Source organism: Oceaniradius stylonematis (genome assembly GCF_965223445.1).
Lineage (GTDB): Bacteria > Pseudomonadota > Alphaproteobacteria > Rhizobiales > Rhizobiaceae > Roseitalea > Roseitalea stylonematis.
In genome coordinates this window covers 1,901,448-1,955,974 of the sequence record NZ_OZ244994.1, presented here as the reverse complement: position 1 = coordinate 1,955,974, position 54,527 = coordinate 1,901,448, and the positions used below count along the sequence as shown (strand labels likewise).

Annotated in this window: 59 protein-coding genes and 1 tRNA gene (2 of these 60 cut by a window edge); 28 read left to right on the top strand and 32 right to left on the bottom strand. The window is 64.4% G+C overall.

Annotation, left to right across the window (positions count from 1 at the left end; all coding sequences use genetic code 11):
* The 4 genes from ACOQOU_RS09625 to rimM form a co-directional block, all read right to left on the bottom strand.
* Positions 1–410, bottom strand: partial view of a transporter substrate-binding domain-containing protein gene (locus tag ACOQOU_RS09625; RefSeq protein ID WP_306026044.1) — the 5' portion only. It extends 397 nt beyond the left edge of the window; 410 of the gene's 807 nt are visible here — the first part of the coding sequence; the start codon lies at positions 408–410; its stop codon lies off the left edge, out of view.
* A gap of 186 nt (positions 411–596) precedes the next feature.
* Complete coding sequence (gene rplS / locus ACOQOU_RS09620; protein ID WP_109768942.1) at positions 597–1,142, bottom strand: 50S ribosomal protein L19; 546 nt, start codon at positions 1,140–1,142, stop codon at positions 597–599.
* 193 nt (positions 1,143–1,335) lie between these two features.
* A complete protein-coding gene (gene trmD, locus ACOQOU_RS09615) occupies positions 1,336–2,049 on the bottom strand; it encodes a tRNA (guanosine(37)-N1)-methyltransferase TrmD (RefSeq protein WP_306026045.1) in 714 nt (237 codons plus the stop codon).
* Entirely contained in the window at positions 2,046–2,591 is a 546-nt protein-coding gene (gene rimM / locus ACOQOU_RS09610; protein WP_306026046.1) for a ribosome maturation factor RimM, read from the bottom strand. Before rimM ends, trmD begins: the two co-directional genes overlap by 4 nt.
* Positions 2,592–2,686: 95 nt before the next feature.
* Here rimM and ACOQOU_RS09605 point away from each other — a divergent pair, with 95 nt between their 5' ends.
* Together ACOQOU_RS09605 and ACOQOU_RS09600 are read left to right on the top strand one after the other, a co-directional pair.
* Positions 2,687–3,625 carry a tyrosine recombinase XerC gene (locus tag ACOQOU_RS09605; RefSeq protein WP_306026047.1) on the top strand — a complete coding sequence of 313 codons (939 nt, stop codon included), beginning with the start codon at positions 2,687–2,689 and terminating at the stop codon, positions 3,623–3,625.
* 72 nt (positions 3,626–3,697) lie between these two features.
* A complete protein-coding gene (locus ACOQOU_RS09600) occupies positions 3,698–4,783 on the top strand; it encodes a TraB/GumN family protein (protein WP_306026048.1) in 1,086 nt (361 codons plus the stop codon).
* Positions 4,784–4,790: 7 nt separating this feature from the next.
* Here the strand turns inward: ACOQOU_RS09600 and rlmN are convergent, their stop codons facing one another.
* Together rlmN and ACOQOU_RS09590 are read right to left on the bottom strand one after the other, a co-directional pair.
* Complete coding sequence (gene rlmN, locus ACOQOU_RS09595; protein WP_306026049.1) at positions 4,791–6,026, bottom strand: 23S rRNA (adenine(2503)-C(2))-methyltransferase RlmN; 1,236 nt, start codon at positions 6,024–6,026, stop codon at positions 4,791–4,793.
* A 117-nt stretch (positions 6,027–6,143) separates the two neighbouring features.
* The gene (locus ACOQOU_RS09590) at positions 6,144–6,659 is read right to left on the bottom strand and encodes an invasion associated locus B family protein (protein WP_196780279.1); all 516 of its coding nucleotides are present in this window, start codon (positions 6,657–6,659) and stop codon (positions 6,144–6,146) included.
* Between the two features lie 341 nt (positions 6,660–7,000).
* On the opposite strand from ACOQOU_RS09590, the gene ACOQOU_RS09585 reads away from it, so the two are divergent.
* The 7 genes from ACOQOU_RS09585 (at position 7,001) to ACOQOU_RS09555 (ending at position 13,522) form a co-directional block, all read left to right on the top strand.
* Entirely contained in the window at positions 7,001–7,573 is a 573-nt protein-coding gene (locus ACOQOU_RS09585; RefSeq protein WP_375566368.1) for a sigma-70 family RNA polymerase sigma factor, read from the top strand.
* Between the two features lie 48 nt (positions 7,574–7,621).
* The gene (locus ACOQOU_RS09580) at positions 7,622–7,951 is read left to right on the top strand and encodes a hypothetical protein (protein ID WP_109768938.1); all 330 of its coding nucleotides are present in this window, start codon (positions 7,622–7,624) and stop codon (positions 7,949–7,951) included.
* Positions 7,952–8,178: 227 nt separating this feature from the next.
* On the top strand, positions 8,179–8,598 hold the full coding sequence (gene sdhC / locus ACOQOU_RS09575; RefSeq protein ID WP_109768937.1) for a succinate dehydrogenase, cytochrome b556 subunit: 420 nt from the start codon (positions 8,179–8,181) through the stop codon (positions 8,596–8,598).
* A 10-nt stretch (positions 8,599–8,608) separates the two neighbouring features.
* Positions 8,609–8,989: a succinate dehydrogenase, hydrophobic membrane anchor protein gene (sdhD, locus tag ACOQOU_RS09570; RefSeq protein ID WP_109768936.1), complete on the top strand. Its 381-nt coding sequence runs from the start codon at positions 8,609–8,611 to the stop codon at positions 8,987–8,989.
* 1 nt (position 8,990) lies between these two features.
* Positions 8,991–10,841 (top strand): succinate dehydrogenase flavoprotein subunit, encoded by a 1,851-nt coding sequence (gene sdhA, locus ACOQOU_RS09565; protein ID WP_306026050.1) that lies wholly within the window; start codon positions 8,991–8,993, stop codon positions 10,839–10,841.
* A gap of 115 nt (positions 10,842–10,956) precedes the next feature.
* Complete coding sequence (locus ACOQOU_RS09560; RefSeq protein ID WP_306026051.1) at positions 10,957–12,564, top strand: sulfatase-like hydrolase/transferase; 1,608 nt, start codon at positions 10,957–10,959, stop codon at positions 12,562–12,564.
* A gap of 178 nt (positions 12,565–12,742) precedes the next feature.
* Entirely contained in the window at positions 12,743–13,522 is a 780-nt protein-coding gene (locus ACOQOU_RS09555) for a succinate dehydrogenase iron-sulfur subunit (protein ID WP_109768933.1), read from the top strand.
* Positions 13,523–13,538: 16 nt separating this feature from the next.
* On the opposite strand, the gene ACOQOU_RS09550 is transcribed toward ACOQOU_RS09555, so the two are convergent.
* On the bottom strand, positions 13,539–14,108 hold the full coding sequence (locus ACOQOU_RS09550; RefSeq protein ID WP_109768932.1) for a winged helix-turn-helix transcriptional regulator: 570 nt from the start codon (positions 14,106–14,108) through the stop codon (positions 13,539–13,541).
* Between the two features lie 40 nt (positions 14,109–14,148).
* Here ACOQOU_RS09550 and ACOQOU_RS09545 point away from each other — a divergent pair, with 40 nt between their 5' ends.
* A complete protein-coding gene (locus tag ACOQOU_RS09545) occupies positions 14,149–14,526 on the top strand; it encodes a VOC family protein (RefSeq protein ID WP_306026052.1) in 378 nt (125 codons plus the stop codon).
* A gap of 22 nt (positions 14,527–14,548) precedes the next feature.
* Here the strand turns inward: ACOQOU_RS09545 and ACOQOU_RS09540 are convergent, their stop codons facing one another.
* Together ACOQOU_RS09540 and ACOQOU_RS09535 are read right to left on the bottom strand one after the other, a co-directional pair.
* Positions 14,549–15,526 (bottom strand): alpha/beta fold hydrolase, encoded by a 978-nt coding sequence (locus tag ACOQOU_RS09540; protein WP_306026053.1) that lies wholly within the window; start codon positions 15,524–15,526, stop codon positions 14,549–14,551.
* Between the two features lie 87 nt (positions 15,527–15,613).
* A complete protein-coding gene (locus tag ACOQOU_RS09535) occupies positions 15,614–16,315 on the bottom strand; it encodes a fused DSP-PTPase phosphatase/NAD kinase-like protein (RefSeq protein WP_158585179.1) in 702 nt (233 codons plus the stop codon).
* A gap of 177 nt (positions 16,316–16,492) precedes the next feature.
* On the opposite strand from ACOQOU_RS09535, the gene msrA reads away from it, so the two are divergent.
* Together msrA and ACOQOU_RS09525 are read left to right on the top strand one after the other, a co-directional pair.
* A complete protein-coding gene (msrA, locus tag ACOQOU_RS09530) occupies positions 16,493–17,143 on the top strand; it encodes a peptide-methionine (S)-S-oxide reductase MsrA (RefSeq protein ID WP_306026054.1) in 651 nt (216 codons plus the stop codon).
* 156 nt (positions 17,144–17,299) lie between these two features.
* A complete protein-coding gene (locus ACOQOU_RS09525; RefSeq protein WP_109768967.1) occupies positions 17,300–18,202 on the top strand; it encodes a 1-acyl-sn-glycerol-3-phosphate acyltransferase in 903 nt (300 codons plus the stop codon).
* 69 nt (positions 18,203–18,271) lie between these two features.
* Here the strand turns inward: ACOQOU_RS09525 and fsa are convergent, their stop codons facing one another.
* A complete protein-coding gene (fsa, locus tag ACOQOU_RS09520) occupies positions 18,272–18,925 on the bottom strand; it encodes a fructose-6-phosphate aldolase (RefSeq protein WP_109768927.1) in 654 nt (217 codons plus the stop codon).
* Positions 18,926–19,010: 85 nt separating this feature from the next.
* On the opposite strand from fsa, the gene ACOQOU_RS09515 reads away from it, so the two are divergent.
* Entirely contained in the window at positions 19,011–21,209 is a 2,199-nt protein-coding gene (locus ACOQOU_RS09515) for a primosomal protein N' (RefSeq protein ID WP_306026055.1), read from the top strand.
* Positions 21,210–21,233: 24 nt separating this feature from the next.
* Here ACOQOU_RS09515 and ACOQOU_RS09510 read toward each other — a convergent pair whose 3' ends face one another.
* On the bottom strand, positions 21,234–21,653 hold the full coding sequence (locus ACOQOU_RS09510; protein ID WP_306026056.1) for a hypothetical protein: 420 nt from the start codon (positions 21,651–21,653) through the stop codon (positions 21,234–21,236).
* Between the two features lie 329 nt (positions 21,654–21,982).
* Here ACOQOU_RS09510 and ACOQOU_RS09505 point away from each other — a divergent pair, with 329 nt between their 5' ends.
* From ACOQOU_RS09505 to ACOQOU_RS09475, 7 genes are all read left to right on the top strand, one after another.
* Positions 21,983–22,375 (top strand): DUF4345 family protein, encoded by a 393-nt coding sequence (locus ACOQOU_RS09505; protein WP_306026057.1) that lies wholly within the window; start codon positions 21,983–21,985, stop codon positions 22,373–22,375.
* Between the two features lie 208 nt (positions 22,376–22,583).
* On the top strand, positions 22,584–23,141 hold the full coding sequence (locus ACOQOU_RS09500) for a F0F1 ATP synthase subunit delta (protein ID WP_109768924.1): 558 nt from the start codon (positions 22,584–22,586) through the stop codon (positions 23,139–23,141).
* Positions 23,141–24,670, top strand: a complete 1,530-nt coding sequence (gene atpA, locus ACOQOU_RS09495; protein ID WP_109768923.1) for a F0F1 ATP synthase subunit alpha — start codon at positions 23,141–23,143, stop codon at positions 24,668–24,670. Before ACOQOU_RS09500 ends, atpA begins: the two co-directional genes overlap by 1 nt.
* A 38-nt stretch (positions 24,671–24,708) precedes the next feature.
* Positions 24,709–25,584 carry a F0F1 ATP synthase subunit gamma gene (locus tag ACOQOU_RS09490; protein WP_109768922.1) on the top strand — a complete coding sequence of 292 codons (876 nt, stop codon included), beginning with the start codon at positions 24,709–24,711 and terminating at the stop codon, positions 25,582–25,584.
* Positions 25,585–25,601: 17 nt separating this feature from the next.
* Positions 25,602–27,050, top strand: a complete 1,449-nt coding sequence (atpD, locus tag ACOQOU_RS09485; protein ID WP_306026058.1) for a F0F1 ATP synthase subunit beta — start codon at positions 25,602–25,604, stop codon at positions 27,048–27,050.
* A gap of 56 nt (positions 27,051–27,106) precedes the next feature.
* Positions 27,107–27,295 carry a hypothetical protein gene (locus tag ACOQOU_RS09480; RefSeq protein ID WP_306026059.1) on the top strand — a complete coding sequence of 63 codons (189 nt, stop codon included), beginning with the start codon at positions 27,107–27,109 and terminating at the stop codon, positions 27,293–27,295.
* Positions 27,296–27,298: 3 nt separating this feature from the next.
* On the top strand, positions 27,299–27,706 hold the full coding sequence (locus ACOQOU_RS09475; RefSeq protein ID WP_109768919.1) for a F0F1 ATP synthase subunit epsilon: 408 nt from the start codon (positions 27,299–27,301) through the stop codon (positions 27,704–27,706).
* A gap of 57 nt (positions 27,707–27,763) precedes the next feature.
* Here the strand turns inward: ACOQOU_RS09475 and ACOQOU_RS09470 are convergent, their stop codons facing one another.
* The 12 genes from ACOQOU_RS09470 to obgE form a co-directional block, all read right to left on the bottom strand.
* Positions 27,764–28,267 (bottom strand): GNAT family N-acetyltransferase, encoded by a 504-nt coding sequence (locus ACOQOU_RS09470; RefSeq protein WP_306026060.1) that lies wholly within the window; start codon positions 28,265–28,267, stop codon positions 27,764–27,766.
* Positions 28,268–28,340: 73 nt separating this feature from the next.
* Positions 28,341–28,874 carry an RNA pyrophosphohydrolase gene (locus tag ACOQOU_RS09465; protein ID WP_109768965.1) on the bottom strand — a complete coding sequence of 178 codons (534 nt, stop codon included), beginning with the start codon at positions 28,872–28,874 and terminating at the stop codon, positions 28,341–28,343.
* A gap of 3 nt (positions 28,875–28,877) precedes the next feature.
* Complete coding sequence (locus tag ACOQOU_RS09460; protein WP_306026061.1) at positions 28,878–30,110, bottom strand: divergent polysaccharide deacetylase family protein; 1,233 nt, start codon at positions 30,108–30,110, stop codon at positions 28,878–28,880.
* A 115-nt stretch (positions 30,111–30,225) separates the two neighbouring features.
* Positions 30,226–31,554: a S41 family peptidase gene (locus ACOQOU_RS09455; protein WP_120222687.1), complete on the bottom strand. Its 1,329-nt coding sequence runs from the start codon at positions 31,552–31,554 to the stop codon at positions 30,226–30,228.
* A gap of 5 nt (positions 31,555–31,559) precedes the next feature.
* Entirely contained in the window at positions 31,560–33,053 is a 1,494-nt protein-coding gene (locus ACOQOU_RS09450) for a murein hydrolase activator EnvC family protein (RefSeq protein WP_306026062.1), read from the bottom strand.
* Entirely contained in the window at positions 33,050–33,463 is a 414-nt protein-coding gene (locus ACOQOU_RS09445; RefSeq protein ID WP_306026063.1) for a VOC family protein, read from the bottom strand. The genes ACOQOU_RS09450 and ACOQOU_RS09445 overlap by 4 nt, the downstream gene beginning before the upstream one ends.
* 90 nt (positions 33,464–33,553) lie before the next feature.
* On the bottom strand, positions 33,554–34,039 hold the full coding sequence (rlmH, locus tag ACOQOU_RS09440) for a 23S rRNA (pseudouridine(1915)-N(3))-methyltransferase RlmH (RefSeq protein WP_306026064.1): 486 nt from the start codon (positions 34,037–34,039) through the stop codon (positions 33,554–33,556).
* Positions 34,040–34,077: 38 nt separating this feature from the next.
* Positions 34,078–34,491 carry a ribosome silencing factor gene (gene rsfS / locus ACOQOU_RS09435; protein ID WP_109768907.1) on the bottom strand — a complete coding sequence of 138 codons (414 nt, stop codon included), beginning with the start codon at positions 34,489–34,491 and terminating at the stop codon, positions 34,078–34,080.
* A 105-nt stretch (positions 34,492–34,596) separates the two neighbouring features.
* Positions 34,597–35,229, bottom strand: coding sequence for a nicotinate-nucleotide adenylyltransferase (locus ACOQOU_RS09430; RefSeq protein WP_375566348.1), 633 nt, complete (start codon positions 35,227–35,229; stop codon positions 34,597–34,599).
* A 47-nt stretch (positions 35,230–35,276) separates the two neighbouring features.
* Positions 35,277–36,563, bottom strand: coding sequence for a glutamate-5-semialdehyde dehydrogenase (locus ACOQOU_RS09425; RefSeq protein WP_109768898.1), 1,287 nt, complete (start codon positions 36,561–36,563; stop codon positions 35,277–35,279).
* A 62-nt stretch (positions 36,564–36,625) separates the two neighbouring features.
* The gene (gene proB, locus ACOQOU_RS09420) at positions 36,626–37,747 is read right to left on the bottom strand and encodes a glutamate 5-kinase (protein ID WP_306026065.1); all 1,122 of its coding nucleotides are present in this window, start codon (positions 37,745–37,747) and stop codon (positions 36,626–36,628) included.
* A gap of 3 nt (positions 37,748–37,750) precedes the next feature.
* Positions 37,751–38,806 carry a GTPase ObgE gene (obgE, locus tag ACOQOU_RS09415; protein ID WP_306026066.1) on the bottom strand — a complete coding sequence of 352 codons (1,056 nt, stop codon included), beginning with the start codon at positions 38,804–38,806 and terminating at the stop codon, positions 37,751–37,753.
* A 127-nt stretch (positions 38,807–38,933) separates the two neighbouring features.
* On the opposite strand from obgE, the gene ACOQOU_RS09410 reads away from it, so the two are divergent.
* Positions 38,934–39,761: an endonuclease/exonuclease/phosphatase family protein gene (locus tag ACOQOU_RS09410; protein WP_306026067.1), complete on the top strand. Its 828-nt coding sequence runs from the start codon at positions 38,934–38,936 to the stop codon at positions 39,759–39,761.
* Here the strand turns inward: ACOQOU_RS09410 and ACOQOU_RS09405 are convergent.
* The 4 genes from ACOQOU_RS09405 to ACOQOU_RS09390 all read right to left on the bottom strand — a co-directional run bounded on the left by ACOQOU_RS09405 (position 39,751) and on the right by ACOQOU_RS09390 (position 42,105).
* The gene (locus ACOQOU_RS09405) at positions 39,751–40,251 is read right to left on the bottom strand and encodes a DUF3833 family protein (RefSeq protein WP_196780281.1); all 501 of its coding nucleotides are present in this window, start codon (positions 40,249–40,251) and stop codon (positions 39,751–39,753) included. The genes ACOQOU_RS09410 and ACOQOU_RS09405 overlap by 11 nt on opposite strands.
* Positions 40,252–40,328: 77 nt before the next feature.
* Positions 40,329–40,940 carry a GNAT family N-acetyltransferase gene (locus ACOQOU_RS09400; RefSeq protein ID WP_109768894.1) on the bottom strand — a complete coding sequence of 204 codons (612 nt, stop codon included), beginning with the start codon at positions 40,938–40,940 and terminating at the stop codon, positions 40,329–40,331.
* Positions 40,941–41,041: 101 nt separating this feature from the next.
* Positions 41,042–41,302: a 50S ribosomal protein L27 gene (gene rpmA, locus ACOQOU_RS09395; protein WP_109768893.1), complete on the bottom strand. Its 261-nt coding sequence runs from the start codon at positions 41,300–41,302 to the stop codon at positions 41,042–41,044.
* 125 nt (positions 41,303–41,427) lie between these two features.
* Entirely contained in the window at positions 41,428–42,105 is a 678-nt protein-coding gene (locus ACOQOU_RS09390) for a 50S ribosomal protein L21 (protein WP_306026068.1), read from the bottom strand.
* A gap of 299 nt (positions 42,106–42,404) precedes the next feature.
* Between ACOQOU_RS09390 and ACOQOU_RS09385 the strand changes: the two genes are divergently transcribed.
* Positions 42,405–42,494, top strand: a tRNA-Ser gene (locus ACOQOU_RS09385).
* Positions 42,495–42,503: 9 nt separating this feature from the next.
* On the opposite strand, the gene ACOQOU_RS09380 is transcribed toward ACOQOU_RS09385, so the two are convergent.
* From ACOQOU_RS09380 to ACOQOU_RS09360, 5 genes are all read right to left on the bottom strand, one after another.
* A complete protein-coding gene (locus tag ACOQOU_RS09380) occupies positions 42,504–43,907 on the bottom strand; it encodes a hypothetical protein (RefSeq protein WP_306026069.1) in 1,404 nt (467 codons plus the stop codon).
* Between the two features lie 123 nt (positions 43,908–44,030).
* Positions 44,031–45,122: a TRAP transporter substrate-binding protein DctP gene (dctP, locus tag ACOQOU_RS09375; protein ID WP_109768890.1), complete on the bottom strand. Its 1,092-nt coding sequence runs from the start codon at positions 45,120–45,122 to the stop codon at positions 44,031–44,033.
* A gap of 44 nt (positions 45,123–45,166) precedes the next feature.
* Complete coding sequence (locus ACOQOU_RS09370) at positions 45,167–46,486, bottom strand: TRAP transporter large permease (RefSeq protein WP_109768889.1); 1,320 nt, start codon at positions 46,484–46,486, stop codon at positions 45,167–45,169.
* The gene (locus ACOQOU_RS09365) at positions 46,483–46,995 is read right to left on the bottom strand and encodes a TRAP transporter small permease subunit (RefSeq protein WP_109768888.1); all 513 of its coding nucleotides are present in this window, start codon (positions 46,993–46,995) and stop codon (positions 46,483–46,485) included. Before ACOQOU_RS09365 ends, ACOQOU_RS09370 begins: the two co-directional genes overlap by 4 nt.
* Positions 46,996–47,059: 64 nt before the next feature.
* On the bottom strand, positions 47,060–47,815 hold the full coding sequence (locus ACOQOU_RS09360) for a DeoR/GlpR family DNA-binding transcription regulator (protein ID WP_306026070.1): 756 nt from the start codon (positions 47,813–47,815) through the stop codon (positions 47,060–47,062).
* A 169-nt stretch (positions 47,816–47,984) separates the two neighbouring features.
* On the opposite strand from ACOQOU_RS09360, the gene ACOQOU_RS09355 reads away from it, so the two are divergent.
* The 6 genes in view from ACOQOU_RS09355 to ACOQOU_RS09330 are tightly spaced (at most 60 nt apart) and all read left to right on the top strand, a layout consistent with a single transcriptional unit that may run on beyond the window.
* The gene (locus ACOQOU_RS09355) at positions 47,985–49,442 is read left to right on the top strand and encodes an NAD(P)/FAD-dependent oxidoreductase (protein ID WP_306026071.1); all 1,458 of its coding nucleotides are present in this window, start codon (positions 47,985–47,987) and stop codon (positions 49,440–49,442) included.
* Positions 49,432–50,679, top strand: a complete 1,248-nt coding sequence (locus tag ACOQOU_RS09350; protein WP_306026072.1) for an NAD(P)/FAD-dependent oxidoreductase — start codon at positions 49,432–49,434, stop codon at positions 50,677–50,679. The genes ACOQOU_RS09355 and ACOQOU_RS09350 overlap by 11 nt, the downstream gene beginning before the upstream one ends.
* On the top strand, positions 50,679–52,133 hold the full coding sequence (locus tag ACOQOU_RS09345) for an FGGY family carbohydrate kinase (RefSeq protein WP_109768884.1): 1,455 nt from the start codon (positions 50,679–50,681) through the stop codon (positions 52,131–52,133). Before ACOQOU_RS09350 ends, ACOQOU_RS09345 begins: the two co-directional genes overlap by 1 nt.
* A 60-nt stretch (positions 52,134–52,193) precedes the next feature.
* Complete coding sequence (locus ACOQOU_RS09340) at positions 52,194–53,000, top strand: N-formylglutamate amidohydrolase (RefSeq protein WP_109768883.1); 807 nt, start codon at positions 52,194–52,196, stop codon at positions 52,998–53,000.
* Complete coding sequence (locus tag ACOQOU_RS09335; protein WP_420578711.1) at positions 52,997–54,373, top strand: glutamine synthetase family protein; 1,377 nt, start codon at positions 52,997–52,999, stop codon at positions 54,371–54,373. The genes ACOQOU_RS09340 and ACOQOU_RS09335 overlap by 4 nt, the downstream gene beginning before the upstream one ends.
* Before the next feature lie 2 nt (positions 54,374–54,375).
* On the top strand, positions 54,376–54,527 hold the 5' portion of the coding sequence (locus ACOQOU_RS09330; protein WP_306026073.1) for an aldehyde dehydrogenase family protein. 1,225 nt of this gene lie beyond the right edge of the window; 152 of the gene's 1,377 nt are visible here — the first part of the coding sequence; it begins with the start codon at positions 54,376–54,378; its stop codon lies beyond the right edge, outside the window.

The following is a 54,527-nucleotide window of genomic DNA, read 5'->3' as shown; positions in this document are numbered from 1 at the left end:
TCGGCAAAACGCTCCTCGTCGCCGCGCACCAGCATGAACATCTGGCTGGTCATGTATTTGTCGGAGAAGTCGACCTTCTCCATCCGGTCCTCGCGAATGGTGATGCCTGTCATGCCGACATCATACTGGCCGTCGGACACCGCCTGGATCATCGCGTCCCAGGAGATATTCTGATATTCGATCGTCGCGTTCAGCCGCTTGCCGATCTCTTCCATCGCGTCATATTCCCAGCCGATCTGCTCGCCGGTCGACGGATCGAGAAACTGCAGCGGCGGATAGGCATTCTCGGTCACCACCGTGATCGTGCGGCCTTCCAGATCGGGCAGATCCATGGCCATCGCACCGCTTGCCGCGCCGGCCGCCATAACCGATGCGGCCGCTGCCGTGATTACCCATCGCCGTGTGAACATCGCACTTACTCCCTGTCGCATTGTGAGGTGCCCCGTCCCCGGAGGCGGACGAGCAAAGGCCGACAGTGGCCCGGAAACGGATGGCAGGCAAGGGCGTCTTGTGCGGTGCCGCAAACGAAAAGGCGGACCTTCCGGCCCGCCTTCGCGTCGTCCCCCGCTTGCGCGGTTATGCCGTCGGCTGCCGCCTTATTCTTTGGTTTCCGCCTCAGCGGCTGCCGCTGCTTCCGCCTCGGCCGCCTTTGCGGCTTCGGCTGCTTCCTCTGCGGCCTTTTCGGCGGCGAGGGCCTGGGCGGCGGCAACCTTTTCAGCCTCGATGCGGGCGCGTTCTTCGGCCAGCGCCTGACGCTCGGCCTCGTTCAGCTTGCGGGCGCGGGCGCCGGTGTTCTCGGCGATGCGGGCCTTTTTGCCGCGCAGGCCGCGCATGTAATAGAGCTTGGCGCGGCGGACCTTGCCGCGGCGGACGACCTCAACGGCCTCGACCAGCGGCGAGAACAGCGGGAAGACACGCTCGACGCCTTCGCCATAGGAAATCTTGCGGACGGTGAAGTTCTCGTTGAGGCCCGAACCGGCGCGCGCGATGCACACGCCCTCATAGGCCTGAAGACGCGTGCGCTTGCCTTCGGTCACGCGGACCTGAACGCGCACGGTGTCGCCGGGCGAGAAATCGGGAAAGGTGCGCTTTTCGCTGATTTTGGCGGCCTGCTCGGCCTCGAGCTGACGGATGATGTCCATCTCGACTGTCCTTCTTGTTCTTTTGAACCGCCAGAGCGCTCGCTGGGGTGCACAATCGCCGTCGATGCGGTCTCATCGTGCAGCCTGGCCCGGATTTGGTCCCGGACCGGAGCGGTGGTCATGCCCGTAGTTGCTGTAAAGACTTCGGTTTGTCCGAAATTCCGCGCGCTCATACAGGAAGCCAGCGGTTTTGTCACCTGTCCGCCGTCGGTTTTTTGCGCGCCTGCGCTTGCCAGAGGTCGGGGCGGCGCGCCTTGGTCAGCGCTTCGGCTCGTTCGCGCCGCCATGCATCAATTCTGGCATGGTTGCCCGATGTCAGCACATCGGGAATCGTCCGGCCTTCCCACTCGGTCGGTCTGGTGTAGTGCGGATGTTCGAGCAGCGCGGCTTCGAAGCTCTCCGTCTCACCGGACGCGGCATTGCCCATCACGCCGGGCAGCAGTCGAACAACCGCGTCGAGCAGCACCTGCGCCGCGATTTCGCCGCCCGAGAGCACATAGTCCCCGATTGACACCTCGGTAAGTTGCCGCGCCTCGATCACCCGCTCGTCGACGCCCTCGAACCGACCGCAGACGATGACGGCGCCGGGCCCGGTGGCGAGATCGCGCACCATGGCCTGGGTCAGCGGCGTGCCGCGCGGGCTCATCAGGAGGCGCGGGCGTCTGTCTTCTGTCGACGACACGTGATCGATGGCCTTGGCGAGAATGTCGGGCCGCAGGACCATGCCGGCGCCGCCGCCCGCGGGCGTGTCGTCGACGCTGCGGTGTCTGTCGGTGGCGAACTGGCGGATCTGCGTGACGTCGAGCGACCAGGCCCCCGACGCGAGCGCCTTGCCGGCCAGCGCCTGGCCCAGCGTGCCGGGAAACATGTCCGGATAGAGCGTCAGGACTGATGCCTTGAAACTCATGACGCTTCGTCCTCTTCGGGCCGGGCAATGATTTCGCCCGGCGGGACCAGCGTCAGGCGCCCGGCGCCCATGTCGATCTCCGGCACGATGGCTCGCGTGAACGGATAGAGTTCGGTGCGGCCGCCGTCCGCCGGGCGCACCTCGATCATGTCGTCGGCGCCGAAATTGTGGACCGCGACGACCGAGCCCAGGCGGGCGCCGTCCGCGCCGATCGCCTCCAGCCCGACCAGATCGTCGATGAAGAACTCGTCGTCTTCCAGTTCGCCATCGGGCAGCTGCGACCGGTCGACAAATAGCTCGGTTCCATTGAGCGCCTCGGCCGCCTCGCGGCCATCGACCTGCCTGAAGCGGACGACGACCACCGTCTTGGCCGGCCGGATGTCGGCCACGGTGAACATGGCGCCATCCTTGCTGAACAGCGGGCCATAGTCGCCGAGCGCCAGGGGATCACCGGTATGGGATTTGACGCGCACCTCGCCGCGCACCCCATGGGGCGCGCCGATCACGCCCATCAGGACGGGGTTGGCCGGTTTCGTGCTCATGGGTTTGCGATAGTCGCTTTTGTGCTGCGCGCCAAGCGCCCGGCCGGCTGCATGCCGTCAAGCAAGCGGTAACCGGGCCGGCCTAGACTGTGTCTATGAACCAAGCGCTTCTGCCTGCACGACCGGACCTGATCGCCGCGCGCAAGGCATGGTTGGACAAGCTTGCAGGCGAACGGCGGCTGGCGGCCAACACGGTCGAGGCCTATGAACGCGACACGCGGCAGTTCCTGCATTTTCTGGCCGATCATCAGGGCGGCGCACCTGGCCTCAAACAGGTGGCGGACCTCAAGCCGATGGATCTGCGCGCATTCCTGACCCGTCGGCGGGCGCAGGGCGTGGGCACGCGGTCGCTGGGCCGGAACCTGGCGGCGGTGCGCTCTTTCCTTCGGCATCTCGAAAAAGAGGGTCTGGCGAACGCGGCGGCGGCCACCGCGATGCGCGCGCCACGGCAGCCCAAGTCGCTCCCCAAGCCGCTGACGGCGGGCGATGCGGTGCGCACTGTCGACGCAGACGAACAGCTCAATGACCAGCCATGGATTCGCGCCCGGAACGCGGCCGTGCTGACACTGCTTTATGGCTGCGGGCTGCGGATCGGCGAGGCACTGGCGCTCGATGGCGGCGATCTGCGCGATCCTTCGGCCCGCTCGATCGCGGTAACCGGCAAGGGCGGCAAGACGCGCATGGTTCCGCTGCTGCCCGTCGTCTTCGAGGCGGTCGATGCGTACCGCGACCTCTGCCCCTACGATCTTTCGGCCGGCACGCCCCTGTTCCGGGGTGCACGCGGCGGTGCGCTGCAACCTGCCGTCCTGCAACGGGACATGCGACGCCTTCGCGGGGCGCTCGGCCTGCCCGACACGGCGACGCCGCACGCGCTGCGCCACTCCTTTGCAACCCACCTTCTGGGGTCTGGGGGCGATCTGCGCACCATTCAGGAGTTGCTGGGCCATGCCAGCCTGTCGACCACGCAAGTTTACACGGGCGTCGACGCTGAGCGCCTGCTCGAAGCGTGGCGGGCGGCCCATCCCCGCGCCTGATGGCCAGTGTTCGCCAGCCGTTAACAATGGCGTTTAACCGAAACGTCGTCACTGCCGGCTAGTCTGGCGGTCATGGAAAACCTTGCTCCCCATGCCGCAACGCTCGCCGACAGGCTGAGCGGTCCCGCGCTGAAACTGATCGCTGCGATCAACATCGCGTTCGCTGCTCTCCTGCTGTTGACGATCATGTCGGTCGGCGCGCGCGCTCAGGAAGGCGACTTGGCCGCCTGCACGGGTGTCAATCTGCTTGACCAGATGGCCGAGACCAACCCTGACGCGTATCGCGCGGTTCTGGCGGAGGGCGCCGAGACACTCAATGGCGATGCGATCCTGTTCCGGATCGAAAAGGACGGTGTCGCGCCGTCCCACCTGTTCGGCACGATGCACATGACCGATCCGCGCGTCACCGAACTGCCGGCCTTTGCGCAGGACGCTTTCGAGGCATCAGACATCGTCGTCATCGAAACGACCGAGATTCTCGATCCGGCCAAGTCGCAGATGGCGCTGCTGGCACGGCCGGAACTGACCATGTTCACCACCGATGAGCGGATCAGCGACTTTCTCGATGCCGGCGACGAAGCCGTGCTGCGCGAAGGCCTGGCAAGCCGCGGGCTGCAACTGGCGCTGGTCGACCGGATGAAACCCTGGCTGGTTGCTGCCATGGTGGCGCTGCCCGAATGCGAAATGGCGCGCAAGCAGGCCGGCCAGCCGATCCTCGACATCGCTCTGGCCAAACGCGCCAAAGCGGCCGGCAAGGATTTGGTCGGGCTCGAAACCATCGTTGAACAGCTCGAAGCGATGGCCTCGCTGCCGATGGCCTTTCATGTGCGCGGCCTGGTCGAAACGATCGCGCTCGGCGACCGCATCGACGATGTGATCGAGACGATGATCGCGCTTTATGACGACGGGAAAACAGGGCTGGTCTGGCCCGTTTTGCGGGTCTTCACGCCCGAGGCGGTCAGCGACGATGGCGGCTATGCCGCGTTCGAGCAGACCATGGTGACGGCACGCAACCGCACCATGGCCGAACGCTCGCTTCCCATTTTGGAAGCGGGCGGAGCCTTCATCGCGGTCGGTGCCTTGCACCTTCCGGGCGAAGAGGGTCTGGCCAAGCTTTATGAGGACGCGGGCTTCACGGTGACGCCGGTTTACCGGTGAAGCAAAGTCATTCGCCGTGACCGGCGATCATCATCGCTTCATAGGCCAGGCGCTCGGTCTTCTTCATCCGTTCGGACTCCGATTTGAGCTGCCCGCAAGCGGCGAGAATGTCCTGCCCGCGCGGCGTGCGGATCGGTGAGGCGTAGCCGTTGGCGTTGATGAAGTCGGCGAACTTCTCGATCTGCTCCCAGTCCGAACATTCATGGTCCGAGCCGGGCCATTTGTTGAACGGAATCAGATTGATCTTGGCTGGAATGCCCTTGAGCAGCCGCACCAGTTCCTTGGCGTCGGCGAGAGAATCGTTGACGCCCTTGAGCATGACATATTCGAACGTGATGCGGCGCGCGTTCGACAGGCCCGGATAGGCGCGGCAGGCAGCCAATAGGTCGGCGATCGGGTACTTCTTGTTGATCGGCACCAGCACGTCGCGCAACTCGTCGGTGACCGCATGCAGCGAGATGGCCAGCATGGCGCCGGTTTCCTCGCCGATCGGCCCGATCTTCGGCACGACGCCCGAGGTCGACAGCGTCACGCGGCGCTTGGACAGCGACAGCCCGTCGCCGTCGGTGAAGACCTGCATCGCATCGCGCACATGCTCGTAATTGTAGAGCGGCTCGCCCATGCCCATCATGACGATGTTGGAGACCTTGCGGCCTTCGGACGGCACGATCGCGCCGGCCGGCGTGCCGGCGTCGGGGAAGTCGCCAAGGCGCTGGCGGGCGAGCATGACCTGCGCGACGATCTCGCCGGCGGTCAGGTTGCGGACAAGCGTCTGCGTTCCGGTGTGGCAGAATGTGCATGTCAGCGTACAGCCGACCTGGCTGGAGACGCACAGCGTGCCGCGCCCTTCCTCGGGGATATAGACAGTCTCGATCTCGACCGGTTTGCCGGCTCCACGCGGCGGAAACCGCAGCAGCCATTTTCGCGTGCCGTCGGCTGAAATCTGCTCTTCGACGATCTCGGGACCGGCGATGGTGAAGCGCTCCGCGAGCGTCGCCTTGAGGTCCTTGGAGACATTGCTCATGGTGGCGAAATCGTCGACGCCGCGCACATAAAGCCAGTGCCAGAGCTGCTGCACGCGCATCCTGATCTGCCGGTCGGGCACGCCCGCGTCCCGCAATGCGTCACCAAGCTTTGCCCGCGTCAGCCCGATTAGCGACGGTCGGTCATCAATGCGGCTCGCCTGCGCGGCGGAAAGCTGCGCGCGCGTCGCATTGTCGCGTATGTCCAGTGTGACGGCCATGGCTTCGGACCGGATTGCGTCAGTGAAGCCCGCATATGTGCCATAGGGGGGCAAAGCGCAAGAAAAAGCCGGACCCGAAGGCCCGGCCATTGCGGAACGGGACGGTGCAGAGCGGCGCTACTGGCAGTTCTGGATCGCGTTCAACGCCGCGGTCACGCCCGACAGCGAATACTCGTAGGTGGTGTTTGTGCCGCGTCTCGAGGTGGCCTGAACCACCATGCGCGAGCCGGCCCGCATGGCGGCAACCAGCGCGGGATCCTGTGCTGCGTTCTCGGTCCAGGCGGTGTTGTCCTTGGAGAAGAAGGAGAAGGGCGCGCCGTCCACGGTCACCGTGACTTTCGAGTTTTCCTGGAGCGTGTACCCGGCGATGAACTGCGGCTCGAATGTCACGTTCTGGCCGCCCCGCTGGGTGACGACGAAGAAATTATCCCCGTGATTGACGTTCGAGGGCTGCTTGGTCAGCGGTACCGAAACCACATAGCAGACCTTGGCGCCGCCGGACTGATAGCTGATGGCACCCCAGTCGTTGAACTGTCCGATGCGCTGCGGCGTCTGCGCCTGCGCGGCAACGCTGCCGGTCATCAGCGCGCCCACCGCAACCGCTGCCGCCAAAACTCGTTTTCCGTGAAGCATTGTTCCTACCAAGTTCAAAAGGGGCCGCATAAGCGTGTCAGCGCCCGGATTTGTGCCGTTCGCCCATGGCTTCCACCTTGGAAAAAGATGGTTACCAAACCATGAACGGGACCGGCTTTCGACCTTCGTGCCGACCATGTCACGGCATCGCTTCGAAGCGCCATCCGGACGTCTTGGTGCCCGCCTATCGGCCTTGACGAATGCCTGTCGCCGAGGAAAACGGCAACAGTTTGACTTTGTTCGGCAAATTGGGCGAATGTCGCCCGATCGGCGCAAATGGTCGGGCTGACGGGCCCTTCACAGCGCGCATGGCGCCCTTGTCCGGAACCAGAGACTGTTTGATGAGCGAACAGCACAAACACTTCGCTGCGCTGGCCGCGCGCGTGGCCAGCGACCGCGACAAGACCGCCTTCGCCGAACTGTTCGATTTCTTCGCGCCGCGCATCAAGGCCTATCTGCGCCGTCTGGGCCTCGAGGACAGCGCCGCCGAGGACATCGCCCAGGAAGTGATGATCGTGCTGTGGCACAAGGCCAACCTGTTCGATCCGACCAAATCGTCGCTGTCGACCTGGCTCTTCCGCGTTGCCCGCAACCGGCGCATCGACGCGTTGCGGCGGGACAAGTCCGGGCTTCTCGATCCGGACGAACCGATGCTGCGGCCGGCCGAATCACCGCTTCCCGATGCTATGATGGATGGCGAACAGCGCGATGCGCGCGTGCGCGATGCACTGGCGGGCCTGCCGGAGGAGCAGGTGGGGCTGATCCGCATGGCATTCTTTCTGGGCTATTCGCACAGCCGGATCGCCGACGAGACCGGACTGCCCCTCGGCACCGTCAAGTCTCGCATCCGACTCGCCTTCGGACGGCTGCGGCGGGCGCTGGAAAAGGACGAACAGGTCGACACCGATTTCTGAGCGCTCCTCTTGCTTGCCCCTCCCAAATCTCTGGCGTAAGCATCGGCGATGGTTTCGATTCGCGTTTGCCTTGCCGTTTCCGTCGCCTGTTCCTCGGCGCTTCTCGCCGCATGCTCGACCGGCGGCGATGTCGGCTTGAGCCAAAGCGCCCAACCCCGTCTCGCCAGCTGGAGCTGCACCGGCGGTGTGCGGCTGACGATTGCGCGCACCGGCTCCGGGCTCGATATCACGGACAGCCGCGGCGTCACCGTCAGCCTGCCGCCCGATCCGCCCGGACAGCGCGAACGCTATGCCAAGACGGGCTATGCGCTGGTGTTCGCCGGCCGGACGGCAAGCTGGTTCGCCAGCGGCCAGGCGCCAACGGATTGCCGTCGCTGAGCGACGTTTGCGCGCATAAGGAGGCCCGCCTTTCCCGTTCGCCGGTCAACATCGGATCGAGGACACGCCGGTTCTGCGGCCTGGTCTCCGCGTCCGACCAATTGACGATGGCACGATGCCGCATGACCTTTGACGCAGTGCGAAACGCGCTCTAGAACATTTCCAATCGCGACGCTGCGCGAGCCGTTTGGCAGCGCGCACCAATCAGAACGATCAAGGGGAAAGCGGTGTCTTCAACCAGCTCGTCGGCCACCAGCGGCCAGGCCAGGAAGGAACGGCCGCTTTCGCCGCATCTGTCCATCTACAAGCTGATCCCCAACATGATCGCCTCGATCATGCATCGCATCACGGGGGTCGCGCTCTACTTCGGCACCGTGCTGGTGGCCTGGTGGCTGATCGCGGCGGCGGCGGGTCCGGCCTATTTCGACTACGTCAACGGCTTCTTCGGCTCGCTCTTCGGCATGCTGATCCTTCTGGGATACACGTGGGCCCTGATGCATCACCTTCTGGGCGGCCTGCGGCATTTTGCCTGGGACGCGAGCAAGCTGATCAGCAAGCAAATGTCGACCAAGCTCGCCTATGCGACGTTCATCGGGTCGGGCGCGTTGACGCTTCTGGTCTGGCTGATCGCCATGCTGGTGCGCTGAGGAGATCGCCATGTCCATCAAGACACCGTTCAAGCGCGTCGAAGGCCTGGGATCGGCCAAGGACGGCACCGAGCATTTCTGGCGGCAGCGCCTGACCGCGCTGGCCAATGTGCCGCTGATCATCGCCTTTGTCTGGATCGTCGTTTCGCTCAACGGCGAGGACCACGCCACCGTCGCCGCGACCTTCGCCAACCCGTTCGTTGCGGTGGTCATGCTGCTGGTGATCGTGTCGGCGCTTTATCACGCCAAGCTCGGCATGCAGGTGGTCATCGAGGATTACATCCATGGCGAGCTGGCGAAGTATGCGCTGCTCGTCGCCAACATCTTCTTCACCTTCGGGATCGCGGTTCTCGCGGTCTTCGCCATACTGAAAATGGGTTTCGGAAGCTGACATGAGCACCAACGGCAATGCAGCGGCACCGGGCGTCAACGGCCGGGCCTACACCTACGAGGACCACAAGTTCGATGTGGTGGTCGTCGGCGCCGGCGGCGCGGGCCTGCGCGCGACACTGGGCATGGCCGAGCAGGGCCTGAGAACCGCCTGCATCACCAAGGTGTTTCCGACCCGGTCGCACACGGTCGCCGCCCAGGGCGGCATCGCTGCGAGCCTGCAGAACATGACGCCCGACAGCTGGCAGTGGCACATGTACGACACCGTCAAGGGTTCGGACTGGCTCGGCGATGTCGATGCCATGCAGTATCTCGCCATGGAAGCGCCCAAGGCAGTCTATGAGCTCGAGCATTACGGCGTGCCGTTCTCGCGCACCGAGGACGGCCGCATCTATCAGCGCCCGTTTGGCGGGCACATGCAGAATTATGGCGAAGGGCCGCCGGTGCAGCGCACCTGTGCGGCTGCCGACCGCACGGGCCATGCCATCCTGCACACGCTTTATGGCCAGTCGCTGCGCAACAATGCGCAGTTCTATATCGAGTATTTCGCCATCGACCTGATCATGGACGAGGACGGCACCTGCACCGGTGTCGTTGCCTGGAACCTCGATGACGGCACCATCCACCGCTTTTCGGCCAAGATGGTCGTGCTGGCCACGGGCGGTTATGGCCGGGCCTATTTCTCGGCCACATCCGCGCATACCTGCACGGGCGACGGCAACGGCATGATCGCGCGCGCCGGCCTGCCGCTTCAGGACATGGAATTCGTGCAGTTCCACCCGACCGGCATTTACGGCGCGGGCTGCCTGATCACGGAAGGCGCGCGCGGCGAAGGCGGCTATCTGGTCAATTCCGAAGGCGAGCGCTTCATGGAGCGCTATGCGCCGTCAGCCAAGGATCTTGCCTCACGCGATGTCGTCTCGCGTTGCATGACCATGGAAATCCGCGAGGGGCGCGGCGTCGGCAAGAGCGCCGACCATATCCACCTTCATCTCGATCACCTCGACCCGGCGGTTCTGGCCGAGCGCCTGCCTGGCATCTCCGAAAGCGCCAAGATCTTCGCCGGCGTCGATGTCACGAAAGAACCGATCCCGGTGCTGCCGACCGTGCATTACAATATGGGCGGCATTCCCACCAATTATTGGGGCGAGGTGCTGAACCCGACCGATGGCGATCCCGATGCGATCGCACCCGGCCTGATGGCCGTCGGCGAAGCGGGCTGCGCGTCCGTGCATGGTGCGAACCGTCTGGGTTCGAATTCGCTGATCGATCTGGTCGTGTTCGGCCGTGCTGCCGCGATCCGCGCCGGCGAAGTGGTCGATCGCGAAGCATCCGTTCCCGATATCAATCGCGCATCCTGCGACAAGATCATGGAGCGGTTCGACCGGTTGCGGCATGCCAACGGCGGTACGCCCACAGCCGATCTGCGCCTGAAGATGCAGACGATCATGCAGGAGGACGCCGCGGTCTTCCGCACGCAGGAGACGCTCGAACAGGGTTGCCGCCGCATGGACGCAGCTCATCAGGAACTGGCCGACATCAACGTCACCGACCGGTCGATGATCTGGAACTCGGACCTTGTCGAGACGCTGGAACTGGAAAACCTGATGGCCTGCGCGATCACCACGGTCTATGGCGCCGAGGCGCGCAAGGAAAGCCGCGGCGCCCATGCGCGCGAGGATTTCAAGGACGGCCCGATGGCGGGCCGCGACGACGAGAACTGGCGCAAGCACACGCTGGCATGGATGAGCGAGACCGGCGCGGTGACGCTCGACTATCGGCCCGTGCACACCGATCTTCTGGCCGAGGGCATCGAACTGGCCAAGATCGCGCCGAAAGCGCGGGTGTACTGACGCCTTCTGGTTCGGGTGCCGTTTGAGCAGCCGCCGCGGCGTGTCCGGCCCGGTAAACCCGATGGCAATGTCTTGGACATAAGGTATTCCGGTACGAGCCGGGAGCCAATTGTCGATGACGCCTCAGACCACGCCTACACCACAAGCCGAGCCCAAGGCCGAAGCTGGCGGATGGGTGTTCGGCGTGACGCTGACGCTGCTCGGATTTGGCTTCATGCTGCAAAGCCTGTTCGACACCGACATTGTCGTATCGGGCCTCGTTGTTCTGGTGGTCGTTGTGCTGGTCAGCCTTGCCGGGCCCCGCCGAGGGCATAGCGGTCGCGCGCGCTTTCTGCCGCCGCTGGTCCTGTTTCCGACGCTCCTTTTTGCGTTCTGGTACTTCATTACCATCAAGTTCGGCCAGTTCGGGCTTGGCCCGATCCTGTTTCATGCCAATCATGGCGTCGAAGCGAATGGGGTCGTCAGCGAGTTCCTTCGTACCTCGCGCATGCCGCTGGCCTATATCGTCGCGCTTGTCGTCGGGCTCTGGCTGCTGTCGGCGACCGACCACCGGTTTCGCCGGATCGACCGGCTGGCCGTTCTGCCGCTGCTGGTCTTCAACCCGTTCACCTGGTCGGTGGCAGAATATGTCGGCGATGCCGAAGCCGCCTCGCACAAGGTGGTCTATAGCGGCTATGCCGAGATTGGCGATCTGCGAAAGGCTGGAACCAACAGGCCAAACCTTTTGATCCTCTACCTTGAAAGCAGCGAGCGGACGCTGATGGATGAAGGCGCGTTCGGCGACGTGATGGCGCCGCTTGCGCCGTTTGCCGCACGCGGGATCGAGCTGACCAATCTGCACGAGGCGGCGCTGACGAACTGGACGTTGGCCGGTCAGGTGGCCTCCCAGTGCGGCGTCCCGCTGATGCCGCTGGGTCTTGTGACACACAACAGCTTTCATTTCATCGATGATGCGTTCATGCCGGGCGCCACCTGCCTTGCCGACCTGTTGACGCGCGACGGTTACCAGACGACGGTGATGCAGACCGCGCCGCTGCGGTTTGCAGGCGCGGACAAGTTCGCCGCCAGCCACGGGTGGCAAAAGCCATTGGCGTTCAGCCAATTGCGCGCCGACTATCCCGATGGCGGCAATGAATGGGGGCTCGATGACGAGGACATTTTCGACGCGGCGTTCCACGAGATCGAGCGCATCGTCGAAACCGGGTCGCCCTTTGCGCTGTCGGTGACCAATATTGGCGGCCACACGCCCAACGGCTTTGTGTCGCGCAGCTGTCACGGTCGCCCGACGGTCGACCGCTTCGACGATCCGACGCTCAAGGCTTTCCGTTGCTCGCACGAACTGGCCGCCGAACTGCTTGATCGGCTCGAAGTGTCCGGCCATCTCGACAACACCGTTGTCGTGATCCAGAGCGACCATCTGGCGATGCGCAACTCGGTCTACCGGCAACTCAAGCAGCGTGAACGGCGCAATTTCTTTGTCGCCTTCGGCCCCGGCATTGAACCGCAGGCGATCGACCGCGACGCGACCATGATGGACATCTATCCGACCATCCTCGAGCTGCTCGGCTATGCTCCACCCGATGGCCGGGCCGGGATCGGTGTCTCGCTTCTTTCGCAGAACCATACGCTGATTGAAACGCACGGATTGCCTGCGCTGGACAAGGCGATCTACGGCGATACGGCACTGCGCAACCGGCTCTGGGGCGTCGAGGCGGGCAGTTGAAGCGCGTCGATTTGGCCAAGGCACCGGACCATTTGCGCAGTTGCAACATTGCAGCGCAACATCGATAACATGCGCACTTTGGTCCAACTTGATCGGGCCGTGCCGCTTCACTATCACCTCCGGTGAGCGGCCCACGCGATACGTGGTCAGCGCCGGTTGCAGAAAAGAGACAAGGCAGATGGTCGAACTCGCCCTACCCAAGAACTCCCAGATTGAACCCGGCCGGTCCTGGGCCCGCCCGGAAGGGGCCAACAATCTCAAAGAGTTCCGCATCTATCGCTGGAGCCCGGACGACGACCAGAACCCGCGGCTCGACACCTATTACGTGGATCTCGACGATTGCGGGCCGATGGTGCTCGACGGCCTTTTGTGGATCAAGAACAGTGTCGACCCCACACTGACGCTGCGCCGGTCGTGCCGCGAGGGGATTTGCGGCTCCTGCGCGATGAACATTGACGGCACGAACACGCTGGCCTGCACCAAGGGCATGGACGAGGTGGAAGGGCCGGTGAAGGTCTATCCGCTGCCGCATTTGCCGGTGGTCAAGGATCTGGTGCCGGACCTGACCAATTTCTACGCCCAGCACCGGTCGATCGAGCCCTGGCTGAAGACGACGACGCCGGCGCCCGAAAAGGAATGGAAGCAGAGCCATGAGGACCGCGCCAGGCTGGACGGGCTCTACGAGTGCATCCTGTGCGCCTGCTGCTCGACCTCCTGCCCGTCCTATTGGTGGAACGGCGACCGCTATCTGGGGCCGGCCGTTTTGCTGCAGGCCTATCGCTGGCTGATCGACAGCCGCGACGAAGCCACCGGCGAACGGCTCGATCATCTCGAAGACCCGTTCCGGCTTTATCGGTGCCACACCATCATGAACTGCACCCAGGCCTGCCCGAAGGGGCTCAACCCGGCCAAGGCGATCGCCGAGATCAAGCAGATGATGGTCGAGCGGCGCGTCTAGCTGTCGAGGCTCCTCATCAAGCCGTTTCGTCGGCCAGGGCAGGCTCTTCTCGACGACCTAAACCGGCCGCACGGGCGATGGCAGCGCCGGTTGCCGTGGCGCGGTAGAACGCGCGGGGCGGCCGGGCATCCTCGTCCACGGTTCGGGTGACCCAGCCGCACGCTTCCAGTGACTTCAGCGCCTGCGACAGGGCCCTATTGGTGATAGAACCCAACGATCGGCCGATCTCATTGAACGTCCGCGGCGCCTGAAGGAGCGCCAGGACAGGAACGGTCCAGGCCCGGCGCAAAAGGTCCCGGTGCTGTGATGCCGCTGCGGCCTCGGTGAGCGCATGGGCTATGGCGGCAATATCCTGACCAGCCCCGGTCAGGCGGAACTCGGGTCGGAGCGGATGGCCGTGCCCGGGATTGCGCTCGACAAGGCCGAGATCAACCAGGTGCGTCACGCTCTGCGCAAAGGCTGTGCGGCCGGCGCCGGTCGCCGTCAGAAGTTGTGCCTGGCGGCCCGGAACACCCTCGTGCAGGGCGGCAAGGATGGCGAGGGACCAAGCCTTGCAGGTGATGTTGACAAGCGTCTCGATGTCCATAAAATATACTTAGCATAATTTTAAAACAAAGGAAGACGCCATGCCGGTCGTGACGCTGGACGAAACAATCACCATCGCGATCTCCGTGCGCGACCGACATGCCAGCGCCAAATGGTATGGCGAGATGCTGGGGTTCGAGCCGCTCTACCATGCCGACGATGTGGGCTGGAGCGAGCTGACGACGTTCTCGAAGGGTGTCACGCTCGGCCTAGGTGAGCAGGCCGAACCGGCGCCGGGCAATTCGGTCCCGGTGTTCGGCGTCCCCGACATCCAAACCGCACGCCGGAACCTTGAAGCGGCCGGCGTGGCCTTTGACGGTGAGACGATCGAGATTGAAGGGATGGTTCGTACCGCAACTTTTTATGACCCGGACGGCAACGCGCTGATGCTGGCCGAGGATCTGACAAAGGCAGCCTGACCGTTTCGATCCCGCCCTCCGCCTATTGGCCGTTTGTCGGGTTGCCGGCGATGCGGTCAATGAAGGCGGCGATCGTATCGAACATCTCCTTGCCGCGGCCGATCCAGATGTGTCCGCCATCGGGATAGACGATCAGTTCGGCGCCGTCGACCATCGCTGCGATGTGCCGCGCGCTCGTGGCGGTGTCGAAGAAATCATCCTCCGCCGAGATCGCCAGCGTCGGAACGGCAATGCGGCGGACGTCGAGATCGCCATAGCCGCCGACCGTGTCCGCCCACAGCCCTTCGGCGCGTGCGCTCACAGGCAGGATGCTGCGCCTTATGCGCGCCACGCGGGCCTGCTCGGCAGGCCCGGCGGCCGCAACCAGCGCCGGGTCGGTCGCCAGGACCAGGCGGGTCATCCGGTCCGGCATGAATTCGATCGCCAGCCAGAACAGAAAGTCGGAACGGAGCGCCGCCTTGACGAGGCGCTCCTGCAATGGCGACCAAGGTTCGACCGGCGGCAAACCGGGAACGTCGAGGGCGGGTACGATCAGGATGAGTGCGGCGCAGCGCTCGGGATGGCGGATCGCGAAGGCCAGTGCGGAGCGCGCGCCAGCCGATCCGCCAATGACGGCGACCTGGTCGAGACCCAGCGCATCGAGAAGATCGACGAAAACGTCGGCCTGCGCATTGGCGGACCGGTCCTCCGGCGCGGGCGACCCGGGATAGCCGAAGCGCGACGGCGATATGATCTTGTAACCGCGCTCGGCGAGCGGCCCGGCCATGGACAATCCCTGATCGTAGCCGCCGCCCGAACCATGGATCATCAGGACGGGCGGACCGTCGCCGGCCTCCGCATAGGCGAGTGGTCCGCTGCGCGTTTGGACCTGCTCGACGGCAAAGGCGGCGAGCCGCTGCTGCGCCTCGACCAGGGCGGCCTGATATCGGGCATACAATGTGCCGGCGCCGATCACGGCAACGGCAAGCAGAGCCGCAAAAACCCAACGGGTGATCTTCATGGGCGCCCGCCTCCGTCCGTTCGCATCTCGCGCCTAGCACAGCGGGCACAATCGAGCGTTGACCGGCGTCAAGGCGGTCGGACGCCGCTATTCCCGACGCAGGATCCGGTCGACCAGGAAGTTCCCCGCCCGGCTGGCCTGATAGGCGTCCATCATCGCCTGCTTGTCATAGTCTGTATGCAGCCAGTCGCGAAAGGCGATGCCGCGTTCGCGATGGGCGTCCCTGTAGGCTTCGATGAACGCGTCGAGCATGCCGGTCTTGGCGTGCTTGAGATGCAGGTAGCGGAACGACAATTGGGCCAAAGCGTCCTCAGGCGGGCGGCCGGACCAGAGCATGTAGAGCGCAGCCCCGAGCCCGGCGCGGTCGGCCCCGGACTTGCAATGCATCAGAAGCGGTTTTTCGGCGCGCTCGAAGATCGCAAAAAGCGCTTCGACCTCTTCGATCGTCGGCGGCATGCGCGAATAGAGCCGTGTGTCGATCATCTCGATGCCGGCGCGGGCGCATTCTTCCCGTTCGAGAAAGTAGGACCCCCACCGCGACGGACCGCGCAGATTGATGATCGTCCGGATGCCGCGGCGTTCGAGATCGGCGATCTGGGCCGGCGATGGCTGGTTCGAGCGCCAGACGCCCGGAGCGATTTCGTGCAGATTACGCCACCAAAGCCGCAGGAAGCCGTGATCGAACACCATCATGTCCAGATGGGCCCAGCGCCGGTTGGCGGGCTTCGACAGATCGGCGGTCCAGCCGTCACGCCAGATCGAGTGTCGTTCGCGAAAGGCGGATTTCAATCGGGCTATCAAGACAGTCGTGCCGCCGGTGGTTGGACCGCGCGGCCTGCTTAGGCACGAGGGCGCCATTTGGCAAGCGGCGGGCGGTTGCCGCAACTCACACAGAAGTGTTCCGGCTTGAATTGCCTTGGCCGTGGGAGGGCGTATGTCGAGGGCAGAGATCGCAGGAGCCCGGACATGCCGAAAAAAGTCATCCACGCCACCTTCCTTGCCGCCGCCTTGGCCATCGGCGCCATGACGGGCGCGGCCCAGGCCGAAACCCGGTCGCTGATCGTCGCCGGCGGGTGCTTCTGGTGTGTCGAGAGCGATTTCGATCACGTGGCCGGTGTCGTCGGCACCACATCGGGCTATGCGGGCGGCGAGATGCAGAACCCGACATACCGGAACCACGGCCGGCACCGCGAGGTTGTCAAGATCGACTATGATTCGTCGGTGACCGACTACAAGACGCTGATCGAGATTTTCCTGCGCACCGTCGATCCGCTGGATGCGGGCGGTCAGTTCTGCGATCGCGGACGCTCTTACGAAACGGCGATCCACGCGGCCACTGATGCCGAAAAAGTGGTGGCGCTCGAGGCGGTCAATGCAGCCTCGCAGGCTCTTGGACAAGAGGTGGTCATCCCCGTCGAGGGGCCGGTGACATTCTGGCGGGCCGAGGACTATCACCAGGATTATTATCTGAGCCAGGAACGCCAGTTGACGCGGTTCGGCTATGTCACCCGTGCCGAGGCTTACAAGGGCTATCGAAAGGGCTGCGGCCGCGACGCGCGCGTCAGGCAAATCTGGGGCGCCGAGGCCTATCGGGGCGTCGACAAGCCCGCGACCTGACTCGCGCGAACGCCGCCAAATCTTTGCCACGGCGGCATTTTTTGACGTTCACGCGCCAAATGTGCCGGTCGGCATTTTCCAGCCATTGCCTCCTGTGTCATAATAACGATACAGAAATCGGCAAGGGACGGTGAACTGCGACCGGACATCATGGCCATGGAAATCCAGAGCGCGACTTCAACCTTTGCGGGCGTGATCAACGGCCGCAGGGCCGGCACTGCCGCCGATGCAGACCCGCATATCGTCGACCAGCTCATCGCCGAACGCGGACAGACGCTGGTCAAGAGTCCCCTGTGGCCGGTGCTTCGCCCGGCGCTCTACAAGGTTCTGCACTACGACGAAGCCGTGCGCATGGCCGATGCCGTGGCTTCGATGAGCGGGCTGGATTGCTTCGGCCATATCAGCGATCTTCTGAAGCTCGATGTGCGCGTTCAGGGCAGCGGTCATCTGCCGTCGGAAGGCGCGTTCATTCTGGTTTCGAACCACCCGACGGGCATCGCCGATGGCGTGGCCGTCTACGACATGCTCAAGAACATTCGTCCCGACTTCATGTTCTTTGCCAACCGCGACGCGATCCGCGTCAACCAGCGGCTGGCCGAGATCATCATTCCGGTCGAATGGCGCGCCGACCAGAAGTCGCACGCCAAGAGCCGCGAAACGTTGGTGCAGACCAATGGCGCCTTCAAGGATGGCCGGGCCATCGTCCTGTTCCCGTCCGGGCGCATCGCCTACTGGTCGCACGGCGCGCTGCGGGAGCGGCCATGGATGGCCACCGGGATCCAGATGGCCAAACGCTATCACGTGCCGATCGTGCCGATGCACATGGAAGCGCGCAATTCGTGGCTGTTCTACCTTTTGGCGCACCGCAACCCGGAATTGCGCGACATGACGGTCTTTCATGAGCTGCTCAACAAGACCGGCAAGACCTTCTCGATGACGCTCGGCGCGCCGATTCAGCCGGAGACGCTCAACGGCGACGTACAGGACCTGACGGTCCAGCTGCAGGATCATTGCGAGCACACGCTCAAAGACGATCCCGGTGCCGTTTTCTCAGCCTGAACGCGTCGCTTTCGCGGGTCGCGTTGGCCGGCAGGCCGCGTTGAAAAACGGCGCCGGCCTGTCCGCAGGTCAGGCGATCTTCTGTCCGGTCTTGGCCCAGTCGGCGAGAAATGCGTCGAGCCCCTTGTCGGTCAGCGGATGCTTGACGAGCGCCTTGAGTGTCGCCGGCGGGACCGTCGCCACATCGGCGCCGAGCAAGGCCGCTTCCTTGACGTGATTGACCGTGCGGATCGAGGCGGCAAGGATTTCGGTGTCGAATTCGTAATTATCGTAGATGGTGCGGATTTCCTCGATCAGCTCCATGCCGTCGATGGCCATGTCGTCCAGGCGGCCGATGAAGGGCGAGATGAACGTCGCGCCCGCCTTGGCGGCCAGAAGCGCCTGATTGGCAGAAAAGCACAGCGTGACATTGACCTGCTGGCCGCCCTGCGTGATCGCCCGGCAGGCTTTCAGCCCGTCCATGGTCAGCGGCAGCTTGATGCACACATTGTCGGCGATCTTGCCGAGAATGTCGGCCTCTTTCATCATGCCGTCGAAATCGGTCGCGGCGACTTCGGCCGACACCGGGCCGTCGACGATGTCGCAGATTTCCTTGGTGACCTCGGCGATGTCGCGCCCCGATTTCAGGATCAGCGAGGGGTTGGTTGTCACCCCGTCCAGCAGTCCGATATCGTTAAGCTCCCGGATTTCGCCAACGTCCGCCGTATCGACAAAGAACTTCATGATTCCTCTTCCCGCGTTCGTGTTATGCGGCCGCGCCGCCCTTTCGGGTTTCGTTTAGAACAATCCGGCGTCAAGGTCACGGGTGATGTCCGACGATTCGAAAAATGTGCCGCGGACCGTGTCGGTTCTGGTGCCGACGCCGTCGCCGGTGCCTTACACATATGCGCTGCCGGACGGCGTTTCGGCGGACCCGGGCGCGATCGTCCAGGTGCCGCTCGGACCGCGCCAGGTGGCCGGAATCGTCTGGGAGGCCGGGGATAACGGCAACGACATCGATCCCGCCAAGCTGCGCCCGGTCACGACGGTTTTCGATTGTCCGCCGCTGACGCCGGACATGCGCCGTTTCATTGCGTGGGTGTCGCGCTACACGCTTTCGGCGCCGGGCATGGTGGCGCGCATGGTGCTGCGCGCCCCTGCGGCGTTCGAGCCGGAAGCGCCGGTCGCGGGCCTCGCGCTGACCGATGAACGCCCGCAGCGGATGACATCGGCGCGTGAGCGCGTGGTGGCGCTGGCTGCCGAAAGCAGCCCCATGGCGTGGACCCGTTCGGGCCTTGCCCATGCGGCCGGTGTCTCGCTTTCGGTGGTGGACGGGCTGGCTGCGGCCGGCACGTTCGAGGCCGTGACCCTGCCGCCCACAGCGATCGTGGCACCGCCCGATCCAAATCATGGCCCGCCGGACCTTCATGACAGTCAGGCGCGCGCGGCCGAGGCGTTGACGGGCGACATTCAGGCGGACCGGTTCGCCGCAACGCTGCTGGAAGGGGTGACGGGCGCGGGCAAGACCGAGGTCTATTTCGAGGCGATTGCGGCGGCCGTCAGCGCAGGCCGGCAGGTTCTGGTGATGCTGCCGGAGATCGCGCTGACGCAGGCCTTCATCGATCGGTTCGAAGCCCGTTTCGGCGCGCCGCCGGCGCCGTGGCATTCCGACCTGCCGCCGAAAACCCGCGAGAAGGTCTGGCGGCAGGTTGCCGAAGGATCGGTCGAGGTTGTCGCCGGCGCGCGTTCGGCGCTGTTTCTGCCGTTTGCCGATCTCGGGCTCGTCATCGTCGACGAAGAGCATGATGCCGCCTATAAGCAGGAGGATCGCGTCTATTACAATGCGCGCGACATGGCTGTCGTACGCGCCAAACTGGCCGATTGTCCGGTGGTGCTGGTCTCGGCCACACCATCGGTCGAAACGCGGCACAATGCGCTGGAAGGCCGCTACCGGCATTTGCGCCTTGACCGCCGCCACGCCGATGCGGCGCTGCCCGACGTCGCGCTTGTCGACATGCGCCAGAACCCGCCCGCCCGGGGCGGGTTCCTGTCACCGGTCCTGCTCGATGCGATGGCACAAACGCTCGAAAAGCAGGAACAGTCGCTCCTGTTCCTCAACAGGCGCGGCTATGCACCTTTGACGCTGTGCCGGGTGTGCGGACATCGCTTTGCCTGTGAGAACTGTTCGGCCTGGCTGGTCGAACACCGGTTCCGGGGCCAATTGCAGTGCCACCATTGCGGCCATCACGAGCCCGTCCCCGAAGCCTGCCCCGAATGCGGCACGTTCGACCATCTGGTGGCCTGTGGGCCGGGCATCGAGCGGATCGCCGAGGAAACGCTGACGCATTTCCCCGATGCGCGGGTGATCGTCCTGTCGTCGGACATGGCCGGCGGCGTCAAGCGGCTGCGGCTCGAGATGGAGGCGATCGCCAAGGGCGAGGCGGACATCATCATCGGCACGCAACTGGTCGCCAAGGGCCACAATTTCCCGCTTCTGACGCTGGTCGGCGTGGTCGATGCCGATCTGGGTCTGGCAAACGGCGATCCGCGCGCCGCAGAGCGAACGTTCCAGCTCTTGTCGCAGGTGACCGGACGCGCGGGCCGAACCGGCCGGAAGAGCCACGGGCTCATCCAGACCTACCAGCCCGAGCACCCCGTTCTGCAGGCCTGCGCCAGCGGCGATGCGGAAGCGTTTTATGCCGCGCAACTGGCCGAACGCGAACGCGGACAGATGCCGCCTTTCGGCCGGCTGGCGGCGGTGATCGTGTCTGCAACCAACCGCCCTGACGCCGAGGCGCACGGACGGGCATTGCGTGCCGCTGCGCCCTCTTCGAGCGACATTACGGTCTTGGGTCCGGCCGAGGCGCCGCTTGCCATGGTGCGTGGCCGCCACCGGTTCCGACTGCTGGTGCATGGTTCGGAACGCGCCGACATGCAGGCCTATCTGCGGGCGATGATCGCGACCGCGCCCAACCCCCGCGGCTCGGTCCGCGTTGCGGTCGATGTCGATCCGCAGAGTTTTCTGTGAGGGCCCAAGTTGCCGCGTTTCCCGCTAGCGAATCGACCGGCTTCGCGAATCGTATCCGCCCCAAACGGTCGTCGTTGTGTTCCCGTCCGCGGTCACATCGAAGCGATAGCTCGATACGGTGTTGCCCGTGGTGTTGCAGGGTGGCAGAAACCGGTGATTGACCACCGTGGTTCCGGACCCGTCCGACGTGACGCGGGTGCGACGATGTTCAAATGTCGTCCCATTGCTGATCTGATCCCACATCCTGATCCGGATCGGCACGCCGGCAACGGGCGAATGCCGGATCGTCAGTGTCGGCGGCGCTCCCCGACCGCCCAGACGCGTGCAGATATTGTCGAGGGTCAATGGCGAGACGGAAACCGAATTGACCTGGAAATCGACGGCAGTGGAGGCAATCTCGGCAGATGTGTCAGCGGTTTGCGTACAGCCCGTGACGGCCGCCATTGCGACAGTTGCACCGATAATAGTTGTAATTCTCATGAAAGTCCCCCTATCGTTTCAAGAATTGCGTATTTTGAATATGTTGTGACAGAAATTTCTATTCTTGTAAATTCATCCAAAGTATCAAATTACAATGCGATGACAATCCAATGCGAATGTTTGCTTCGGGTCGGGCGATAAGGGGCGCCGTCCGAACACCTTTGACGGCGTTGATCGCCGCCACACCCAGCCCGCGTGGATCGGTCCGCGTGGCGGTCGATGTCGATCCGCAGAGTTTCCTTTGACGTATCTTGCCAGTGCCGCATCTTCGCGGTCTTCCCGAAAGGCTTTCCATGCTCTCCATCATCCCTCCGCAAACCCTTGGCGAATGGCTGGCCTGGTCCTCGGCCCTGATCACGATCGTCTTCGGACTGATCTGTTTCTTTGCGCCGCGCACGACCTACCGCATCCTGCGCCTTGAGACCCGTCCGGACGTGCCCGAGGCCGTTTCAGAAAGCCGGGCGACGATGGCCGGCTTTTATCTGGGCGCCGGCATTCTGGCGATTTTGTTCCAACAGCCCTTCGTCTGGATGGTGCTGGGTGCCGGCTGGGCATTCACGGCGCTGGGGCGGCTGGTTTCGATCGTTGTCGACCGCGGCAACACCCGCTTCAACTGGGGCTCGCTCGTCTTCGAGGCTGCGTTGGCGGCCGCGCCGCTTGCCTTTGCGCTAGGCTACATTCGATAGCGCCGGTCATCGGCGCCATTTGTCCTGCGACAAAAGGGTGAGTGCGCCGTCTTGCACCGCAATAGGGGCTATGCTAGACGGCCCTGAAATGGCTGCCGGAGACAGCAACAGCTTTCGTGTGGCCATAAAAAATAAAGTCAAATCAATGTGTTAGATCGCCAATCAAACGCGAGATTACACATTCCGAACTTCAGGGACGTATCAAGCGGTGGCCAGTTCAACTTCCACGACCTCCGTTGCTGCCCGCTATGCCCGCTCGCTGTATGAGCTTGCCGCCGAAGCCAAGTCCGTCGAGGCGGTCGAAGAGGCGCTTGGCGCGTTCGAAGCGATGATCGGCGAGAGCGAAGATCTCAAGCGCCTGGTCGAAAGTCCGGTCTTTTCGGCCGATGAGCAGGCCGCGGCGATTGACGCCATCGTCGCAAAGGCTGGCCTGCCGGATCTGGCGTCGAATTTTCTTGGTGTCGTGGCGCGAAACCGGCGTCTTTTCGCGGTGCCGGCGATGATCGCCGCCTACCGCGATATCGCGGCGCGCGAGCGCGGCGAGGTGACGGCAGAGGTCACCACCGCGGCCGAACTGAACGCGACGCAGGAAAAACAATTGAAGGCGGCCTTGAAAGAGGTGGCCGGCAAGGACGTGACCCTCCATGTGACCGTCGACCCTTCCATTTTGGGCGGACTGATCGTCAAGCTGGGCTCGCGCCAGATCGACACGTCGTTGAAGACGAAACTCTCCTCACTCAAGCTTGCACTCAAAGAGGTCGGCTGATGGACATCCGTGCCGCGGAAATTTCCGCAATTCTCAAAGACCAGATCAAGAATTTCGGCCAGGAGGCCGAGGTTTCCGAAATCGGACAGGTTCTGTCCGTCGGTGACGGCATCGCCCGCATCTACGGCCTCGACAATGTCCAGGCCGGCGAGATGGTCGAATTCCCCGGCGGCATTCGCGGCATGGCGCTCAACCTTGAAAGCGACAATGTCGGCGCCGTGATCTTCGGCAATGACCGCGACATCAAGGAAGGCGACACGGTCAAGCGGACCGGCGCCATCGTCGACGTGCCGGTTGGCATGGAACTGCTCGGCCGTGTGATCGATCCGCTCGGCAACCCGATCGACGGCAAGGGCCCGATCAAGGCCAAGGCGCGCAGCCGCGTCGATGTCAAGGCGCCGGGCATCATCCCGCGCAAATCGGTGCACGAGCCGATGTCCACCGGCCTGAAGGCCATCGATGCGCTGATCCCGGTCGGCCGGGGCCAGCGCGAGCTGGTCATCGGCGACCGCCAGACCGGCAAGACCGCGATCCTGCTCGACACGTTCCTCAACCAGAAGCCGATCCACGACAACGGGCCGGAAAACGAAAAGCTCTACTGCGTCTATGTCGCTGTCGGCCAGAAGCGTTCGACCGTTGCGCAGTTCGTCAAGGTGCTCGAAGAGCGCGGTGCCCTCGACTATTCGATCATCGTCGCCGCCACGGCCTCCGACCCGGCGCCGCTTCAGTATCTGGCGCCGTTTGCCGGCTGCACGATCGGCGAATATTTCCGCGACAATGGCATGCATGCCCTGATCGGCTATGACGATCTGTCCAAGCAGGCGGTGGCCTATCGCCAGATGTCGCTGCTGCTGCGCCGTCCGCCGGGCCGCGAAGCTTTCCCGGGCGACGTGTTCTATTTGCACTCCCGCCTGCTCGAGCGCGCGGCGAAGATGAACGAGGACAATGGCGCCGGTTCGCTGACCGCGCTGCCGGTCATCGAGACGCAGGGCAATGACGTGTCCGCGTTCATTCCGACCAACGTGATCTCGATCACCGACGGCCAGATCTTCCTTGAGACGGATCTGTTCTTCCAGGGCATCCGGCCGGCCGTCAATGTCGGCCTGTCCGTCTCGCGCGTCGGCTCCTCGGCCCAGATCAAGGCGATGAAACAGGTCGCCGGTTCGATCAAAGGCGAGCTTGCGCAGTATCGCGAAATGGCCGCGTTCGCGCAGTTCGGCTCGGACCTCGATGCCTCCACGCAGCGCCTCCTCAACCGTGGCGCGCGGCTGACCGAACTGCTCAAGCAGCCGCAATTCTCGCCGCTGAAGACCGAGGAACAGGTTGCGGTCATCTTCGCCGGCGTGAACGGCTATCTCGACGAACTGCCTGTCGACAAGGTCGGCGCGTTTGAAGAGGGCTTGCTGACGCACATGCGCGGCGAGGGCAAGGCCGTGCTCGATGCGATCCGCAGCGAGCAGAAGCTGACCGACGAGATCGAGGAAAAGCTCAAGGCGAACATCGACGCATTCTCCAAGAGCTTCTCGTAAACCGGCGGGCAATGCCGAGTGCGCAAAGGGTTTGACCGATGCCTTCATTGAAGGATCTCCGCAACCGGATCTCCTCCGTCAAGGCGACGCAGAAGATCACCAAGGCGATGCAGATGGTCGCCGCGGCAAAGCTGCGCCGCGCGCAGGAAGCGGCCGAGGCCGCGCGTCCCTATTCGCAGCGCATGGGCGCCGTTCTGGCCAATCTCGCCGCATCCGTCGATGGCGATGACGCGCCGCGCCTGATGGCCGGGACCGGCAAGGACGACACCCACCTTCTGGTCTGCTGCACGGCAGAACGCGGTCTGTGCGGCGGCTTCAACTCGTCGATCGCCAAGAAGGTGCGCGAAGATGCGCGCCGGCTTCAGGGCGAGGGCAAGGACATCAAGATCCTGTGCGTCGGCAAGAAGGGCTTCGATATCCTCAAGCGGGATTTCGCGTCGCTTATCATCGACCGGATAGACCTGCGCGAGGTCAAGCATCTGGCCTTCAGCGATGCCGATGCGATCGGCAAGAAGGTGATCGCGCTTTTCGAAGAGGGCGCGTTCGACGTCTGCACGCTCTATTACTCGGAATTCAAGTCGGTGATCAGCCAGATCCCGACCGGCCAGCAGCTGATTCCGGCGGCCGACGAAACGACGTCCGCCGACGAAGACAACGGGTCCATATATGAATATGAGCCCGATGCCGGCGCGATTCTGGACGATCTGGTGCCGCGCAACATTTCGGTTCAGATTTTCCGGGCGCTTCTGGAAAACGCGGCTTCCGAGCAGGGCGCGCGGATGAGCGCGATGGACAATGCGACCCGCAATGCGGGCGAGATGATCGACAAGTTGACGCTGAGCTACAACCGCCAGCGCCAAGCGCAGATCACCAAGGAACTCATTGAGATTATTTCGGGCGCCGAAGCGCTCTAGAAAGAAGGGTCGAGACGATGGCAAAAGCAGCCAAGACGAAGGCCGCCAAGGGCGCGGCCGGCAAGATCGAACAGGTGATCGGCGCGGTCGTTGACGTGAAGTTCGACGGCGAGTTGCCGCCGATCCTGAACGCGCTCGAGACGGAGAATCTGGGCCAGCGGCTGGTGCTCGAAGTGGCGCAGCATCTTGGCGAGAGCATTGTGCGCTGCATCGCCATGGACTCCACCGAGGGCCTGGTGCGCGGCCAGGCGGTCAACGACACCGGGTCGCCGATCACGGTTCCGGTCGGCCCGCAGCTCCTGGGACGCATCATCAATGTGGTCGGCGAACCGATCGATGAGGCCGGTAAAGTCGAGGGTGAGGAAGTGCGCGGCATTCACCAGCCGGCACCTGAATATGTCGACCAGTCGACCGAAGCCGAAATCCTCGTCACCGGCATCAAGGTCCTCGATCTTCTGGCGCCTTACGCCAAGGGCGGAAAGATCGGCCTGTTCGGCGGCGCCGGCGTCGGCAAGACCGTTCTGATCCAGGAACTGATCAACAACGTCGCAAAGGCCCATGGCGGCTATTCGGTGTTTGCCGGTGTCGGCGAACGCACGCGCGAGGGCAACGACCTTTATCACGAATTCATCGAATCGGGCGTCAACAAGGAAGGCGGCGGCGAGGGCTCGAAGGCCGCGCTCGTCTTCGGCCAGATGAACGAACCGCCCGGCGCGCGCGCGCGCGTCGGCCTGACCGGTCTGACGATCGCCGAATATTTTCGTGACGAGGGCCAGGACGTTCTGTTCTTCGTCGACAATATCTTCCGCTTTACGCAGGCGGGTTCGGAAGTTTCGGCGCTTCTGGGCCGCATTCCCTCGGCGGTGGGCTATCAGCCGACGCTGGCCACCGACATGGGTGCCCTCCAGGAGCGCATCACGACCACGACCAAGGGGTCGATCACCTCGGTGCAGGCCATCTATGTGCCGGCCGACGATCTGACCGACCCGGCGCCGGCCACCTCGTTTGCCCACCTTGACGCGACGACCGTGCTCAACCGCGCCATCTCGGAAAAGGGCATCTACCCCGCCGTGGACCCGCTCGATTCCACCTCGCGCATGCTTGATCCGATGATCGTCGGCGAGGAGCATTATCGTGTGGCCCGCGCAGTGCAGGAAACGCTTCAGCGTTACAAGTCGCTGCAGGACATCATCGCGATCCTGGGCATGGACGAACTGTCCGAAGAGGACAAGCTGACCGTCGCTCGCGCCCGCAAGGTCGAGCGCTTCCTGTCGCAACCCTTCTTCGTCGCCGAAGTCTTCACCGGTTCGCCGGGCAAGCTGGTCGACCTCGCCGACACGATCAAGGGCTTCAAGGGCCTTGTCGAAGGCGAATACGATCATCTGCCGGAAGCCGCCTTCTACATGGTCGGCACGATCGACGAAGCGGTGGAAAAGGCACAAAAGCTGGCGGCCGAAGCCGCTTGATGGCACAATGATAGCGGGCCGCCCGGCATACGGGCGGCGCCTGGGAGGGCCGAGAGATGAATTTCAACCTGATTGCGCAGCTCGCGTTTGCCGGCGCATTGATCGGATTCCTGATCGGGCCGAACTCGCTTGACGAATTCATCGGCATCATCCCGAACAATCCGGTGCCGATGAACATTTTCGGCGGTGCGTTGATCGGCGCTGCGCTTGGCGTTCTGGGCTCGCTGACCAAAGAGATTGAGTAAAAGATGGCCGACGGTTTCAATTTCGAACTGGTTTCGCCCGAGCAATTGCTGGTTTCCACCGAGGTTTCCCAGGTGGTGGTGCCGGGTGCCGACGGCTATTTCACGGTACTGGCCAATCACGCGCCCACCATGTCTACGCTGCAGCCGGGCGTGGCCGAGGTCACCGAGACCGGCGGTTCCACGGAGAAATATGTCGTCTTTGGCGGCTTTGTCGATGTGACGCCGGAGACCTGTACGCTGCTTGCCGAATCGGCGGTGCGTGTTGCCGATATCGACCGCGGCGATCTCGATCAGCGCATACAAGATGCGCGCGAAGATGTGTCCGATGCCAAGGATGACGAAACGCGCACCAAGGCACAGGCCTATCTCGATCAGTTGACCACGCTTCAGGGCGCCGTTCTTCCGGCCTGACCGTTCGGTCAATTGGAGTTCTTGAAAGGCGGTCTTCGGGCCGCCTTTTTCGTTGTGTCACTGCACGGCGCGGAACGCATCGGGATAGGCGACCGGACCGGCATAGCCATCAAGACCGCCCGGCGCGAGCTCAAGTGCCTGCAAAAACGGCCCCTGAAAGGCACATGTCACCGGTTCGGCCAAGGAGCGCTTGAAACCGAAGCGGCCGTAATAGACCGGATCGCCAAGGACGAAAGCGCTTTTCCAGCCCTCCCGCCGGGCCATTTCCAGGGCGCGGCGCACCAGTTCGGTGCCGATCTGAAAATCGCGCCATTCCGGATCGACGGCCAAAGGACCAAGGCCGAGCGCGCCATCGGGTCCGTCCAGCTTGGACAGCACCACGTGTCCGACAACCATCGCATCGAGCTTTGCCACCAGATCGATCGTCTCGGTCTCACCTTCGATCAGCGCGATGGCGAGATCGGCCTCCGCGTCGCGGCTGAACGCCCTGCGGTGGATGGCGCGAACGGCGATATGGTCCTCGGGGGCGGACGGGCGGAAGACCGTCTTGTTGATGATCATGGCGCCATCATGTAGCGCGCCCGTGTGACAATCAAGCTAAGCCGCCAGAAGCATGGGTTGGGCCGAACCGCCGTCAACCGGCCTGGCCGGCCAGATGGGCGAACATCGCGACCACCTGCCGATAGGCGTCGCGCTTGAAGTCGACGATCGAGTCGGGCAACGTTTCCATCTCCACCCATTTCCACGCATCGAACTCCGGGTCGTGGCCGTCGGGCGGGGGATTGATGCGGATTTCGCTCTCATCGCCCGTGAAGCGGAACGCGAACCAGTGCAACTCCTGGCCGCGATACTTGCCCTTCAGACCGATGCCGATCATGTGCGCGGGCAGGTCGTAGCGAATGGTACGCGGTGCACGCTCGATCAGTTCGACCGAGTGCATACCGGTTTCCTCGTAGAGCTCGCGCCTTGCGGCCGGCAGCGGATCCTCGCCCTTGTCGATGCCGCCCTGCGGCAACTGCCACAGAAGCGGCGACCCGGAATATTCGGTGTTGCCTTCCTTCATCCGGCGGCCGACCCACACCAGGCCCTGACGGTTGAGGACGAGCAGACCGGCGCATGGCCGATAGGGAAGATCGTCGGCCGCGACGGGTTGGGTTCTGGTCGCCATCAATCACTGTCTCCGGTTGGCGAGAGCGGCAACGCCGACGATCTGGAAGCCGCGCTTCTTGGCGTCGTTCGCCCAGTCGGCAACCGTCGACACGGTCAGTTCGAGCGCCGAGCCGCTGCCGGCGGCATAGCCGCGCGCCGTGGCCAGCTCCTCGAGCGCTTTCAGCCGCTTTTCGATATCGTCACGGCTGCGTGACGCGTCGATGACGATATCGGCCTGAAGATAGGGAACACCTTTTCGCGCCGCGGCCGAAGCGAGTTCCGCGCCGCCGGCGGTTCCGTCATTGAAGAACAGCAGTCCACGGTAGGACAGGTCGCCCAGCACCGGCGCCATCGCGGTTTCGTTGCCGGCAAAGCGCGCGCCCATATAGTTCATCACGCCTGTATAGTTGGTCAGCCGCCCCAGCGCCCAATGCAGGTTCTCGAGGTTGGTTTCCGCCGATGACGCCAGACGCAGCGTGCGCGGCCCGGGATTGATCTCGGGATAGCCGAACGGCTCCATCGGCACCTGGACGAGAAGTTCATGGCCCTTCTTGCGCGCTTCGCGCATCCAGCGGCCGAGCGAATTGCCCGTCGGCGCGAAGGCGAGCGTGATCTCGGGCGGCAGGCTCTCGATCGCACGATGGCTGCCCGTCTGCGACAGGCCAAGGCCGCCGATCACGATGGCGATCCGCTTGCCCTGATCGCCGGCCCATGGCCGTGCATAGATGTCCATCGGCCGGCGGCCGGTATCGGTTCGCACGGGCAGCGGGCCGAAGTCGGTGTCCTCGAGCGCGGCATCTTCGGGCAGGTGCGCGATGCGAAGGGGTTGGCCGACATTGGCCGCCGCCGGATCGCGCACCGTTATGATCTTCGGCCCGCCCGGCGACACGCTGGCGCCATCGTCGTCGAAGGTGGGCAGCGGCAATTCGGGCGTGCCGTCATTGCCCTGCCCGTCGCCATAGACGATCTGCACGTCGGTATTGCCCGTTTGTCCGGTCTGCTGCATTGCCACAGCGCCCGTCACCGTCTGGGTGTCGGGCGCGCTGGCGGCGGTCGGCCCCGGCAAGGTCACAAGGGCTGTCTGCGGCGCCCTGTCGGTTGCGGCGATGACGGCGATGTTGCCGGCGACCATCAGCGCGACGAGCAGGGAGGCAGCAACAAGGCCGAAACGGCTGCCACGCGGTGCCCTGGACGCGCGATCCTTTGCTTTCTGTCGGGGTCTGTCGCGGCCGAGTGGCGCGTGAAGGTCGGTCATCGAACGGTCCCGGAGCGGGAAGACGGGAAACGAATCAAAAAGGCCACCGCGGAACGGTGGCCTTCCAGTCTATTGTTCGCCGGCCGTTTGGCAATGTCCGGCCCGACGGGCGGCGTCAGTTGGGCAGCGCCGTCGTCGGATCGGCCGGAAACGCCGCATGGGCTTCCTCGCCGCGCAGCAGCGACAGCGCATATTGCAACTGGTCGTCCTCCTCGGCGTCCTGGGGCACATAGGCGACCGAGCCCGAGCCGCTCTCATCTTCCTCTTCGCCCTGAATATGGCCGCGCAGGTCCGATTCGCCGCGCGCCAGTTCGTCTTCGCGGTCCTGCAGCTCCTCGGGCAGGGTCTGGCCGACCTCGATATCGGGCGTGATGCCCTTGCCCTGAATGGAGGTTCCGGCCGGCGTGTAGTAGAGCGCCGTCGTCAGGCGCAGCGCACCGGCTTCGCCGAGCGGGATGATGGTCTGCACCGAACCCTTGCCGAAGGACTGGGTGCCGACAACGGTCGCCCTGCGGTGGTCCTGCAGCGCGCCGGCCACGATCTCGGAAGCCGATGCGGAGCCGCCATTGATCAGGACGACGATCGGCTTGCCATCGATCAGGTCGCCGCCGCGCGCCGAAAAGCGCCGGCTGTCGCGATCGTCGCGTCCCCGCGTCGACACGATAAGGCCCTTTTCGAGAAACGCATCGGAAATGTTGATCGCCTGATCGAGAAGACCGCCCGGGTTGAGCCGCAGGTCCAGAACCAGGCCCTTCATCTCGTCCTCGCCGATTTCCTCGACAAGCTGCTCGATGCCGTCGCGCAGATCGTCATAGGTCTGTTCGGTGAAGGAGATGACCCGCATATAGCCCACATCGCCCTCGGCGCGGAACTTGACCGCCTGCAGTTTGATGATGTCGCGAATGATGGTGATCTCGAGCGGCGCGTCGGCCCCTTCGCGCAGGATCGTCAGCTCGATTGGCGTGTTGACCGGGCCGCGCATCTTTTCGACCGCTTCCTGAAGGGTGAGCCCGCGCACTTCCTCGCCGTCGATCGCGGAAATGAAATCGCCGGCCAGAACGCCGGCCGCCTCGGCCGGCGTGCCGTACATCGGCGTGATCACCTTGACCAGTTCGTCTTCCATCGTGACCTCGATGCCCAGGCCACCGAACTCGCCGCGCGTCTGGGTGCGCATGTCCGCCGCATCGTCGGCATTGAGGAAGGACGAATGCGGATCGAGCGATGTCAGCATGCCGTTGATGGCATTCTCGATCAGCTCTTTCTCCTGCGGTTCCTCGACATAGTTGGCGCGGACCCGCTCGAAGATGTCGCCGAAGATGGCAAGCTGGCGATAGGTTTCGCTGCCCGCGGCGTTGGCGCTCATCATCGGCTGGCCGGCGACCAGCAGCGTCGTCGCCGCGCCGACAAGGGCACCGGCGAACAAAAGGCTCGCTCTTCTAAACATCTGCGTCATGTCCTTCCTGTGCCGGCGCGTTCCCACCATCGCGCGGGATCGACCGGTCTGCCATCTTTCCTGAACTCAACATAGAGCGTCGGACTGTCGTTTTCAGTGGCGGCGGCGGTTACGCCCGCGAGACGGATCGAGCCCATGATCCCGACCGGCTCGCCACCGGCGACGAACTGGCCTTTCGACACTTCGATCCGGTCCATGCCTGCCAATACCATATGATACCCGTTGCCCGCGTCCAGTATCAATAGATTACCATATGCGCGAAACGGTCCCGCATAAAGCACCCAGCCATCGGCCGGCGCGGTCACGATTGCGTTAGAGCTGGTCTGCATCGTGTCGCCGCGGGCGATGCTGCCCAAACCGTCATCGTCACCAAATGCGGTGATTGTGCGGCCTGCCACGGGACGCTCCAATTGGCCGGTCAACTGCGCAAACGGCGTCAAAGGCGCGATCCGCGTCTGCCGGGCGGCCAGCTCCTCGGCGCGTTGGCGGCTGGCTTCCAGCCGTTCGCGTGCCGCTTCCTCGGCCTGCCGCGCGGCCTCAAGCCGCTCGCGGGCGATACGTTCTTCGCTTTCACGGGCTTCGCGCTCCGCGTCGAGCCGTGCCTGCCGGGCTTCCCGTTCGGCGCGCTCGGCCTCGATCCGGGCGCGCTCGGCGGCGGCCCGTGCCGCCTCGATGTCGGCTTCCAGCGACATGATCAGCGATTGCAGGTCCTCGGCCTGGGCGGCCAGCGCCGTCAGCCGCTCGTATTCGGCGGCGAGCGTCTGGGCCGTTTGCTGTTCAAGGGCCCGCTTTTCCTCGACCAGAACCGTCAGCCTCGCCTTTTCCTCGGCCTGTTGGCCGCGCGCGGTTTCAAGGCGTGCGCGTTCGTCGGCGATCGTCGCCGTCAACTGGCCCAGTTCCTCGAGATCGGAGACCAGCCTTGCGGTTTCGGTGCGCATTTCGGGAACCACCGCACCGAGCAGGATGGCGCTGCGCACGGAGGACAGCGCGTCATCGGGCTTTACAAGGATTGCCGGCGGGGGGTTGAGCCCCATGCGCTGCAATGCCGCGAGAACCTCGGCCAGAAGCGCGCGGCGTTCCCACAGGCTGGCCCGGATGTCGTCGGTGCTTTGCCGCAGGGCTTCGAGCCGGTTCTCGAGCGCGATGATGTCGAGACCCAGCTTGCGCTCGGTCTTCGCCGCCGCGATCAGAGCCGTGGTGATCGCCGCGCGGTCGGTGCGGATCGTCTCGATCTCGCGCGCCAGTTCCGCCGCCCGCTCCTCGGAGACGCCGCGTTCCTGCAGGATGCGATCGAGTTCGCCGACCGACCGGCCCAGCCGCTGCTCCATGTCGGCGGTGACCGTATCGCTGTCGGCCTCGCCGGCCGGCTGCGCGTGGACAGACCCCGAAAACGCCAGGACGCCGATCAGGAGCAGACCGGCCAGACCGGGAAAGGGCCGGCCTCGTGCGGTGCTACTGCGGCCGGCAACTGATGCCCTGTGCCGCGTCACGCCTTTCCGACCGCCTCGCTGATCTCGAAAAGGTGACCGTCGGGGTCGCGGAAGAAGCAGCGCACCTCCGCGCCCCGATCGACCGGCGGAGTCAGGAAGATGGCGCCGCGCGCCTTGAGCGTCGCATAGGCGGCCTGGCAGTCGGGCACCCGGATGGTCATGGCATGGCTGACCCGGTTCGGTTCGGCGGGCGTTTCCATCGCCGTGTCGGGCTTGTCGTCGGTCGGCCCGCCGCCGGTGACCAGCAGCAGCCAGCTTTCAAGGAATCGCAGGACAATGGACGTTCCGCCATATTCGCGTTCGATGGATGCGCCAAGAACATCGCGATAGAACGTGCGGGCGGCATCGATGTCGCTGACGACCAGAATGTGCGTCAGTGCCATGCCTGGTGCTGGAAAGTCGTCGGCCATCGGCTGCCACCTCCTGGCTGCAGAGCCTGCAAATCACGCCGGCAAACCTAACCCGGTTCCGGCCGGAAGGGAATCGGGTGCCCGCCCGCATCACTGGCGATGATAGGGATGGCCGGCGAGGATCGACACAGCGCGGTAGAGCTGTTCGGCAGCCAGAATGCGGGCGATCTGGTGCGGCCAGGTCATCCGGCCGAGCGAAACCGCCAGATCGGCCCTTTCAAGAACGGATGGCGCATGGCCGTCCGGGCCGCCGATCGCAAACAGGGCGCGCTTGCGGCCATCGTCGCGCTGGCGTGCGATCCAGCGGGCAAATTCGTCTGACGAGAGTGTCTTGCCGCCTTCGTCGAACGCAACCAGCGCGGTTGTCCGGTCTTCGGCAAGCGACAGGCAGTGGGCGCCTTCATCGGCCTTGCGTCGGTCGGTGTCACTGGCGCGGCTTTCGGCGATCTCCGTGACGCCGGCAAATGTCAGGCCGACAGCCGGTCCAGCCTTCTCCAGCCGGCCGAGATAGCGGCCGGTCAGCTCGCGCTCGGGCCCGCTTTTCATGCGGCCGACGGCAAACACGGTCAACTGCATGACGATCAGGTCCGGTGCGGACGATCGGTCAGCGCTGCCTAGTGCAGCGTGTCCGCGTCCGTCTGTTTGTCTTCCGCCCACATCTTCTCGAGCGCATAGAACTCGCGCACTTCGGGACGGAATATGTGAACGATGACATCGCCGGTATCGATCAGCACCCAGTCGGCGGAAGACAGGCCCTCGACCTTGGATGTACCGAAACCGCTGTCCTTGAGCGCCCGCAGCAAATGATCGGCCACCGCACTGACGTGACGGTGCGACCGGCCTGACGCAATGACCATGTGGTCCGCGAGGGCGGATTTGCCTTGGATGTCGAGCGAGACGATGTCCTCGGCCTTCGAATCGTCGAGACTGGCCAGGACGGTTTGCAGGATCTGCTCCGCAACGGCGCGGCCGTGTGGATCAGATGGCGAAGGCCGGTTTTGAGCCTTCTTCAGGGTCTGTGTTCTCAAGAGCTTCCTTTCAATGAACACGGAACAGGCGGGCGATTCGCTGCCCACACCCGTAAAATAGTCACGGGCACCTGACAGTTTCAAGACAAGTTGGTTTACCGCCCGTTAACCCTCGGTCCGGCCCGCACGGATGGCCGTCGAGGAAAGCGGCGATCGCGGGCCGTGCAGGAAGGTCCATGCGGGCGGGTCGAGCCGCGGCAGAAGGGCCGCATCGCCTTCGTCGATCCGCGCTTGCCAGAAGGCCTTGGCCATCACCGACGACAGGAAGGAAAGCGTCGAACCGGGCCGGTCGATCACGGCGATCGGGAAGGTCATCGCTATGGTGCGCCAGTCCTGCCAGTGGTGGAACGTCGCCAGATTGTCCGCACCCATGATCCAGACGAAGCGCACGCCCGGATTGAGCGCCTTGACCAGCGCCAGCGTCTGGGCGGTGTAGTGGACATTGTAGCGCGCCTCGAATGCGGTGACCTTGACGCGCGGATCGTCATTGATCGCCTCGGACCAGGCGACACGCGTTCTGAGCGCCGGCAACCCGGCATTCTCCTTGAGCGGATTGCCCGGCGTGACCATCCACCAGAGCTGGTCGAGCCCGATCCGCCGCAGTGCCAGCTCGGCGACCAGAAGATGTCCGTCATGGGGCGGGTTGAACGAGCCACCGAACAGCCCGACGCTCATCCCCGGCTCCACATGCGGCATCCGCAGATGCGGGCGGCTGACGCCGGCATGGTCGAACATCATGGCTGTCGGGGTCCCCTCTGGCCCGGCCAGGGCTGGCGGGCGGGCGGTTATGGCCGGATCTGGCCGCTGCCGCGCACAAGGTACTTGAAGGAGGTCAGTTGCTCGACGCCGACCGGTCCGCGCGCATGCATCTTGCCGGTGGCAATGCCGATCTCGGCGCCCATCCCGAACTCGCCGCCGTCGGCGAACTGGGTCGATGCATTGTGCAAAAGGATCGCCGAATCGATCTCTGTCATGAAGCGATCGACCGCAGCCCGATCCTCGGCGACGATCGCCTCGGTGTGATTGGAGGAATAGCGGCCGATATGATCGATCGCCCCGCCGACACCGTCGACAAGGGCGACGGAGATGATCGTGTCGAGATATTCCGTCGTCCAGTCGGTTTCGGTTGCCGGCGTGGCCTTGGGCCATGCCGCGACGACGTCCTTGTCGCCGCGAACCGAACAGCCCGCCGCGTCGAGCGCATCGAGGATCGGCGTCAGCATGGCCGGAGCGGCGGCCCGGTCGACCAGAAGCGTTTCGGCGGCGCCGCAAATGCCGGTGCGGCGCATCTTCGAGTTGACCACCAGATCGCAGGCCATGTGGATATCGGCCGAAGCATCCACATAGACGTGGCACAGCCCTTCGAGATGAGCGAAGACCGGCACGCGCGCGTCGGTTTGAACCCGTTCGACCAGGCTGCGTCCGCCGCGCGGAACGATCACGTCCACCGTGCCGCCCAGACCCTTGAGCATTTCACCGACTGCTTTGCGATCGGTGACCGGCACGAGCTGGATCGCATCGGCGGGCAGGTCCGCCGCCTGCAGGCCGTCGAGCAGGCAGGCATGGATGGCGCGTGAGGAATTGACCGAATCCGAGCCGCCGCGCAGGATCACCGCATTGCCAGCCTTCAGGCACAACGCGCCGGCATCGGCGGTCACGTTGGGCCGGCTTTCATAGATCACGCCGATCACGCCGAGCGGCGTGCGCACCCGTTCGATGTGCAGGCCGCTGGGCCGGTCCCATTGTGCGATGATCGAGCCGACCGGATCGTCCAGTTCGGCGATGGCGCGGATGCCGTCGGCCATCGCCTTGACGCGATCGGGATCGAGCTGGAGCCGGTCCAGAAACGCGCCCGCCAGACCGGAGGCGCGGCCCGCTTCCATGTCGATCTCGTTGGCGGACAGGATCGCGTCTTCCGAAGCCACGATCGCGTCGGCCATCGCATGAAGCGCGGCGTTCTTCTGCTCCGGTGTCGCAAATGCCAATGGCGCGGATGCCGCTTTCGCCCGTGCACCCATGTCGGCCATCAGGGCCGGAATATCGATGTTGGCATTGTCCGCGCGCGTCAGCATGGCGTTGTCCTCGTCTGCACGCGGTCTTTTACATGCCGCGCCCGGCAAGGGCAATGTGGCCGTCAGCCGGCCGCGCCCATCACCAGATCGTCGCGGTGCACCATGGCGGCACGCGGCGGGTGGCCCAGTATGGCTTCGATTTCCGGCGTCTTGCGCCCGGCGACAAGGCGCGCTTCGTGGGCATCATAGGCGGCAAGGCCGCGCGCCACTTCGCCCCCCGTGTCGACCAGGATCGCGACCGTGTCACCGCGCGAAAAATCGCCATCGACGCGCTTGACGCCCGCTGGCAGCAGAGACTTGCCCTGCTTGAGCGCTCTGACGGCGCCGGCGTCGACGGTGAGCGTTCCGCGCGGTTCAAGCTTGCCGGCGATCCAGCCCTTCCAGGCTGACACGGGTGCGCTCGATGCGGCGAACCAGGTCGCCCGGCTCCCCTGTTCGAGTTGCCGCAGCGGATGGTCGACCGTGCCACGCGTGATCACCATCGCGGTGCCCGCCGTCGTCGCGATGCGCGCGGCCTCGATCTTGGTACGCATGCCGCCGCGCGCCGTTTCAGACGCCGATTCGCCGGCCATTGCCTCGATCTCCGGCGTCACGGCTGCGACGTGCGCGATGTGGGTGGCGTCCGGGTCGTGCGCCGGAGGCGCAGTGTAGAGCCCGTCGACATCGGACAGCAGAACCAGAAGATCGGCATTCATCATCACGGCAACGCGGGCGGCGAGCCGGTCATTGTCGCCATAGCGGATCTCGCTGGTCGCCACCGTGTCGTTCTCGTTGATGACCGGGATTGCGCCGAACTTCAAAAGCGCGCCGATGGTGGCGCGAGCGTTGAGGTAGCGGCGGCGGGTCTCGGTGTCGTCGAGCGTCACCAGAACCTGTCCCGTGGTGATGGCATGACGGCCAAGCGCGGCGTTCCACGCATGGGCGAGCGCAATCTGCCCGGTGGCAGCGGCGGCCTGGGTTTCCTCGAGCTTGAGGGGCCCGGCCGGCAGTTTGAGGATTGTCCGCCCCAACGCGATGGCGCCGGAAGACACGACCAGCACCTCGTGGCCATTGCCGGCGAGGGCAGCCAGATCGTCGGCAAGGCTGTCGAGCCAGGCAGTGCGCAGACCGTCGACCCGGTCGACCAGAAGGGCCGAGCCGATCTTGACGGTGATGCGGCGGTAACGGGAGAGATCGGCGGTCATGGTTCAACCGTCTCCGGCGAGCGGCTGCCAGGGTTCTCTCTGATCGTCCGCGTCGCGCGCGTGCTCGGCTCGCGCCGCCTCGATGACCGCCATCAGTGCCCGCAGCAACGGTTCGACGCCATCGCGCGTCGCCGACGAGACGCCGAGCACGGCCGTGCCGCTGGCATGTTCGAGCGCGGCCATTTTCTCGGCGCGCATCTCCTCGTCCGCCAGATCGATCTGGGACAGGGCGACGATCTCCGGCTTGTCGGAAAGGCCGTGGCCGTAGGCATCAAGCTCTTCGCGGACCGTCCGGTAAGCGGCCGCCACATCGTCTTCGCGCGCCGACACCAGATGCAGCAGCACCCGGGTGCGTTCGACATGGCCGAGGAACCGGTCGCCGATGCCGGCGCCCGCATGCGCGCCCTCGATCAGCCCGGGAATGTCGGCCATGACGAATTCGCGCGCGTCGATCCGCACGACGCCGAGATTGGGGTGCAGCGTGGTGAAGGGATAGTCGGCGATCTTCGGCTTGGCCGCGGTGACAGAGGCGAGGAACGTGGATTTGCCGGCGTTGGGCAAGCCCACAATGCCCGCATCGGCGATCAGCTTGAGGCGCAGCCAAATCCAGCGCTCCTGCCCTTCAAGGCCCGGATTGGCGCGGCGCGGCGCCTGATTGGTCGACGATCTGAAATGCGAATTGCCGAAGCCGCCATTGCCGCCGCGGGCGAGAAGATGGCGGTCGCCGACCTCGACCAGATCGCAGATCAGCGTTTCATTGTCCTCTTCGAAGACCTGGGTGCCGGCGGGCACCTTGAGCACGATGTCATCGCCGCCGCCGCCGGTCCGGTTGCGCCCCATGCCATGGGCGCCGGTCTTGGCCTTGAAATGCTGCTTGTAGCGATAGTCGATCAGCGTGTTCAGCCCATCGACGGCCTCGATCCAGACATCGCCGCCGCGCCCGCCATCGCCGCCATCCGGACCGCCGAACTCGATGTATTTCTCGCGCCGGAACGACACGGCGCCGGCACCACCATCGCCCGATCGGATGAAAACTTTGGCTTGGTCGAGAAATTTCATCGAACTGTTACGTTGGCCGCGCTAACGGTCGCCACCGTGGGCGCGCTGTCGTCCATCTGATACGGAGCGCAGTGTTTAGCCCATCGCCTGCGCACATGCGAGTGATAATGTCGAAAGGTTGGCCCAAATGACGGTGCGGGCGGTGAGCTACAACATCCAGTATGGTTTCGGACTGGACGACCGTTTCGATCCGGATCGTATCGTCGATGCGGTGCGCGATGCCGATATCATCTGCCTGCAGGAGGTGACGCGCGGCTATATCAAGAATGGCGGCGTGGACATGCCAGCGGCGCTTTCGGACGCCTTGCCCGAACATTTCAGCTGTTTCCACCCGGCCGGCGACCTCGATATGGGCAGCGCGCTGGCCGAGGGGCGTGCCGTCAATCGCCGCTTCCAGTTCGGCAACATGATCCTGTCGCGCTGGCCGCTTGTCACCGTCAGGGGCCATCTTCTGCCGCGGACGTGGCGGAAGGACACGCTGAACCTGCAGCGCGGCGCGCTTGAAGCGCAGATTTTCACGCCGTCCGGACTGCTGCGCGTTTACAGTATTCATCTCGATCATATCGATCCGCGGGAACGGATGGCGCAGGTGCGCGCGCTCAAGTCGATCGCGCTCGATTTTCCGACGACGGGCGGGGCGATCAGCGGTGGCCGTTCGTTCGGCGTGGAGGAGATCGACGACAAGGGCGATTTTCTGCTGATGGGGGACTTCAATTTCGAGCCGTCGAGCGACGAATACCGGCTGATGCTGGATGGCGAAGCGATCATCGATGCAACCACCGCGGATCAGGGCTGGACTTGGCGCACGCCCCACGCGGTCGAAAAAACAGAACGGTCGCGGCTCGACTACGCGTTCTGCAACACGGCGCTTGCATCCCGCATCTCCAACGTCAAGATCGATCGCGATGCGGAAGGGTCCGACCACATGCCGGTCTGGATCGAGATCAGCGCTTGAACGTCACCTTGGCGCGGGCCACCGGAAGCGGCCCCTTGAAGACATTGGCGGTGTTGACCAGCGTGCGGCCGTCCTCGCTCAGCGTCAGCGTGTCGTAGAAGCGGACCAGATTCTCGGCCGGCCCCGGATCGAGATCGACGCGATAGTTGAAGAAGGCGCGGTTGTTGATCACCGAAACCAGCGTCTCGCCGATCACATCCTCACGGGTTCCGGTGTATGTGTTCCAGCCAACCTGCGTGAACCGCCACGTCTTGGTGTCGGTTTCGCCATCGTCGTAGACGAAGTCCTCACGCAGGGTGAGCGTCCGTCCGTCCCATTGCCCGTGCAGGGTCAGCGTGAAGCTGCGCTCAAAGCCGGTGATTGTGGTGAAGGTGCCGGTCGCCGTGGTGCGGCCGGCAAAAAACTCTTCGAGGCGCAGATCGTTCGCCAGAGCGGACGACAGGGGCAGAAGAAGGAAAAGCGAAGCAAGGGCTGCACGAAGAACGGACATGATCACCTTCGGGGTTTTCAAACGCTTACGCGCGGCGCCCGGTGGCGGATCAATGCCACATTCCCAAGCGACGCCGGTCAGCCGTCGCGGGCCTTGCCCGCCAGCCAGTTTTCGCGGGTCAGGCGATAGCGCTCGATGGCGACGCGTCCGGCGGCGACGGTGTCGATTTCGTCCAGCCCCATCAGTTCGAATCCCTGCTTGACCAGAACCTGGCGCGAGCGCGGATTGACGGTGCGCGAGCCGGCATAGATCACATTGGCGCCGGTGACGCGAAACGCCAGGTCGACCACCGCGCTTGCGGCCTCGGACGCATAGCCCTTGCCCCACCAGGCCCGTCCGATCCAGTAGCCGACCTCCAGATCGCCGCTGGGCGGCCTGTTGGTCACCGCGCACATCCCGACCAGGCGGCCGGTGTCGGCGATGGTCACCGCATAGACATAGCCTTCGACGCGGCCCTCATGGACGGCCCGAATGTAGTTGGCCGCATCGGCCCGCGTATAGGGGTGCGGCATGCGCGCGGTCATTTCGGCGATTTCGCGGCTGTTGGCGATCACCGCCAGTTCGTCCGCATCGTCGTGCACCGGCATGCGCAGGACCAGCCGCTCCGTCGTCAGCACGGGCGTGTTCAGCGAAAACGCCTGACGTTGCTCGCGGTGGCTGTAGTCCTGTTCGTTTAGCGTATTGATCATCGCCCTGGTCCGAATCGAAAAGGGGAGCTGGTTTATGTCCCAACTCCCCTTGCAAACGCTGTACGCCCGGGTGCTGGAACGCCGGGTGTCAGTGAACCCGGTCAGTCGGCGGCCGCCATCACCGATACATAGGTGCGGCCATTGGCTTTCTTGCGGAACTCGACGGCGCCTTCGGTGAGGGCGAAAAGCGTATGGTCCTTGCCCATGCCGACATTGGTGCCCGGGTGCCATTTGGTGCCGCGCTGGCGCACGATGATGTTGCCGGCAATGACAGCTTCACCGCCGAACTTCTTGACGCCAAGGCGTTTGGATTCCGAATCGCGGCCGTTACGCGACGAGCCGCCAGCTTTCTTGTGTGCCATGGTTTTGTTCTCCTGCCGCGTACGGCCTTCAAATCGTCCGTGCCGGGCATCGCCTTCTTATGGGCATTTCCGGCGAGTCGATCAAGGGTGAAGCTGTTGTGCAGCGCACCCTCACGATCACGGTTTTACTTGACCCGTTCTTTCGCCTGCGCCTGCCAGTCTTCGATCTGCGCTGCGCTGAACGGCATGTATTCGTCGATCTTCTCGATATCGGCCGCGGTCAGCGCGGCGATCTGCGCGAAGGTCGTGATGCCCTGCTCGTTGAGCTGCTTTTCGGCAACCGGGCCGATGCCCTTGATGTCGGTCAGCTTGTCGGCCTTGCCTTTGGGCGCCGCAAAAAGCGGGCCTTCGGGCGCAACGGCCTTGGGCGCCTCGGCAGCTTTTGCCTCGGCCTTGGGCGCTTTCGCGGCCGGCGCGGCATCTGCCTTCGCCCCTTCCGCCTTGGGTGCCGCCGCTTTCTTTGCAGCCGGCTTCTTGGACGGCTTGGCACCGCCGGTCAGGATCTCCGAGATCCGCACCGTCGTCAGATATTGCCGGTGGCCCTTCTTGCGGCGCGAATTCTGACGCCGGCGCTTCTTGAAGGCGATGACTTTCCTGCCGCGACCCTGGGTGACCACCTCTGCGGTCACCAGCGCGCCATCGACCAGCGGGCTGCCGATCGTCACGTCGGCATCGCTGCCGACCATCAGAACGTCGGAGAATTGGACCATCTCGCCGGCGTCGCCGTCGAGCTTTTCCAGCGTGAGCACATCATCGGCGGCGACGCGGTACTGCTTGCCACCGGTCTTGATGACTGCGAACATCGTTTTTCCTTTCGTGTTCGGTCCGGCTCTGGCGCGCTGTCTGCGACCCGTTCCGCGCCTGGCGGATTGGAGCACGGCACGCCGGCCGTCTTCTTGTTCAGTCTGTCCGGTTGAACCGCTGTCCGGCGACCGTCCCTAGGGGCGACCATCCAAACAGTTGCGGCGCGGATTGCCCCGCGCCACTGATCGCGCTCCCTATGATCGCGTGGCGCCGAAAAGTCAAGCTGGGGCGGAAAACTTTGCGCGCTTGCGTCTTGTTTTCGCGCGGTCGCGGCGCTAGACACCGGCGCACCGTTTGCGGAGAGGTGGCTGAGTGGTTGAAAGCGCCGCACTCGAAATGCGGTATAGGGGCAACTCTATCGGGGGTTCGAATCCCTCCCTCTCCGCCATTATTTCGCTCACGCCAAGCTCACTGGGTTCGCTGGCTCCGCGGGGGGCGGCCTGACCAGCCGGCACACGGTCGTGCACTTGCGGAGACCGGATTCGAAGTTTCTCCCCGATTCTCCGCCATTCCCATGACCAGCAGCATTGAAATTTGATTGATCTGATTGCGGGTGCGTGTTCGACCCAAAAATGGCCCTGCACTCGCGTCTGCCCTGGTCTCTCTCTGCGATTGGCTCCGGATGAGACGCGGTTGAACGCGTTGATTTCCGGCGCGCCAGTTCACGCTGGGCGTCGAGCGCCCGGCGGGACGCGAGCAACCGGTTCCGCTCCGCAATCAGCAGGCGTGTATCCAGTCGGGCAAGGACTTCGCCCGCGGCAACGGAATCGCACTCATCCACCAGGATCTCGGTGACCGTTCCGCCGGTCTCGAAAGCAATGCCCGTTTCCTGGGTGGCCTCGACCTGGCCCGCAAAGCGCCGATCGACCTCGAAACCGTTCTGACGCTCGACCGTCATCACCGGCACCGTGATCCGCGGCGCCGGCGCAGGGACTTCAACGGCCTCGGCGCGGTCGGCAATGGCGCGCGACCCGCCGACAATGGCTGCGCCTGACGCCGCGAAGAAGACGCCCGTGAGCGCAATCGTGGCGGCGGTCGCCAAAAGGTCGTCGATACCGGCTGGCCGCGTCGGCACGAACCCGATCGACCACTGCTCCAGCACGATGACGCCCGCCGGGCCGTCGATCCGCACCGGGTCCGGGGACAGCAGACGCTGTACACGCACCGAACCGGTCGAGCGCAGGGCGACGGGACCGGTGCCCGTGGCCACACCGTCCGCGTCGAACCCGGCGTCAGGGCTGTCTATGATCACAGATCCCGTCGCGATCGCCCTCAGGCTGCCGATTCCCGCGGTTCCCAGCGGCAGCGGCGCGCCCGGGGCACCGATTCCGGCACCGAGCGCGGTCAGGAACAGCCGCTCAGCCGTCACGGGAATCGTCGCCCCCGGGAAAGCGGCAATGCTGCCGACAGCGGTCAGCACGACGTTCCCGCCATCGCTGGTCACCGCGCCGGCCAGGGTCAGATCGCCGGCCGTTACGAGATCGATCGTGCCGCCCCCGCCGTTCGCAAGGCTGGCGACGACGCCGGCCCGCAGGTTCAGCAGATGCATGGCGCCGCCGTCGACCGACGCGTCGATGATGCCGGCATCCAGACGCAGACCCTGGGGACCGGAGTTGCGTAGGGTCCCCGCCTCGACGCGCGCAACGCCGAAGGCGGCGGAAGTGGTGATGAACGAACCGTCGCCCTGCTGGACCGTGAAGGTGACATCGCCATCGAGCGCGGCGCCGGCGAGACCGCTGCGCCCTGATGTCCGAGCGCAGCGGGTCATCCGCGACATGACTTCGGCATGGCGGTACTGCACCGGGACGAGCCGGACCCTTCTCCGATGCCCGGAGGCCGCCGGCCTCAGGCCGCAAGAAAATGCCGAATTGCAATTGGACGGCGGTCGGGACGGGCGCCCCTTGGCGGGGCGCCCGCAATCGTGTCAGGTCCGGTAGGGATAACCGGCCTTTTCCATCGTGTCGGAATAGGTCTTGAAGGCCTCGACAACGCGGCCCGCCCGGTCGGACGATGCGGCGATCTCGTCCCAGAACCCGGCGGCGTCGGAGACGACCTGCGCCCATTCGTCGGCGGGAATGGAGGTCAGTTCCATCTTCTCGCCTTCGACGCGCAGCTTGGCCTCGCCGCCCCAGTACCAGACGGCGCGGTAATAGTGTGACTGGTCGATGGTGATGCGGAACAACTCCTGCAGATGCGGGGGCACCTTGTTCCAGCTTTCGGTGTTGGCGAAATAGGAACCGAACCAGGCGCCGGTCACCGAATTGGTCAGCGCATAGTTGCAGATATCGGCCCAGCCCACCTCATAGGCTTCGGTGAACCCGCACCATGCCACACCGTCCAGTTCGCCCGTTTGCAGCGCGACCTCGACGTCGTCCCAAGGCACGGTGACCGGGATCAGGCCATAGCGCGACAGGAACCGGCCGGCGGTCGGAACACCGAAGACGCGCTTGCCGCGCATGTCGGCGAGCGAGCGGATCGGGTCCTTGGTGAAGATATGAAGCGGATCCCAGGCGCCGGCCGAAAGCCAGGTGACGTTGTCGACTTCCGAATAGGCTTCTTCCCAGATCTCCTGAAGCCCGTAGTACCGGAACAGCGACGGCACATCGAGGCTGTAGCGGGTGGCGAAGGGGAAATAGCCGCCGAACACGGAGATATCGACAGGCGAGGCCATCGTCGCCTCGTCGGACTGGACCGCGTCGATGGTGCCGTTCTGCATCGCCCGGAACAACTCGCCGGTCGGCACCAGCTGGTCGGCATAGTAGAGCTCGATTTCCATTTCGCCATTGGCCGCCGCGTTGAACGCGTCGATCTGCGGCTTGATCACATGGGCGCCCAACGGCGCGCCGGAGTATGTCTGCAGGCGCCACTTGATCGGGCCGTTCTGTGCGAGCACGGCCGGCGCGGCGAGCGCTGACCCGGCAACGGCGGCGCCGCCAAGTCCTGCCTTTCGCAGAAACGTTCGGCGACTGGCGAGAATCGTCTCCGAGGTGGACGGGCTTTTCTTGGGTTTGGTCATGGTCTTCGTCTCCTCTAGTTGAACTCGGGTGAACCGCTTGAACGCTATCCCCGCACCGTCTGCGGCAGCCAAAGCGCCAGTTGCGGGAAGATCATCACAAGCGCGATTGTCGTCGCCATCATCAAGACGAACGGCCAGATCGACCGGTAGATGTCGACGAGGCTGATCTCGGGCGGCGCCAGCGATCGCATCAGGAACAGATTGTAGCCGAAGGGCGGTGTGATGTAGGCGATCTGGCAGGTCATGGTGTACAGAACGCCGAACCAGACGAGATCGAAGCCAAGGCTGTCGACCAGGGGGATGTAGAGCGGCGCGACGATCACCAGCATCGCCGTGTCGTCCAGGAACATGCCCATCACGATGAAGCTGAGCTGCATCATCACGATCACCTGCCACGGCTCCAGCTCCCAGCGGGTGACGAACAGCGACTCGATCGCGTTGACAGCGCCGATTCCGTCAAACACGGCCCCGAACGCCAGCGCGGCGAGTATCAGCCAAAGGAACATGCAGGACACGGCCAGCGTCTTGCGCGCCGTTTCATGCAGGACGTGGAACGACAATCGCCGCTTGAAGAGCGCCGCCAGGGTCGCTGCCGTTGCGCCGACCGCAGCACTCTCGACAAGGCTGGTGTAGCCGGTGACGAACAGGCCGGTCATCGCAAAGAAGATCAGGAACGGGATGATACCCGCACGCAGCAGCTTGAGCTTTTCGCCAATCGGCATGTCCAGCTCTTCATCGGAGACGATCGGCGCAAGCTCGGGATTGATGCGGCAGCGCACCGCGATGTAGATGCCGAACATGGTCGCCATCAGAAGGCCCGGAATGATGCCGGCAAGCCACAGCGCGCTGACCGGTTCGCGCGCGATCATGCCGTAGAGCACCATCACCACGCTGGGCGGAACCAGAATGCCGAGCGACGAGCCGCCCTGTATGACGCCGGTGATGAGCACCTTGTCGTAGCCGCGCCTGATCATCTCCGGCAGCGCGATGGTCGCGCCGATCGCCATGCCCGCGACCGACAGGCCGTTCATCGCCGATATGATCACCATCAGGACGATGGTGCCGATGGCGAGCCCGCCGCGGAACCGGCCGAACCAGACATGCAGCATCTTGTAGAGATCTTCGGCGATGCCGGATTCGGCAAGGATGTAGCCCATGTAGATGAACAGGGGCAGCGTCAGCATCGGGAACCAGTTGAACAGCTTGAACGCCTGGCTGAACGGCATCTCGATACCGCCATTGCCGTACAACAGCAACGCCGCGCCGGCCGCCACGAAACCGATGGCTGCGAACACGCGCTGGCCGGTCAGCAGCAGCACCATCATCGATGAGAACATCAAGATGGCGATCAGTTCATAACTCATGACAGTTCGACCCGGCGCAGCGTGGCGATGTGTTTGAAGACAAGCGAGATCGTCTGCAGCATCATCAGGACGATGCAGCCGACCATCAGCGCCTTGATCGGGATCATCGAGGGGTTCCACATCGAGAACCGTCGCTCGCCGGTCTCGATGGCGTATTGCAAGCTAGAGATCGAGCCGAACAGCATGACGCCGAGATAGAACAGAAGGCAGATCATGGTGATCAGATTGAGCTTGGCCTTGCCGCGCTCGGAAAGGCGGTCATAGAACAGATCCATCCGGACATGGCTGTCGTTCTTGAGCGTCATGGCGCCGCCCATGAAGTAATAGGCGGCGAGCGTGAACTGGGTCGCCTCGATGCCCCAGTGGATCGGGAAACCGATGACATTGTTCCAGATCGCATCGATCAGCAGAATGCCAATCATCAGAAAGATCAGATACATGGCGACGATGCCGACGAAGTCGGACATGCGATCGACCCAGCGCACATAGGCCTTGATCACTGCCGGCATGGCCGCTGCCCGTTCGTGGTCATCGTCAACAAGGTCCCCGCGGCGAAAAGGTCGGAAAAGGCGATCATCTCACCTCGACGCGCGCGGTTGCAAGGGCTTTCGCAAAGGCACCATCTGGTGCGCGATCGGTAACCAGCATGTCGATCTCGTCGAGCCGGCAGAGGCGATAGGCGGCCGACCGCCCGGCCTTGGCCGCCGTCGCCACGATGATGGTGTCGCGCGCATTGCGCCGCATGGCACGCGCGATCTGTGCCTCGTGGAAGCTGGCGTCCATCGCGCCCGTCTCGGCGTTGATCGCCGCAACGGTCAGGATCGCATAGTCGGCCTGGAAGCCGCCGATCTGCTCGACGGCCATGGTTCCGAGCGTCTGGTCGTTGCCGCTGCCGAATTCGCCGCCGACGAGAAAGACCGACGAACCGTTGCGCGCCTTGTCGAACGTCTGCGCGATATGGACCGAATTGGTGATCACGGTGAGCGGCGCTGTTTCGGCCAGGGCCGCCGCGCAAGCGAGCGTCGTCGAGCCGGTGTCGATGAAGATCGTGTCGCCGGGTCCGATAATGTCGGTGACCTTGCGGGCGATCAGCAGCTTGGCGCCCGCATCCTCGCCCATCCGGTCCTCGAAGGATGCCTCGGTGAAAAGACGCGCCCGCTTGGCGCCGCCATGCACCTTCTGAAGCCGCCCGGCATCGTTCAGGAAGGTGAGATCGCGCCGTATCGTCTCGGCCGATACGCCGAACCGCGTGGCGAGCTGCTCAACGCCCACGCGGCCATGGCGGTTGACGGCATCGACTATGTCTCCATGGCGTTTCTTGAGCTTCACCGCAGACTCCCTCGCATCAAGTTAAGCGAAGCAGGCATGCCCGTGTCAACAAAATTGGTGACGATTTATCCTTTGTTCGGGCAAAAACCCTCAAAAGATTGACCGAGCGGGCATTTGATGTCACCACTTGAGCGAACCGTTCGTTTCAATTGCATAGCGCGAAGGCCGGATGCGGGTGCAGGAAAGCGCTCTTTCAGAAGTGTTCGATGCCGCCATCATCGGCGGTGGTGTCGTTGGATGCGCCATAGCCCGCCGGTTGACGCTCGAAGGCTGGCGCGTCGTGCTCGTTGAAAAGGCGCACGACATTCTCGATGGCGCTTCCAAAGGCAACAGCGCCATTCTGCATACGGGCTTTGACGCGCCGACAGGCTCGCTCGAAGCCAGGTGCATTGCCGACGGATATGCGGAGTACCGCTCCATCCATCAAAGGCTTGGCCTGCCGCTGATCGAGGCGGGCGCGCTCGTTCTCGCCTGGACCGAGCAGGAGGAAGCGCGGCTGGATGCGCTGATCGACAGGGCGCACGCCAACGGTGTCGACGATGTCGCGCGCCTCGACGTGGGCCAAATCCGGCAACTGGAACCGGAATTGGCGAACGATGTGGTGGCCGGATTTCGCGTTCCGGGCGAGCACCTTCTCGATCCCTGGTCCACACCTTATGCCTATCTGCTCCACGCGGTGGAGAACGGTGCGGTCGTCCTGCGCCGTTGCATGGTCCGGGACGGCGAGTTCGACGGCACGCAATGGCGTCTCGAAACCAGCCGGGGTTCTTTGCGGGCGCGTTTCGTCATCAATGCCGCCGGGCTCTATGGCGACCGGGTCGACAAGGCGCTGACCGGCTCCAGCGATTTCACGATCCGCCCGCGCAAGGGACAATTCGTCGTCTTCGACAAACCGGCGGCGCGTCTTGTCAAACACATCCTGCTTCCCGTTCCGACCGAAACCACCAAGGGGATCGTCGTCTGCCGGACGGCATTCGGAAACCTGCTGGTCGGCCCGACGGCGGAGGAGCAGGAGGACCGGTCAACGGCTGCCGTCGATACCGAAACCTTGCAGGGCCTGCGCCGAGCGGGTGAACGCATCCTGCCGGCACTCGCCGGTGAAGACGCGACGGCCTTCTATGCGGGGCTGAGGCCGGCCACCGACGAAAAGGACTATCAGATCCGGGCCGACCGGGCGCGAAACTACATCACCGCCGGCGGCATTCGCTCGACGGGTCTGAGTGCGGCGCTGGGCCTCTCCCGCCACATACACCGCCTGTGCGAGGCGTTCGGCGGCAAAGCCGAGCCGCTCGCCGACCCGGTCTGGCCAAGGGTCGGCAACATTTCCGAAGGCGCGCCGCGCGGCTGGCAATCGCCGGGCAATGGCGGCGTCGTCTGCCATTGCGAACTGGTCACGCGACGCGAAATTGAAGAGGCGCTGGATGGCCCGCTGGGCGCGTGCAGCCTCGCTGGACTGAAGCGCCGGACGCGCGTGACAATGGGGCGTTGCCAGGGCTTTTATTGCATGGCGCAATTGGCGGCGATCACCGCCGGGCGGTTCACGCAGCCGATGGCCGGCGACGACGACCTTCCCATCGCTTCATCGTCCAATACGCTTGAGCCAGCGGAAGCGGCCGATGTCACGTGAGCGTTTCGACGAGGCCGATGTCGTGATTGTCGGCGCAGGGCCTGCTGGGCTCTCAGCCGCCGTGCGCTTGCGCCAAAGGGGCGTCGATCGTGTTATGGTGCTCGACCGAGAGCCGCAGGCCGGTGGCATCCCGCGTCATTGCGGACACTACCCGTATGGCGTTCGCGAGTTCGGCCGGCTGATGAAGGGCCCCGCCTACGCAGCGCGCAATGTTGCCGAAGCACGGTCGGCCGGTGTCGAGATCATCACCGGCGCGACCGTTACCGCCCTGGGCGAGGGCCCGGAACTGGCGATATCGACGGCCGACGGCGTTTTCTCCATCAGACCCGCCCGCGTGCTGCTCTGCACCGGTGTCCGGGAAACGTCGCGGGCGCAGCGCCTGATAGGCGGCAGCAAGCCGGCAGGGGTCATCTCCACCGGCGCATTGCAGGGATTGGTCTATCTGCAGTCTCTGAAACCGTTTCGGCAACCGGTGGTTCTGGGAACCGAGCTCGTGTCGTTTTCCGCATTGATGACATGCCGGCACCTGGGCATTCGACCCGTTGCCATGATCGAGCCGAACGCGACGATCACCGCCCGTGCGCCGGCGGCGTTCTTCCCGCGTCTTCTTCGCATTCCCCTGATGACGGGAACGCGGATAGAACAGATTTGCGGACGCGACCGGGTCGAAGCGGTCGTCGTACGCCGACCGGATGGAGAGATGCGGACCATCGAAACCGATGGCGTCATAGTCTCAGGCCAGTTCCGGCCCGAATCGGCCTTGTTGAGGGGCAGCCATCTCCGCATCGACCCGCGGACGGGTGGCCCTGAGGTCGACCAGTACGGGCGATGTTCCGATCCGGACTATTTCGCGGCGGGCAACATGCTGCATCCGGTCGAGACGGCCGGCTGGTGCTGGCGCGAGGGCCGAGCCGTCGCCGATGCGATCGCCGACAGCCTGCAAGGCAACATCCTCATGCCCGCGTCCGCCTTGCGCCTTGCCGATGCGGCCGGGCCGCTGAAATATGTTGTCCCGCAACGGATCGTGCCGGGTACGAAAACCGCACCGCTTGACCGGCTGCAGGTCCGGCTTGCCAGGCCGGCCCGCGGACGGCTGGTGTTGAAGGCGGTAGACGGGAAGACGACGGTGCTTGCGCGTGTCGACAGTCGCCCCGAGCGCCGGATTGCCGTGCCGCTCGGAAAGCTGGCGGAAGTCGGGCCAGGCGACGCACGGATCGTAATCGAGGAAGACGGCTGATGCGGATTTTGGCTGTTGATCAGGGCACCACGAGCACCCGCGGCATCCTCTTCGACCAGGATGGCCGGTCTCAAACCGTCTTCAGCCGTGAGCACCGCCAGTCCTATCCGCAGCCCGGCTGGGTCGAACATGACCCCGGCGAACTGCTGGACAATGTGCGGGCCTGTTTTGAGGCCGCCGCGGCTGCCGGCGGCGTCACCGCGGCCGGCATCGCCAATCAGGGCGAGAGCTGTCTTGCCTGGGATGCCGACGATGGCACTCCGGTCGGTCCGGTCATCGTATGGCAGGACAGCCGCACCGCCGGCGACATCGCACGGCTGAAGGCCGATGGCGCCGAAGCGATGACGCTTGCGCGCGCCGGCCTGCCGCTCGATCCGTACTTCTCGGCCTCCAAGCTTGGCTGGATCGTGCGCAACAACGCGCATGCCCAGGAATTGGCCGCGTCAGGCCGGCTGCGCCTCGGAACGACCGATGCGTTTTTCCGCGACCGGCTGACCGGCCGCTTCGAGACCGATGTCGCAACCGCATCGCGCACATCGCTGCTCAATCTCGACACGTGCCAATGGGATGACGAACTGTGCGCGCTGTTTGGCGTGCCGATCGATCTGCTGCCAAAGATCACTCCGACATCGGGGGCTCTGGGAACCGTCGTTTCGGGGAGCGTCGGCACGTCGCTGACCGCCAGCATCGTCGACCAACAGGCCGCGCTCTACGGCCATCGGTGCCGGCAGCCCGGCGACGTCAAGATCACGTTCGGCACCGGCGCCTTCGCGCTGACGGTCGCGTCCGCCGAGCGGCCGCCGTCACAGGGCGGTCTCCTGCCGACCATCGCATGGCAGAAGGCCGGCGCCCCGCCCGTTTACGCATTGGATGGCGGCGTCTACACCGTGTCCGCGGCGATCAACTGGGCGCGCTCGGTCGGTCTGTTCGAGGATTTCGACGAGATAGCCGCCTTCTCCGGTCCGACCGCCGCCGAACGGGGACTGTACTTCGTTCCAGCATTGGCCGGTCTCGCCTGCCCGCATTGGGATCGCGATGCGCGCGGAAGCTGGCTGGGCCTGTCGCTCGACACGACGCGGCAGGACATGGTGCGGGCCGTGCTCGAAGGCATCGCTTTTCGCATGGCCGAAGTGATCGATGCGATGAACGCGCTCCAGCCGATCTCGGCGCCCATCACCATCGATGGCGGCATGAGCGCCAACGCCCATTTCGCCCAGTTCCTGACGGACACGCTGGCAAGAGGAGTGCGGGTGTCGGACGAGCCGGAACTGTCCGCGCTGGGTGTGGCGATGCAGGCCGCCGAAGCGGCGGGGACCGCAATCGATCGACCACCGCAAGGCAGAACGCTCACCCCTGCTCCGCAGTCGGCGATGCTCCGTGAGGGTTTTGCATCGGCACGGCAGGCGGTGCAGACGTTCGGCGCAGCCCTGACCGCGCAAACCGCCGCGTCATGACAGTGAGCGGATCGTCATGACGCGATTGGCAAACCCGATTGCCTGCGATAAGCGGGCCGAATGAGGGGATATTCCGTGACGGTCAGCCAGCCCGACGTACATGACGATGAGCCCGTGGACTCGCCAGTCCGCGTTCACAATGAAGACGGCGCATCGCCCATCGTGCTGGTTTGCGAACACGCGTCAAATCACATCCCCCCGATTTACGACGGACTTGGCATCGATGCCGCGACGGCTATGAGCCATGCGGCCTACGACCCCGGCGCGTTTCCGGTCGCCAAACATCTGAGTGCGCTTTTTGACGCACCGCTGGTCGCCGGAACGGTTTCGCGCCTGATCTATGACTGCAACCGTCCGCCGGAGGCGCCTTCCGCCATGCCCGAGCGATCCGAGCGGTTTGTCATCGCCGGCAATCAAGGCTTGTCCGAAAGCGAAAGAGCGGCGCGCGTCGAGGCCGTCTACCGGCCGTTCGAACGGACGCTGGACAGGCTTCTCGATGCGCGCCCAGACGGGTTTCTGGTCACGGTGCACAGTTTCACGCCGGTCTTCAACGGCGTCAGCCGCGAGGTCGAACTGGGCATTCTGCACGATGCAGATTCTCGTCTGGCCGATGCCATGCTCGCCTCTGCGGACACCATTTCCCTGCGCACGGGCCGCAATGTGCCATACGGTCCCGAAGACGGCGTCACCCACACGCTGGTCCGGCACGCGTTGCCGCGCCGCTGGCCCAATGTCATGCTCGAAATCCGCAATGACCTGATCGCCGACGGCTCCGCACAGCGGCGGATCGCGGACCAGATCCACGCGCTGGCAGTTATTGCGATGAGCCAACTCCAGTCCGACACAGAACAAAGGGGGCGCCCATGACGTCGCAAAGCAAACGCGCGCTGAGTTTCGAGGCGCTCACCGCCATGACCGACGCCGGCGAGATCGACACGGTTCTGGTCTGTCTTGTCGACATGCAGGGCCGCCTGATGGGCAAGCGGTTTCATGCCCGGCACTTCGTCGACACGGCCCACGAGGAAACCCACTGCTGCGACTACCTGCTGGCGACCGATCTCGAAATGGCAACGCCCGACGGCTATGCGGCGACAAGTTGGGAGAAGGGGTACGGCGACTACACGATGAAGCCCGACCTTTCGACGCTGCGGCTGGTGCCCTGGCTGGAAGGTACGGCGATGGTGCTGTGCGACGTGCTCGACCATCACAATCATGCGCCCGTGCCGCACGACCCGCGTGCCGTGCTCAAGCGGCAGATCGGCCGATTGGCGCACCTCGGCTACGAGGCGATGGCGGCAACCGAGCTCGAATTCTTTCTGTTCGAAAACAGCTATGACGATCTGCGCCGCGCGGGCTATCGCCCGCTGGTGCCGATCTCCGGCTACAATGAAGACTACCACATCTTCCAGACCACCAAGGAAGAGGCGATCCTGCGGCCGGTGCGCAATCATCTTTATGCGGCAGGCATTCCGGTCGAGAATACCAAGGGCGAAGCCGAAGCCGGGCAGGAAGAACTCAACATCCGCTATTCGACGGCCATGCTATGCGCCGACTATCACACCATCGCCAAGCATGCGGTCAAGGAGATTGCCTGGCAGAACGGGGTTGCGGCGACCTTCATGCCCAAATGGGACCATCGCCGGGTCGGCAGCGCGGCCCATATCCACCAGTCGCTGTGGAAGGACGGCGAGCCGGCATTTCGCGATCCGGCCGCCGATCTGGGCATGTCCGACGTGATGCGCAGTTACGTGGCCGGGCTCATCCGGTATGCGCCCGACTACACCTTCTTCCTGGCGCCTTATGTCAACAGCTACAAGCGCTTTGCCAAGGGCACCTTCGCGCCGACCAAGATCGCCTGGTCGGTCGACAACCGCACAGCCGGTTTCCGGCTCTGCGGAGAAGGCACCAAGGCGGTGCGGATCGAATGCCGGATCGGCGGCTCCGACCTCAACCCCTATCTCGCCCAGGCGGCGATGATGGCGGCTGGCATGGCCGGCATAGATGAGGGGCTGACACTGCAAGCCCCGGCGGCCGGCGATCTGTACGGCGACGACAGTGCCCCGGACATACCGCGGACCCTTCTAGCCGCAGCCGAGGCGCTGCGCGGCTCGGCCATGCTCCGGAACGCGATGGGTGACGATGTCGTCGACCACTATGTGCGCTGCGCCCAATGGGAGCTGGAGGAGTTCGAACGGGCCGTCACCGATTGGGAAGTGGCGCGCGGTTTTGAAAGGGCCTGACAATGTCCCACATGCTCGAATGCATCTCGCCGATCGACGGATCGGTCTATGCGGCCCGCCCGGCCCTGACGCAGGAGCAAGCCGGCCATGCGTGCGCCCGCGCGCGGAGCGCGCAACCGGCCTGGGCTGCCGTGCCGCTCGACGCGCGCATCGC

Bases quoted from the DNA above. Each gene is read 5' to 3' on its own strand.
- rplS (WP_109768942.1), bottom strand. From the start codon at position 1,142: ATGGACATCATCCGTCAGCTCGAGGCCGAGCAGGCCGCCAAAATCAGC.
- trmD (WP_306026045.1), bottom strand. From the start codon at position 2,049: ATGAGTTTCAAGGCATCAGTCCTGACGCTCTATCCGGACATGTTTCCC.
- rimM (WP_306026046.1), bottom strand. From the start codon at position 2,591: ATGAGCACGAAACCGGCCAACCCCGTCCTGATGGGCGTGATCGGCGCG.
- ACOQOU_RS09605 (WP_306026047.1), top strand. From the start codon at position 2,687: ATGAACCAAGCGCTTCTGCCTGCACGACCGGACCTGATCGCCGCGCGC.
- ACOQOU_RS09600 (WP_306026048.1), top strand. From the start codon at position 3,698: ATGGAAAACCTTGCTCCCCATGCCGCAACGCTCGCCGACAGGCTGAGC.
- rlmN (WP_306026049.1), bottom strand. From the start codon at position 6,026: ATGGCCGTCACACTGGACATACGCGACAATGCGACGCGCGCGCAGCTT.
- ACOQOU_RS09590 (WP_196780279.1), bottom strand. From the start codon at position 6,659: ATGCTTCACGGAAAACGAGTTTTGGCGGCAGCGGTTGCGGTGGGCGCG.
- ACOQOU_RS09585 (WP_375566368.1), top strand. From the start codon at position 7,001: ATGAGCGAACAGCACAAACACTTCGCTGCGCTGGCCGCGCGCGTGGCC.
- ACOQOU_RS09580 (WP_109768938.1), top strand. From the start codon at position 7,622: ATGGTTTCGATTCGCGTTTGCCTTGCCGTTTCCGTCGCCTGTTCCTCG.
- sdhD (WP_109768936.1), top strand. From the start codon at position 8,609: ATGTCCATCAAGACACCGTTCAAGCGCGTCGAAGGCCTGGGATCGGCC.
- sdhA (WP_306026050.1), top strand. From the start codon at position 8,991: ATGAGCACCAACGGCAATGCAGCGGCACCGGGCGTCAACGGCCGGGCC.
- ACOQOU_RS09560 (WP_306026051.1), top strand. From the start codon at position 10,957: ATGACGCCTCAGACCACGCCTACACCACAAGCCGAGCCCAAGGCCGAA.
- ACOQOU_RS09555 (WP_109768933.1), top strand. From the start codon at position 12,743: ATGGTCGAACTCGCCCTACCCAAGAACTCCCAGATTGAACCCGGCCGG.
- ACOQOU_RS09550 (WP_109768932.1), bottom strand. From the start codon at position 14,108: ATGGACATCGAGACGCTTGTCAACATCACCTGCAAGGCTTGGTCCCTC.
- ACOQOU_RS09545 (WP_306026052.1), top strand. From the start codon at position 14,149: ATGCCGGTCGTGACGCTGGACGAAACAATCACCATCGCGATCTCCGTG.
- ACOQOU_RS09540 (WP_306026053.1), bottom strand. From the start codon at position 15,526: ATGAAGATCACCCGTTGGGTTTTTGCGGCTCTGCTTGCCGTTGCCGTG.
- msrA (WP_306026054.1), top strand. From the start codon at position 16,493: ATGCCGAAAAAAGTCATCCACGCCACCTTCCTTGCCGCCGCCTTGGCC.
- ACOQOU_RS09525 (WP_109768967.1), top strand. From the start codon at position 17,300: ATGGAAATCCAGAGCGCGACTTCAACCTTTGCGGGCGTGATCAACGGC.
- fsa (WP_109768927.1), bottom strand. From the start codon at position 18,925: ATGAAGTTCTTTGTCGATACGGCGGACGTTGGCGAAATCCGGGAGCTT.
- ACOQOU_RS09515 (WP_306026055.1), top strand. From the start codon at position 19,011: ATGTCCGACGATTCGAAAAATGTGCCGCGGACCGTGTCGGTTCTGGTG.
- ACOQOU_RS09510 (WP_306026056.1), bottom strand. From the start codon at position 21,653: ATGGCGGCCGTCACGGGCTGTACGCAAACCGCTGACACATCTGCCGAG.
- ACOQOU_RS09505 (WP_306026057.1), top strand. From the start codon at position 21,983: ATGCTCTCCATCATCCCTCCGCAAACCCTTGGCGAATGGCTGGCCTGG.
- atpA (WP_109768923.1), top strand. From the start codon at position 23,141: ATGGACATCCGTGCCGCGGAAATTTCCGCAATTCTCAAAGACCAGATC.
- ACOQOU_RS09490 (WP_109768922.1), top strand. From the start codon at position 24,709: ATGCCTTCATTGAAGGATCTCCGCAACCGGATCTCCTCCGTCAAGGCG.
- atpD (WP_306026058.1), top strand. From the start codon at position 25,602: ATGGCAAAAGCAGCCAAGACGAAGGCCGCCAAGGGCGCGGCCGGCAAG.
- ACOQOU_RS09480 (WP_306026059.1), top strand. From the start codon at position 27,107: ATGAATTTCAACCTGATTGCGCAGCTCGCGTTTGCCGGCGCATTGATC.
- ACOQOU_RS09475 (WP_109768919.1), top strand. From the start codon at position 27,299: ATGGCCGACGGTTTCAATTTCGAACTGGTTTCGCCCGAGCAATTGCTG.
- ACOQOU_RS09470 (WP_306026060.1), bottom strand. From the start codon at position 28,267: ATGATCATCAACAAGACGGTCTTCCGCCCGTCCGCCCCCGAGGACCAT.
- ACOQOU_RS09465 (WP_109768965.1), bottom strand. From the start codon at position 28,874: ATGGCGACCAGAACCCAACCCGTCGCGGCCGACGATCTTCCCTATCGG.
- ACOQOU_RS09460 (WP_306026061.1), bottom strand. From the start codon at position 30,110: ATGACCGACCTTCACGCGCCACTCGGCCGCGACAGACCCCGACAGAAA.
- ACOQOU_RS09455 (WP_120222687.1), bottom strand. From the start codon at position 31,554: ATGTTTAGAAGAGCGAGCCTTTTGTTCGCCGGTGCCCTTGTCGGCGCG.
- ACOQOU_RS09445 (WP_306026063.1), bottom strand. From the start codon at position 33,463: ATGGCCGACGACTTTCCAGCACCAGGCATGGCACTGACGCACATTCTG.
- rlmH (WP_306026064.1), bottom strand. From the start codon at position 34,039: ATGCAGTTGACCGTGTTTGCCGTCGGCCGCATGAAAAGCGGGCCCGAG.
- ACOQOU_RS09430 (WP_375566348.1), bottom strand. From the start codon at position 35,229: ATGATGTTCGACCATGCCGGCGTCAGCCGCCCGCATCTGCGGATGCCG.
- ACOQOU_RS09425 (WP_109768898.1), bottom strand. From the start codon at position 36,563: ATGCTGACGCGCGCGGACAATGCCAACATCGATATTCCGGCCCTGATG.
- proB (WP_306026065.1), bottom strand. From the start codon at position 37,747: ATGACCGCCGATCTCTCCCGTTACCGCCGCATCACCGTCAAGATCGGC.
- obgE (WP_306026066.1), bottom strand. From the start codon at position 38,806: ATGAAATTTCTCGACCAAGCCAAAGTTTTCATCCGATCGGGCGATGGT.
- ACOQOU_RS09410 (WP_306026067.1), top strand. From the start codon at position 38,934: ATGACGGTGCGGGCGGTGAGCTACAACATCCAGTATGGTTTCGGACTG.
- ACOQOU_RS09405 (WP_196780281.1), bottom strand. From the start codon at position 40,251: ATGTCCGTTCTTCGTGCAGCCCTTGCTTCGCTTTTCCTTCTTCTGCCC.
- ACOQOU_RS09400 (WP_109768894.1), bottom strand. From the start codon at position 40,940: ATGATCAATACGCTAAACGAACAGGACTACAGCCACCGCGAGCAACGT.
- rpmA (WP_109768893.1), bottom strand. From the start codon at position 41,302: ATGGCACACAAGAAAGCTGGCGGCTCGTCGCGTAACGGCCGCGATTCG.
- ACOQOU_RS09390 (WP_306026068.1), bottom strand. From the start codon at position 42,105: ATGTTCGCAGTCATCAAGACCGGTGGCAAGCAGTACCGCGTCGCCGCC.
- dctP (WP_109768890.1), bottom strand. From the start codon at position 45,122: ATGACCAAACCCAAGAAAAGCCCGTCCACCTCGGAGACGATTCTCGCC.
- ACOQOU_RS09370 (WP_109768889.1), bottom strand. From the start codon at position 46,486: ATGAGTTATGAACTGATCGCCATCTTGATGTTCTCATCGATGATGGTG.
- ACOQOU_RS09365 (WP_109768888.1), bottom strand. From the start codon at position 46,995: ATGCCGGCAGTGATCAAGGCCTATGTGCGCTGGGTCGATCGCATGTCC.
- ACOQOU_RS09355 (WP_306026071.1), top strand. From the start codon at position 47,985: ATGCGGGTGCAGGAAAGCGCTCTTTCAGAAGTGTTCGATGCCGCCATC.
- ACOQOU_RS09350 (WP_306026072.1), top strand. From the start codon at position 49,432: ATGTCACGTGAGCGTTTCGACGAGGCCGATGTCGTGATTGTCGGCGCA.
- ACOQOU_RS09345 (WP_109768884.1), top strand. From the start codon at position 50,679: ATGCGGATTTTGGCTGTTGATCAGGGCACCACGAGCACCCGCGGCATC.
- ACOQOU_RS09340 (WP_109768883.1), top strand. From the start codon at position 52,194: ATGAGGGGATATTCCGTGACGGTCAGCCAGCCCGACGTACATGACGAT.
- ACOQOU_RS09335 (WP_420578711.1), top strand. From the start codon at position 52,997: ATGACGTCGCAAAGCAAACGCGCGCTGAGTTTCGAGGCGCTCACCGCC.